This is a genomic window from Rhodoblastus acidophilus (genome assembly GCF_025961575.1).
GTDB classification, from domain to species: domain Bacteria; phylum Pseudomonadota; class Alphaproteobacteria; order Rhizobiales; family Beijerinckiaceae; genus Rhodoblastus; species Rhodoblastus acidophilus_C.
Map to the genome: position 1 here is coordinate 1 of NZ_JAOQNX010000026.1, position 57,026 is coordinate 57,026.

Here is a 57,026-nt window from a genome sequence, read left to right on the forward strand (position 1 = left end):
GCGCCCGCCAGATTTCAGCACATGCACGATACCGCTGATCACGCGGAGATCATCAACCCGCTCCTTGCCGCGCGTGTCGGTCGGAAGATGAGGTTGGATCTTCGAAAACTGCTCGTCCGTGAGCCAGAACTGATCTCGATTCATGCCCGCTTCCTTTCGGAAGCCCTGAATCATAACCCGCCCTTCAGGCCAAGCGATTTATGGGTCCGGAGCCTAATTTCCGCGGGGCGCTGTCTAAACAAACGACGCCAGCTCTGCCTTCGAGCCGATGGCGCTCCTACCGGCTTGACTGTTGCCGTATCTCAGCAGTGCTCAAGGGGCTCGGCTCTTCCCGGCGGAGAGCGGAAGTTTGCCAAAGCGGCGGCCGATGACGGCGCTGGGCGGAAAGCGGTATTTTCCTGAAGGATAAGGCAGGACGGGGACGAAGAGGTCTCCAGCATCGAACGGACACTGAACTTCGTACAAATGTTCTATGCGCCGTACCATGGTTGGTTCGGTCGAGGCAGCGGGGATTACAATGCGGCATACAGTCGCATTTGATTAGTGATAATGTTCTGATCTCAACAGTCGATTTGTAAAAAAACCGTCACATAAATTTACGAATGGTTATCCATTGCGGAGGCGATGATGAACCATTTGTTTGTTGGTCTTGGCGGCACGGGCGGCTCTGTTCTGCGGCATCTGCGCAAGTCGCTTTATCTCTACGAACGCGCCTCCGGTGATCAAAAGCTCGCTGTAGACTACCTGTTCGTCGACTCAGACCCGAAATCGTTCCGTGACGACGATCCGAGGTGGACGGTGCTGGGCAAATCGCTCGTCCTGCCCGAGCGGAGCCGATTGCCGATCGAGCAGGCTGATCTGCGTACCGTTGTTCGTGACCTGCAAGGCTACTCCCGGCTTAGACCCTGGCTTGGCGACCGTGAGGCGTGGGGCGCGATTCTTAACGGGTTGAATGTCGATTCCGCCGGCGGCCAGATGCGCCGCCTTGGTCGTTTTCTTTTCACGATGTCAGTTGAACGCTTCTGCAATCAAGTCCAAACGCTCGTTGCCGACTTGCAGAACAAGACGTCCAGCAACGCCACCACAATTCACATTTTCTGTGGGCTTGCGGGAGGGACTGGCTCCGGTGCAATCATCGACGCCATTGCGCAAATTCGTCGCATGTATCCCGATGCGGCAAGTCATCGGATCATGGCTTATGCGTATCTTCCTGACATGAATCCGCCGCCAAAGTGGAAGGGACGTAACTATTTTGCGAACGCCTATGCGGCGCTTTTGGAGTTGAATGCTTTGTCGGCAGGCGCTTGGACGCCCTTCGATATCTATACTGGTGCCGAAGGGAAAAGGCACAACATTTGGTTCAACGGCTGTTACGTCTTCAGCGATCTTAACGATCAAGGATTTCGCGCCCGCCTTGACGATGGACACCAAGACATTTTGGAAATCCTCGCCGATTTTATCTTTCATAAGATCGTCGTCGCAGACCAAGTCGGATGGGACGATCTGCAACGTTTTGAAAACAGCGAGAACGGCGACGCCACGCCGGAAGCAGCTCCGGGGCAACACGTCGGCCAAAGGTCTCTCCGATTCCTCGGTTTCGGATTGAGGCGCCTCGCTTTTCCCGAAGAAGCTATCCGCGAAAGCCTCGCTTACGATTACGCCAACCAAGCGTACCTCCAACTTCTGCATAATCATTGGGACGACGGTCACGGATTTCTGGAAACGGCTCGGCCCGCCCTCGATTCCGCTTTTGTCGCGGACCCCAAGCAAAGCGACGAATGGAGGCTTTCGGACGAATATCTGCGACTTGAGCGGGCGATCGTCGAAACGCCGGATTCCAAGCGCTGGCAAGGCTTCGCTAAGGAATGGGAGGTTTTCGAAACCCATTTCATTGCGCTGGTCCAGCAGGGACCGGACAAGATGCAATGGCTCAACTCCCTGAAAACCATGTTCCAGGGTGCCTGGAACGAACAGTTCCGGCAGCATGGCGTCGCGAAATTCTTCGAGGTTAATGCGCGCGACCTCCCTGGCTTGGTCGCAGAAATCGTTAAACGCGTCGAAGCCAGTCTTTTCCAAAACTGGCGCGAGGGCGAAAAGGCTTTGTCGGAATGCGGTCGCATCGTCGAAGCGCTGATCGGCGATCTCGAGGCGCGGGCGGCGACTTACGACGAATTTATCCAAAAGCAGAACGCAAAGGCGCAGGAACAGCAGCGTCTTATAATGGAAATCGAGAATGAATGGGGACATTGGCTGCCTGGCGACCTGATGGGGAAGAGGCCGCGACTGATCCAACGCATGGGGCTTGCGTTGCGCGAGCAGAGCGTCGTTCGCACGCGTGCGGAAGCCGAGCGCTTCGCCAAGACTCTGAATCCGGGTCTGCGCGCGTCCCTGGATGAATTGCGCCGTCGCATCGCCGCCGCAGAAGCCAAGATCGGCAAGGAGGCGGAGGAGGCCCGTCGGATCGCCAAGGCGCGACGGCCCAAGGAAAAAGGAAAGGATGAGGAGCCGAGTTACGTTGCTCTGGTCGGCGATCCAAACATCGTCGAGACGGTTCGACGCAAACTCGTTCTGGACAAGGACGAACAGCGCGGCCAGACGGCCGCCGTCCGTTCGGCGATCATTGCCGCGCTCGGCTATCAACCGAATTTCGGCACGCTGTCTCTACGCCTTTCCGGTGCCGAAATTTCAAACACGATCGTCAAGACTTGCACGATCAACGTTGACGACACGCATCAACGGCTGATCGAAGATCGTAATGAAAAGGTCATCGGCGTTTCGATCATCGAAAAACTGCAACAGGAGTGGGGCGAAGCCCCTGAAGCTCTGGCGCGTCAGGCCACTCGCCTCGCTAATAGCGCCACCCGCTTTGTCGTTTTCGACAATACCGAGCGCGACCGGAACTTTCTCGGCCGGGTGAACGAGCAGCGCGCCAAGGAAAGTTTCGCCGTGATGATGCCCATGCCGGCGAACCAGCTCGACTATGTGACCAAGCTGCAAACCGCGTTCAAGGGTGCAAAGGCGGGAACGGTCAATATTCTGCCGACGAAGGGGCGCAATTCCGAAATTTCGCTCGTCAGTCTGGTCAATCTGTTTCCGTTGCGGTTCGTTCGCCTGGTCGGTTCGCTCCGGCAGGAATATGAGAAACGCCTCGCCGAAAGCGGCGCGCGCGCTTCGCTCGAAATTCATTCCGAAGGCGACGGCGCGCAGCTTCCAGAGCTTTTCGTTCCTGGCGGCCAAGCGCTTTGGAAAAAGGCGCGCACTCTGCTGCTCCTGGCGAAAGCGGCTGGTTCGATCGTCGAAGTCCGTAACGCGGCGACGGGAAAAGTTTCCCAAGTTCTCAACACGCTCGATCGCGATGGAATGATCGAACCTCTCCCGCTAGGAAGCGACCTCATCGATATCTCGCAAACGCTCGACGAAAGCCAGATTATCGCACTTCAGGGCGAAGTAGAGCGTGCGTTGCGCGACGGCAAGTGTCTGTCGAATGAGGATCGCCAAGGCGCGCTGACAGCGATGAGCGCTGTCGAAGGGCAAATGGCGGAGCGACGCGGCGGCGACATCACCGATCCCGCCGTCGCCGAATGGCGCGATGCGCGAAAGAAGGCGATGGCCGTGCTGCGAAGGGAGGAAACGGTATGAATGACAAATCGGCTCTCAGCGGTCGCTGCACGAACATCCCCGACATGTGTTCCCTAGCGAAGGCCGGAACGCCGCAGGAAATGGCGGGTCCCGACGCTCGCTGTTCGGAATGCGGTTCACCGTTGATGATTGTCAGTGGCCCGAAACGCGGAATTCCCGCCGCCGTTCCTGTTACGGTGGTCGTCGCGCTCCTGAGCCTCGGCGGCTTTGGCGCTTGGCGCTGGGTTTCCGCCACCGCAGACACTTTCAATAATGGCGTTGCTATAGGTGGAGCCATCGTCGGAGCCGGCCAAAAGATCATCGGATCCGGTCAGGATGCGCAACAACCGCCTGGTTCCTCCGTGCAAACACCCCAATCGTCTCAAAATTTGTCCGAAGACAAGAATCGTTCGTCTGGAAACATAGTGGCGACGCCCGCCGTACCTGGCGCGCAATGCGTTCGTCTGTCCTCCTATCTGGTGCGCTTGAGCGGATCGAATACCGTTGGCGGCGAACTCGCGCCCAATCTCGCGGAAGCCTGGCTTGCTTCCAAGAGCGTTTCGAACATAACCAAGCAACAGTGCGCGGATGAATCGGGTCGCGCCATTCCCGAGTTTGTCGTCAGCGGCCGGTTGAACGGAGCGCCCGTCGGGGTCGAAATCAAGGCGCACGGCACGGGCACCGGGGTGACGGCCCTGGCTCAAGGCGACGCCGACATCTGGATGGCGTCGGCGCAGGTCACGGACGCGCAATTGGAGACGCTCGCTGCTGTCGGCGTTCAACGAGGCGGCGATTCGGAAAACATCGTCGGGTTGGATGGAATCGCCATCGTCACAAGCCCGGCCAACCCCGTTTCCGCATTGAGCAAGGCGCAGATCAGGGCGATCTTTGTCGGTCAGATTAAGGACTGGCGCGAGGTCGGCGGGACGCCCGGCGCCATTCATCTGTACGCGCGAGACAAGGCATCAGGCACAAGAAAGACCTTCGACGAAATGGTGCTCGGGAGCGGCGTGTCGATGTCGCCCCTATTCGGCGCCAAGCCTCAAGGCTATGATGACAATGCCGATTTGTCGCGCGACGTGTCCAGCGATGCGCAAGGCATCGGTTTCGTTGGCATGGGCTATGTGAAGCCCGCCAAGGCGGTTGCCATCGGCGACGGCAGGCTGACCCCAGTCGAACCCACTCGTTTCACGGTGCAAAAGGAAAGTTATCCGCTTGCGCGGCGGCTTTATCTTTATACGTCACGTCTGAGCAGCGCGGATTCGCTTGAATTCGTAAAATACGCGCTCGGCGACGGTCAGAAGAACGCCAACTCGCGAGACACCACGCCATTGAAGCCCGAAATTTATTGGCCTCCGCGCGAAACGGTCAATTGCGAGCTGAGCGACCAGTGGAAGGGCGACCGCGAAGAATTTTGCCGATTGCGCGCTCGCGCCGGAGAAATTTCGTCGAGCTTCACTTTCGATACGGCGTCGTCAAAGCTAGACAAACTGGCGCGGGCGAATGTGCTACGCGTTGCCGAAATCCTTCGCCGCATGCCGTCGTCGCAAGTCGTGCTCGTGGGGTTTGCCGACAGCCGGGGCACGCGCCCCAACAAATGCGCTCTATCCCAAAAACGTGCGGAATCCGTCTCGGACGAGTTCGTCAACTTGGGCTTCAGCAATATCAAGTCGCGAGGCCTCTGCGACGAACTGCCTATCCGAGATGATCTGGGCGAAGATTTCGAACACAATCGTCGCGTCGATGTTTTTGTGTACCGATGAGCGGAAGCTGGTGCTGGCTAGAACCCTGATCTGCGAGGCGAAGGCGTCATCTGTAGTCAAAACGCATGGAGTGACCGGCCGCATTTTCGGGCATTACTGTCTTTGTCGCCGCCATCGCCAATGACGTATCGGGTCGAGACGAGTCATTCCCGGACATCGTCGGGAAGGTCGGGAATGAGCCGGTTGTCGCCACTCTATCCGGCGGCCAGGGGTGGGGTGGCCGAAAAGAATCCTTTCAAGCAGTCCCGGCTTGCAGCACTCGCACGCGGCGCTGGACGACGGAGTGGACCCCGCCAGCGATTCGGCGGAGGGAGAGCGCCGGTCGCCCCTCATGCTGATGGACGGTCGAGAGGTCAAGCAGGGCGTGCGACGGAGCGGCGTGGCTGGGCCTTGGCGCGGCTGTCGGGGCGCGTGGGCGGGTTTCGCAGGCGGTCGAGAGGTCGAACCGAAGCATGACGAACGAACGCCGAGCCACTTTTTTCTCAACGGTGCTTCTCAGGTGCTGCCCATTTCCGAATTTTGGGAAGCTCCCGCTTCAGGGACCAGCCGGAGTCCCTAGAGAAATGTGGTGAGCGCGCTGGGACTCGAACCTAGGACCCTCTGATTAAAAGTTACGTGATAGCATCTTTCACAAGATAACACGGGGCAACATTTTTTCGACGAAAGCCTTACAAACCCTATGATTACAGCGCTTTTCATGGTACATAATGCAACACAAGAAAAGACACATTAACACCCCTCCTTTGTTGCCCTGGTGTTGCCCCGATGAAAAACGCCTCCGCTCAGAAAGTCAATTTGACTGACCGCTTCCTGCGAGCGCTCCGCCCTGCCCCGAAAGGTCAGCGTCTCGATATCTGGGACGCCGGTCTTCCGAATTTCGGTGTCCGCGTCACCGACGCCACTGACGACAAGGGAAGAGCGAGCCAAGTCTCGTTCATCGTGATGAGGCGCATCGGCCGAGCCGGAAATCCAGTTCGCCGCGTTGTTGGCGAATGGCGCCTTGTCGGTGACAAGCCAATGATGACGTTGGCTGAGGCCCGCGACAAAGCGCGTGCGGCAATCGAAGACATGAAAGCCGGAATTGACCCCACCGAGCGACGGCAAGCCGAACTGCGCGCTATCGAACGCGCAAAGGAGAACAGTTTCTCGATCGTCGCCGAGGCCTTCATTACTGAGCATGTGTCGGGGCTGCGATCCGGAGACGAGGTAACAGCGACCATCCGCCGTGAACTGATCAACGCGAAGGTGAAAACCGATGACGAGCCGGCATTCGAGGGCTGGGGAAGAAGGCCGGTCACTTCGATTTCACGCCGGGATGTAATCGAGCGCATCCGCGCGATTAAGAAGGGTCGACCGGCGCAGGCGCGCTTGGTCTTGGCATACGTCCGCAAGCTCTTCAATTGGGCGGTTGCTCAGGAAATCTATGGTCTCGAATCGTCACCGTGCGACAAGATCGCCGTGAAGGACCTTATCGGCAAGCCGACGATTCGCGATCGCACTTTGGACCCGGAGGAGGTTCGCGCGCTGTGGGCGGTCACGGATTGGAGCAACGAGGCACCGGGCCCTATCGGGTATCCATTTGCTCCGTTCGTGCGCCTGCTGTTGTTGACCGGCCAGCGCCTCCGTGAAGTTGCAGAAGCGCGCTGGCGCGAATTCGACCTAGATGCGGGAATCTGGATCATTCCTGCCGATCGAATGAAAGGCGGCGCCGCTCATGAAGTCCCGTTGCCCCCAATGGCAATTGAAATCCTGAGGTCCCTGCCCCGCGGCGACGCCGGCGATTTTGTTTTTTCGACCACCGGCGGCAAACGGCCGATCAGCGGATTTTCTAAGGCGAAGACGCGCCTCGACGGCGCGATTGCGCAGCATCGCCAGACCTCCGGAGCCGAGGAAATGCCGGACTGGCGCTTTCACGATTTGCGGAGGACGATGCGGACCGGACTGTCAGCGCTCCCGATTCCCAACTTGGTCGCCGAACTCGTTATCGCCCACGCCAAACCGGGCCTGCACAAAATTTATGATCTTCACGCCTACCGGGACGAAAAGCGGCACGCGTTGAAGCTATGGGAGGCGCGGCTTCTGGCGATTGTTAGCCCGGAACCTCCCAGCAACGTGGTCACTCTCTTCGAAGCGATAGCTCAATAATAATTTTTTAAAAAATGCCTTACACATACAATATTAGCATTGCTAACAGAAATACGGAATCGACACCCCTTATTCTAGATAAATACAACAAAGCAACACACCTTAAAGCGGAACGACTGAAACGGCTAAATGGCGGCTTTAAGTGAGTTGACTAAATCGATTAAAATGTGTAAGGGCGAAAAAATCGGCAAATTGACAGTCGACCCCAGGACGTCTAAAACGCCAAACATGCAGAAGCTGCGTTTTATGCAGCTTTTTGCTTTCTACAGACTAAAACTCGGACGCGAACAATAAGGACACCCCGCAGGCGCGAGCCTAGCGGGTTTTTTTGCGTCGTTTTCCCGGTCACCCCCCTCCCCCCAAGCCTGCCGCTACAGCGGTGGGCTTTTTTTTGGAGTCCCCAGGATGAACACCCAAGCCTCTCCCGCCCCACTTTTTGTGACGCCCGCCGATCTAGCGCGCATGCTGGCCATCTCGCCCTCGAAGGTCGGCGTCCTCATTCGCGAGGGGAAAATTCAAACGATTCAGGTCGGAAAGCGGCGTCGCGTTCCTTCGGAAGAGGTCCACCGCATTCTCGCGCAGGGAGTCTGACATGATGAAAATCCTCCGATTTTCCGATCTGAAAGCACGGGGCATCGTTGGCAATCGCGTGACCTTGTCGCGGTGGATCGCCCATCAAAATTTTCCGCGCGGCATCAAGTTATCCGAGCGTTCGGTTGGGTGGATTGAAAGTGAGATTGAAGCCTGGCTGAAACAACGAGCTGCGATGCGCGGTGCCGGCTCGGTGGAGGCGGCCTGAGCCATGGCCTTCGGCATGAGAAACCCCGCGCGGGCTGGGCGCGGGGCTCCGGAAATGTTGAGCAGTTTGGCGACGGCTAACACTTCGGAGAATAGCCATACCGCCTCCCAAATTCAAGAATTGGGTGCGCGGTCATGAGCAGCATCATCGCAATCCCTCGCGAATATCTGATCATTGAAGGCGGCTATTGTGACACCGCCGACCCGTCAGGCGGTGAATTCTTCGCGATTGTCCTTCACCTGAATGACGGTTCCGAGGCGATCATCTGGACGGGAGAATTCCGCCAAGACGCGCTGCGGGAAGCCGAAGAAATCGCGCTGCGCGACCGCATCCCTGTTTTCGACAGAACGGGGAGGCCTCAATGAGCGCAAGAGCCATCCCCGCGCCCACGGCAAAGCGGTTAGCAAAAATCCTGCCGATGCTGCTGAGCGACAACGATGCGGAGTTGTTGGCGACAGTGCGCGCGATCAGGTCGACGCTCGCCGGCGCCAACCTCGATGTTCACGACCTAGCGGCGAGAATTGAGAACGGCGGCAGCGGCTTCACGTTCCATGAATTCCACTGGACCGATCCTGCAGCAGCCCAGCGCGCAGCTAAAGCAACAGAAGAAAGAATGGATGCAGCTGAACGTGCCGCCGCTGAACGCGCCGCGGCACGTGCGGCGGCGGAGGAAGAGGCGCGCCGCCGCGCCGAAGCCGAGGCCGAGGAAGCAGCCAAGCGCAAGGCTGAACAAGCCGCCAAGCGCGCAGAAACGCTAGAGAAAAACAAGATTTTGCGAGCGCGATGCGAAGGGAAGGGCGACCGCGGGCCGACCTGGGAAGCGTTGCTGGGACAGAAGGATCGCATCGCGCTCATTCTCCAGTGGCTCGACTGGTTCCTCGGCATGGACATCACCGCTGACGAACGCGAGCGCGCTGCCGACCTGCGCCAGGCCGTGAAATTCGACCGGCTTGGCATGACACCAGAAGCCATTCGCAAATTCAATGGATGGACCACGAGGGTATTCAATCACCGCCGCAAGGCAGAATTTGCGAGGGCGGCCTTATGAACCAGCAGCTCACGCAAGCTGATCTCGACAGGCAGGCCCGTGAAGCCGCGGCGGATTGCCTAGCGCTGTGTGTCCATTACTGCGAGATGACCGTCGCGCATCTTCAGATTGCCGATGATCCCGGAGCCATCTGGGATTTGACCCACGCCGTCGACGCCATGCGCCGCGCTGTACGGGCATATAGCCCGATTCGCGAGGCGATGAAGCAGGGCGGCCACACCCCAGAGCCGGAGGCGAGCGAGTGACAGCAATGCACCGGCCGCTGACGCCTGCCCAAAGTCCGGCACAGCCGCCGGAACGCATCGCATCCTTCAAATCGGCGCGAGATTTCTGCGCCGCCTATGAGCCGCTGTCCTACGCCATAGAGCCAATCATCCGCTCTTCGAGCCTTTACACGCTCACCGCCAAAACCGGCAGCGGCAAGACGGCGCTGCTGATTTCAACTGCCCTGGCAGTCGCTACAGGACGGCCAGATATTCTGAACAAGGATGTCGAGCGTGGGCGCGTCGCCTATATCGCCGCCGAAAACCCCGACGATCTCCGCATGAGGATTATGGTTTCGGCATATCATCTCCACATCGACCTGGACGAACTCGCCGACGACCTTGTTATTCTCGACTATCGCGTTAAGCCGGAAGAATTGGTCAAGCGCATGAAGTGGCTGGCCGACATTCAACCCTTTGCGCTCGTCATTATCGATACACTCGCGGCGTTTTTCGACGGCGCCGACGCCAGTGACAACGTCGCCGGCGGCGAATTCATGCGGCGGTTGCGCCCCCTGTCGCATATCCCCGGCAAGCCCTCTGTCATCGTCGCGGCTCACCCCGTCAAGAACGCCAGCGATGACAATCTCATTCCTTACGGCGCCGGGGCCATCCTGAACGAGGTCGATGGAAACCTCTGCCTCACCTCTAAGGGCGGCATCGCCACTCTGCATTGGCAAGGCAAAATTCGCGGGCTGGATTTCAAACCGGCACATTTCCGCCTGGACATCGCCAGCAGCCCCGACGCTCTGGATTCCAAGGGCCGCGAAATCTCGTTGCCGATTTGCAGACCCGTCACTGAGGAGGCAAGCGAGGATCGGGAGCAAGCCGACATCAACGTCAACATCGCTTTGCTGCGCGCCATGATCGCCAACCCGACAGGATCACAGCGAGATTGGGGCGCCGCCATCGGCAAGGCGAAGAGCAACGTCAATGGCAGGCTGCAAACCCTCAAGAGGGAAAAACTCGTTGAGGACATCCTGGGCAAATGGCGGGTGACCGACAAGGGACAAAAAGCCGTCGAATGAGGCCCAGCAAAAGCGTTCAGGTCACCCTGAACGATCAGGCCAAAACGTTCAGGCGTTCAGGCAGAACGAAAGCCCTGAACGGACAACCCGCAATACTCTGATTTTCAAAGCGTTCACCCATGAACGCCAGCCTGAACAAAAGCCAAATCGTTCAGCGTTCACCCCCTTTCCCCTCCCTTAGGAGGGAAAGGGTGAACGATGGCCAGAACGATAAGACCGAACGAGTTTCACTCGGCAGAATTCTAGCCAAGAAACACGCGCCCCGCCCCGCTCTCTTGCGCCGCGATGCGGCCCGGTTCGCGATTCAATGGCGGCAAAAGCCCGAAAGCACGTGATACATGATAATGTGCTCCTGAATATTTATGTAATTGTTATATAACGTTATTTTATGTTGCTATTGGCGGAACAGCATTTATTGGGCAACATACGGGCAACGCGCGAAGTATTTTCGCAAGCATTGGAGCTTCCAAAAATGTCCGCCCTCGCCCTCGTTGAAACCGACCCGCCGACGCCTGACGCCATCGATGATTCTCTCGACGCCGCGGTCGCCGCCGCCACCACCGCGCTCGCTGCGACGAATGCTGAATTCCGCCGGCTTGAGGCCGAACGCCCTCGTCTCGAAAAACTTGTGGCCGACGAAAACGCCGTCATCGCTGAAATCGGCGAGATTGGTGCGCGCGAGATCGAAGCCGCTCGCCAATGGGCGCTTAATGCCTGCAACGGACCAGCGCCTCAGCCAGAATTTGAAGCGCGCCGTGATGCGCAGGAACGCTTGCTGGCCTCGCAAATGAAGGCCGCCGGCGCGGAACGTGCACTTTCCGATCTTGAGATTCAGCATGCAGAGCTTCACCAGAAGGGGCGCCAGCTTTCCGAAAAGCTTGATCTGGCGATCTTCAATCGGCTGATCGACGATTACGAGGTGGCCGTGGACGCCACGAAGAAGGCCTATGACGAGGCCCGGCTCAAAGGCGCGGACCTCCTGGGCATGCGACGGGCCATGTACGATCGCTGCGCCGCGATGCGCCAGGAAGGCAAGAGCGAGACGCTTGATCTCCATTTGATGCAGCGGCTTGAGAAACTCGAAGTGCCGCAGATCGACCAAATTGGAATCCCCTTCAACGGCGATGTCGAAGCGTCGACCGCCGCCAGCGCCGCCAGGATCAAGGAGTTTTTGGAGGCGGCGCGATGATCCGCCCCGAAGTGAAACCCTTCCTCGACGCGATGAAAACCGCGTCTGCTGACCTTTGCCGGCTCAGCAAAAGCACCACCATCAATCTGCAAGAACGCCTCGACGCCATTGAAGCCTTCCGCGTTGCGGGCCATGCGGCGCTGGATGAGATTGAAAAAGCCTTTGAACTCGATGCCGCCGAACCGCGATGGTTCCACCCCGATTACGCCAAAGCCGCCGGCGCGGCGCGTGATGAAGAACGCATCGCGGCTCTCGAGCGCGAACTGGCTGATTTGAAATTCCGCCACCGTGGCGACATCGCCGGCCTCGAAAAGACCCTTCGCCGCGGCGCGCCGACGATCCCCGCCGAACCCAATCAAAGCCCGTCCTGCGCCTCCGCAGTCCATTGGGATACCGAGTCCCGCGCTCGCTTCGGGAGATACTGAAATGCAGGAATTCAGCGTCTTCGCGCAATTGCGAAAAGTTGATGAGGACCAACGTCTCGTGATTGGCCAACTGGCGGCGGAAGTGCCCGACAAGTCGGGCGAAATCATGGATTACAACTCGTCCAAGCCATTCTTCCGCGATTGGTCGAGTTCGATTTTCAAGGCAACCGGCGGCAAGAGCGCTGGCAACGTGCGTTCGATGCACAACAAGATCGCCGCGGGCAAACTCGAAAAGATCGAGTTCGACGATGCGGCCCGGGCGATCAACGGTGTCGCGCGGATCATCGATAGCGAGGAATGGGAAAAAATCCGCACCGGCGTTTACACCGGATTTTCAATCGGCGGCTCCTACGTCAAACGCTGGCAAGACCCTGAAAATCCCGATTTGGTCCGATACACGGCGCGGCCGATCGAGGTCAGCATCGTTGATTGTCCCGCCATTCCGACTGCGGTGTTTGAGGTGGTCAAAGCGGGCGTCGCGGAGGTCCGAAAATTCAAGTCTGCGGAACTGCCGCCGCATCGGCAATTTGCGGTCGACCAGGCGATGGCGAAATTCGACGCCGCCAGGACGTCCTATGAAAAGGCGCTAGCGAAAGCCGAGATCAACAGGGTCGCGGACGTTCTGCGTGAGGACATAGCTAGCGCCAACGCGCTGGCGGAGATCAGGAAAGCCTTTGCCCGTCCGAGGAAGATTGGAGGATTTCAGTGAACATTCGCATGCTGCCCCCGACCGACGTGAGATATCAATCGCGAACTTTCTGCGGCCGCATCTACACCGGCGCACCCGGCGTCGCGATCGACGTTGTTGATTTCGACGCCGCCGAACTATCCGCCAACGGCTGGGTTTGGATCGCTCCGAGCGGCCCGACTTCATCGCGACCTGCGGGCGCGCTCGGCCCATATCCGGCCGCTCCTGGCGTGCATTTTTTTGACACCACCTTGAACGCGCTGATCGTCTTCGATGGCGCGACCTGGCGCAATCCGGCCACCGGCACCGCGGTGTGATTTCTATTCCGCGCGCCCATCCAACGCGCGAAGAGCGGCGGTGCCTCCTATCGGGTTGAGGCGCCGCGCTGCAATAACCGAGAAGGACCATGGCAGAGCGTCAAAAACGTCCCCGGAACTGGAAGCCTGGGCCAGCCTGCGCCGTCTGTATGCACCCAGATCGCGCCAGGATCGAACTGTTGCGTGCTGGCGGCGCTAGCTGCGAAAGCATTGCGAGGAAATTCGATCTGAGCCGCGATCAGGTTTGGCGCCACTGGCAAAAGCACGTTCCACCTGAGCGCAAGAGCGAATTGATTTGCGGCCCGGACGTGAAGGCCGAACAGTTAGCGGAACAAGCACATGAAAAGAGCATGGGCTTGCTCGACAGCTTTGATCACATGCGGGCGCGACTGTTCCGGTCGTTCGACGCCGCTTGTGACGCCGGCGACAGATCAGGCCAGGGCGTTATCGCGGGCCGCCTGCTGGAGGTGCTTCGCGAGATCGGCAAGTTGACGGGCGAAATTCGGCAACTTGCGCCAGGCGGCGTCAGCGTGACCAACAACATCGCAGTTTTGAGCAATCCGGCCGTGGCGGAATTACAAGCCGTCATTATTCGCGAACTCGCACCGTTCCCAGAGGCGCGCGCGGCCGTCATCACCGGGCTGCGGCAATTTGAGGGACGCGCCGCGCCGATGATTGAAGCCAAGAAAACCGAGGCCACCGATGCCCTCGCCGCAGAATGACCTTTCAATCTTCGGCCAATTTGCCGACGCGCTGGAAACCTCTTGGCGCGCGCGGGCGCTTCCGCATCAGATCGAGCCGGACGGCGATTGGACGATCTGGCTCATTTGCGCCGGGCGCGGGGCGGGGAAAACTCGGGCTGGCTCCGAGTGGATTTTGGAACAGGTTTCCGCCGGCCGGAGGCGCCTGGGGCTAATCGGACCGACCAGCGCGGACGTCCGGGACGTGATGATTGAGGGCGAGTCGGGAATTCTCGCTTGTGCGCCTGATTGGAATCGTCCGGTTTACGAGCCTTCCAAACGTCGTCTGACTTGGCCGAACGGGGCGATAGCGACGACCTACAGCGCCGAGGAAGGCCAGCGCTTGCGCGGCCCGCAACACGATGCTCTGTGGGCTGACGAACTGGCAGCGTGGACTGATGCGCAAATGACCTGGGACATGGCGCAGTTTGGTTTACGGCTTGGCGCCCGCCCGCGTGCCCTGGTCACCACCACGCCAAGACCGACGAAGCTGCTGCGAGACCTGATCGCACGAGAGGGCCGCGATGTCGTGATAACTCGCGCATCAACTCGCGACAACGCGGCGAATTTGGCGACGTCGTTTCTGGCGACCGTTGAAAATCAGTACGGCGGAACAAGACTTGGGCGTCAGGAGCTCGAGGGCGAGTTATTGACCGACGTGCCCGGCGCCTTGTGGTCGCTGGCCATGATTGAAGAGGCGCGCGTCCGGCGCGAAGATGTTCCCGAAATGCGCCGCATCGTTGTGGCGATCGATCCGGCCGTGACGAGCGGTGAGGACGCCGATGAGACAGGGATCATCGTAGCTGGCCTCGGCGTTGATGGCGTGGGTTATGTGCTGGAGGATCGCAGCGGGCGCTATTCTCCGACAGAATGGGCACGCGAGGCCGTTGCCGCCTACCACAAGCACCGCGCGGACCGGATCGTCGCCGAGACCAATCAGGGCGGAGAGCTCGTGCGCGCGACCGTCGAGGTGGTGGACGCCAATGTCGCCTACAAGGGCGTGCATGCCTCGCGCGGCAAATACACCCGTGCGGAGCCGGTAAGCGCTCTGTTCGAGCAACGCCGCGTCAAAATCGCCGGCGCATTTTCAAAGCTCGAAGACCAAATGACGACATTCCAGCCGGGCGCATCAAAATCGCCGGACCGGCTCGACGCCTGCGTCTACGCGCTGACTGAGCTCATGCTCAGCACCACGGGCGACGCAATAATCGAGTTCTACAGGCTCCAGGTCGAAACGAATGGTCGACCCGGCAAAGTCATCGAAGGCCAGGCGCAAACCCTCGTTCGCCTCGTGGCGCCGGAGGGCGTTTCGACAGTGCTCACGCTCTCGGGCGAATCCCTGAACATCCCTGAAGATCGGAAAATCATGGTCACGGCGGCAGACGCGGCGCCGCTGCTGGCGGCTGGATTCACACAAGAGGATCAATCATGACCGACGCAACCGTTGGGGCCATCAGCTTCCAGTTCAAAGCTGACGTCGGCGACTTGAAGAGCAAGCTGGCTGAAGCCAAGAACAACATCAAGGCCACGGCCGATGAAATGCGCTCCCGAATGGCGGAGGCCACGCGGGCATTTCTAGAATTCGGACGGGCATCTGAACAGACCACGGCAAAGATTCGCGCTCATGGTCAGGTCGTCGCTGACGTGGCGTGGAATTATGGACCTTGGTCCGGCCAGATGGTGGAGACATCGCGGATCATCGGAACCACGTTGGTGACGTCTCTTGCTCGCGCGAACCTTGCGGTGAAGGTGCTCGGCACTGCGATGTTGGGCGCCACCGCCGCGGGCGCCGCCATGGGCGCCATGGTGTTGATGTCACGAGATTCAATTGAAGAAATCGGAAAGCTCGAACAGACGGCAAAACTGGCGGGCGTCTCGCTCGCACAGTTACAGAACCTACAGCGCGCGGCGGTTGTCTCTGGCGGTACGCGTGATGACATGGCGACGGCGCTGAAAGGCATCTCCAAGGCGGCGAACGACGCCAGCCGTGATGAAAATGAATTCAGCAAAATCCTGGCCGCCAACGGTGTCGCGCTCAAGGACAACCAAGGTCAGTTACGCCCGACCATGTCGCTCATGGCGGATTATGCGAACATGATCAAGAACGCCAAGACCGAACAAGACAAACTCGTCCTGTTGAGCGCGATCGGCTCCGGCGAGGGCATGCTTTCATTCTTCGAGCAGGGCTCGGAGAAGATCAGGCAGCTTGCAGAGGAAGCGAGGAAGGCGGGCAGCGCCATCGATGATGCGATGGTGGCGCGTGCGGGAGAGTTTACCCGTGCATGGAAATCGGCCGCGGATGATTTCACATCGGCGTGGAAAAGCTCGGTGATGGATGTCCTCAAGGCATTCGACAGATTGCGCGACGCCATTCCTGCTTCACGTTTCCTCACAACCGCGTCTGGCGTCAAAGACCTGATCACCAACCCGATTCCCGGCCTCGGCAATGTGCCGATTCCGGGCGTTGGTGGCGTCATGTACGGCGCAGGCCGCAAGATTTGGAATTATTATTCCGGAGGCGGCGCCGCGGCTGAACAGGGATCGGGCGGTGAACAGCCTACCGCCCTGCCTGACATCAATGTCGACGGCGGCAGGGGTCGCAAAACCACCATCCCCAGCGACAAGGGCGGTGGCGCCGCTAAATCGGCCAAGGACGCGAAGGAAGCCGTTGAACGCTACATCGATAGCCTCAAGAAGGCCAACGAAACGGTGAAGGCAGAATATGCAACTTGGGGCCTGTCGAATGTGGAGCGCGCGAAGGCCGTTTCGCTTGCGCAGGCCACGGCGGCAGCTGAGCGCGACGGACTCAAAGTGACAGAGGAGCAGAAGAAGCAGATCGAGGGGCTGGCTGAATCGACCCAGCGGCTTAAAGACAGCATGGATCAGATGAGAAACTTCTCGGAGGGACTGTCGGACAGCATCGCCGACGCGATGGACCAGATCATCGTCAAAGGCCGAGACGCACAAGAAGTCGTCCGAAACTTTGTTCAGCAAATGACAAGCGCTGCCCTCAAAGGTGCGCTGACGGGCAAAGGTATGTTCGGCTTCCTCGGCGGTGAGCCCGGCTCGGGTGGATTGCTCGGCGGCGCCATGAACCCGTTTTCGTCTTGGCTCAAGGACCTCCCTGGGCGCGCAGCAGGCGGCCCCGTGACCGGAGGCCGCGCGTACATGGTCGGCGAGAACGGTCCCGAACTCTTCATGCCCAATGGTGGCGGCATGATCTTCCCAAATGGCGCCGGTGGTGGTGGCGGCGCGATGAACGTGGTCGTGAACAACCACGCCGGGGCGCATATCGAAACGCGACAGACCCGCGGGAGCAACGGACAGGCCCAGCTCGAAATCGCGGTGCGCGGCATCATTCACAATGACCTCAGCAATAACGGCGGCATCGCGCGCGCGCTGCAGAACAATTATGGTTTGTCGCGCTCGACGGGGCGCACCTGATGATGACCGAAGGAGAACTGGCGTTCCTGACGATCGCCGCCTTGCTGGCCCGTGCGCTGGTCGACTCCGGCGCCATGACCGGGACCGAATTCGCCAATCAGCTGCGCGGCAACGCTGCGCCGGACGGCTCGGTGAGTTCCGGACTCATCCACGGCTTCGCCAACATGTTGGAGGAATACGACCGCGAAAAGGCCGGTGGAAAGAAAACGCCGGTCTTCACTGTGATCGACGGCGGGATTGCGCCAAATACTGAGTGAGTGGAGATAAACTTGAAGCTTGATCAGAAACGCGCAACATTCTCGCGTTTCGGAGCTTCCCATGTTTAGAAGCATTCAATTTCTTGCCGCCGTTATTTCCGCTATTTCTCTCTCCAGTTGCGCCTACGAAGCCAAAGTAGCGTCGACTCCGGCCTATGACACCGTGACCTCGTTCGGATCGAAACTGCCGGGCCGCTGGCAAATCGTGGCAGACGCAGGCGCGTTGAACGCGGTCGTAAAGCCGGAAACCGAGCTATGTTCCGCGCACGAATACCCCCTCGATTTTACTCAAGGGTTCGCAGGCTCCGTCAATTCGACACTGGCCAACTTGGTCGAACAATCCGAGCCGGCCGAGCAATCCAGCCCCTCAAAGAGCGCGAGAGGAATCATCGTTGTGCGCGGCGAGTCCATCGAAGGGCACCTGAAAGCCACACCCGGAATGTTCGCGGCCTCCATTTCCGCCGATGTGACCATTGCGGCATCGGTCGCCGTTGACGGCCACAGCGGGAGGTTATTCGGCAAGACGCTGGAGGCTCACGGATCAGCGCAAGGCCCTGCCGGGTTCGCCTGCGGCAATGGAAGCCAAATCCTCAGGACCGCCGCCGAAAAGGCCCAGAAGAGTCTGAGCCGTAAGATCGGCGAGGAAATCGCCAACTCAGAGCGGGTCCGCGCGGCGGCTGGGAGAACCTAACGCCTGCGCAAGAAGCACTGGCTATCTCGCGCAGGAGAGAGATTTACGAACTGTTGCACCCGGAGACGAAGCAGCATGTCGCCGGCGGCAATGCGCGACAGGGCGCAGCATGCGACAATTTGTCGTTTGCTGGTGCGACTGCCGACGCCACCGGAAAAGACAAGCGCACGGTTGAGTGCGCCGCCGCGCGCGTGGCGCCGCTCTAGGTGATCAGGCCGCCTTCGCTCTTTTGCCTGTCGCGCGTTTGTGGTTGCGGATGTCTTTGAGGGCGCGCTCTATGTGCTCAAAGGACCTCAATAAAGCCGCTGCGTCAGAAATCCCGGCCAGCATCTCAGCTCTGGCGTAGAGCAAATTAATTTCAACAAGATCGATGTACTTATCGCGCGCATCAGCATCCATTGAGCGTTCTCCCCTGGCGCGGGCTTAAGCGTATAACGATGCGATGTTTTCCATCGTTCTTGCACGCCTGCTTCGGCCCTAGCCCCCCTGAAATAGGTCATTGCAACACGCGAGAAAATCGAACTTAAGTACTTATGATCTTTTATTAATCATTGCACACATGTGCCGCCGGACTAGGCGTGCACACTTTGTGTCCTTGGGTGTATTCGTCAGAAAAATTCGACCTAGTTCCGCACCGTAGCACTATCAACCTCACACCTGCCCGACCGCCATTCTCTGAACTCGACGCCGGCGGTTTCAAATCCGGCAACGACCCGAGACATACGCATAAGAATGCCTCCGCGTAAATTATGCGTATATTGCTTGACGCGCACCCCGTATGCGCATATGGTCTTTCTTGTGCACACAAGGACAATTGCCATGGCGCGTATGAGCATATACGTGCCGGACGAGCTCAAAAGCAAAATGGACAAGGTTGAACTTAATTGGTCAGCTTTGGCGCAGGAATCTTTTGAACGCTCGCTCCGGCTCTATCCAAAAATTGAGGAGTCAAACATGAGCGCAGTGGTCGAACGCCTGCAAGCTTCGAAGAAACGACAGATCGATGATCGGATTGCGGCAGGTGCCGAGGCAGGCCGCGAGTGGGCCGAAAACAAGGCCGAATTCCTTGAACTGAAAGCTGTCGGCAAGAACTACCCGCTGAAACAGGGCTTGATCAAAATTTGTGAAGTCCTTGAAGAGGACTACGAGGTCGATTGGTGGGCGCGCGCCGCCGGAATGAGCGAGGTGCCCGACGAACACTTCCAAGCAGGCTTTGTCAAAGGAGCGCAGTCGGTGTGGGAACAGGTCAAAGACCAACTCGGCGAATAGGTTTCTAGGCTCTGTAACAATCTGCCTGCGGCATTTTCGCTAGTTGCGTAGGACGAGTGACTGGCCTGGCGCTTTGGCGCTGGGCCTTTTCGTTGTGACAGATTGCGGCTTTCACGGATGGGCGCATTTGGAACTCTGGAATTTGTTCCGCGTTGGCCCGGCGCAAAGTGGTTAACGACCTTCCCGGCGCTTCGGCCTCGGCGCGCGATGGACTGTTAGCGCAACCTTTGCCTGGAAGGCGTCCGCCGGGACAGCAATCCTTTCCGGCATGCAGAAAGCGCCCGCTAGCCGAAAACCCTGGCGAGCGATTCGAAATCTTTGCCCAGCGAACACGTCAGCGCCCGGGAGGGCGACTTGTACACGGGCTGAAGTCAGCAACCATCAGCACGGTGCATTTCATGGATGAAATCGAGCACGCGATGCAAAGCACGATCCTGCAACTGGCAAGAACCAGACAGATGGTCGAGGACCAATTCATAGTCATCAAAAGGCTTCGCGAGTGGGAGGTGCCCACCGACGCGGCGGAGCGAACCCTGGAAGCCTTTCTCGGAACGTTGGAGATATTGGAGGACCACGAGCGCTATTTGCAGGACGAGATCGCAATGAGGGCTGAAGCCAGAGCGCAGCGCCTTAAGCGTCGGGCTTGATGCAGCAACGGCCCGCAGCCACACCGGACAAATTGATTTCCGGTCTGCAAGAGCCCCGCACGGTGAAAACCAGTCGCGGGCGTTTTTTTGCGCACGCCGAGGGCAACGAAAGTCCGCCAGCGTTGCCCTATTCGTTGCCCCAAAAGCAAAAACCCCGGCATTGAGCCGGGGTTTTTCGTTATAACCCTTTGAATTTATTGGTGAGCGCGCTGGGACTCGAACCCAGGACCCTCTGATTAAAAGTCAGATGCTCTACCGGCTGAGCTACGCGCTCAAAGGGTCTGCGGGAGTTACAGGGCTTGGCGCGGGTGGTCAAGCCAAATTCCGCGCCCGCGACACCGCGCGGCGCAGGCGCTGCACAGCGCCCCAGACCCTCGCATTGCTCTTGATCGCCGCCTTCGCCTGCAATTGCGCCCAAAACACCGGCGCCGTCAGAGCGCCCAGCCACGTCGCGGCGAACACGACATCCGCCATCGCCTCCCGCTCGCCGCAAAACATCGCCTTGTAGCGCGCTTCGCCGAGCCCCAGGTCGAAGCATGTCAGCCCCCGCGCGCGAGCATCGCGAAGGACTCGCGTCAGCAGCAGGTCGCCCGGACTCGATTTCGCGATCTCGGGATCGGGATCGTAGGCGATGAACAGACCCTGCAAGCGCGCGCCGTTCAGCCCCACCCCCAGAATCGCGATCGGGCGCTCGTCCAGCGCCAGCACATGCAGTTCCAGCCCCTGCCCCGCCAGTCGCCGATAAAACGCGGTCTCCGCCGCGCTCCCCGCCGCATAATTGCGCCGCTTGTGCGCGAAATAGACGTCAAGCACGGCGTCGGCCTGCTCCGGGGGCGCGCGAAAATAGCTCAGCGCGCCCCGATCTGTGAGCCGCTTTTCCTTCTTGCGCAATTTTTTGCGCGTGTCCGCGGAGAGTTTTTGCGCGAGGAACACCTCGCCGTCCCCCGCCAGCGCCGTGCAATAGGCCGGGCTTGCGCCGGGCCGATTCGGCAGCCGCGTCAGCGGGTTTTCGACCCCGTTCCAGCTTCGCGGCAAAGCGACAAGCCGATAGAGATGCGGCCCGCCCGGCGTGCGCCCGCCGGCCCGCAGCAGCGCGGCGACATCTTCGGCGGCAAAGGCGTCGGGGTCGCGGAACAAGCCGAGATTGTAATTGGCGTGCTTGCCCCCCCAAAATTCCGCCACCCGCAGCGGACCGACCCGCCGCACCCCAAGCGGCAGCAGCGCGACCGGAACGCCCGCCGACCGCGCCACGATGAAGAAGGGCTCGACCGCGGCGCCAAAAACCTCGAGCCAGCTCAGCAGAAAGGCTTCGGATTGATAGAACGAACCGCAGCGCTCCGGCGACAGAACCCGCCAGCAGTCCAGCGCGTCGCGCGGGTCGCGAAACACCTCGACGCTGTCGAATTTTTGGCTCCGGTTTTTCATGGCGAGCGCAGCTCTAGCAACAAAGGGTCAACACGCCCTTGCTAAGATCACGTCATGAGTCTCAAACGCCAAATGGTCGCGGCCGGCTTTGCGCTGTTTCGCCGCGCCGGTCTGCACCGCCTCGCCGGCGACGGTTTGCGCGGGCGCGGCGTGATCCTCACCTTTCACCGGGTGCGGCCGGCGGATGACAAAGAATTCGCGCCCAACGCGCTGCTGGAGATCACGCCCGGGTTTCTCGACGCCGCGCTCACTCGCCTGCGCGCCAGCGGCCTCGACATCGTGACGCTGGACGAGGCCTTGCGGCGGCTGGTGTCAGGCGAAGGCGCGCGGTTCGCCGTCCTGACCTTCGACGATGGGTTTCGTGATCTCGCCGAGCACGCCCTGCCGGTGCTGGAGCGCCATCGCGCCCCCTTCATGGCCTATATCGCCCCCGGCCTCGCCTCGCGCACCGCCCGGCTGTGGTGGGTGGAGCTGGAGGAGGCGGTGCGCCGCCTGGACTCCATCGAGCTGGGACGCCAAATTTTTCTCACGCGCGACGCGCGGGAAAAATCCGCCGCTTTCGAAAAAATCTACTGGTTTTTGCGCGCGCAGGGCGAACAAGCGCTCCTGGACGGGGTGGCTGTGCTGCGCGACCGCGCCGGCGTGGACCCTGCGGACTTGGTCGATCGGCTCTGTCTGGACTGGGACGGGCTCAGGCGACTCGCAACATCCGAACTCGCCGGCTTCGGCGCGCATTCCATGACCCATCCGCGCCTGCGGCAAATCGCCGAAGACCAGGCTCGCGCCGAAATGGCTTGTAGCCGCGAGGTTTTGGAGCGCGAACTCGGCCGCTCGTGCCCGCATTTCGCCTATCCGGTCGGCGACCCAAGTTCCGCCGGACCGAGCGAATTCGCGCTCGCGGAAAAACTCGGCTTCGCCAGCGCCGTCACCACACGTCCCGGCATGATTTTTCCCGAACATGCCGCGCATCTGCACGCGCTGCCCCGGGTCTCCGTGAACGGATTGTGGCAGGACATCGATTCGCTCGATATCCTTTTGTCCGGCGCGCCCTTCCTGCTTTGGAATCGCGGGCGGCGGGTCAATGCGGCCTGAACGGACCGCATTGCGCATACCCGCGATTTCGACAGAGACTTGACGGCGTCGCCGGGGCAAACTCGCCCGCGACGCGCCGACAAGGAGACCCCGATGGCTTCGCCCACGACCGGCCTGACCTCCGTGGACGCCGCCGCGCGGCTTGCCGCCGAAGGTCCGAACGAATTGCCGCAGCCGGACCGCCGCACGCTGGCGAAGATCGTGCTGGAGGTGCTGCGCGAGCCCATGCTCGCCCTGCTGCTCGGCGGCGGCGCGGTCTATCTCGCCCTCGGCGACACAAGGGAGGCGATCATCCTGCTCGCCTTCGCCTGCCTGTCGATCGTCATCACCGTGGTGCAGGAGGCGCGCACCGAGCGCGTGCTGGAGGCGCTCCGCGACCTCACCAGCCCGCGCGCCTTGGTGATCCGCGACGGGGAGCGCCAGCGCATTCCCGGACGCGAAGTGGTGCGCGGCGATCTCATCGTGCTCGCGGAAGGCGACCGCGTTCCCGCCGATGCGCGGCTCTTGGAAGCGCAAGACCTCGAGGCCGACGAATCCCTGCTGACGGGGGAATCCGCGCCGGTGCGCAAGCGGGCGCAAGCGGCGGGCGACGACGCCGTTTATTCGGGCGCGCTGATCGTGCGCGGCGGCGGTCTCGCCGAGGTGACCGCCACCGGCGCCCGCAGCGAGATCGGCAAGATCGGCAAGACGCTTGGGACCCTGGAGACCGAAGCGCCGCGCCTGCAAAGCCAGACCCGGCGCCTGGTGATGATCGCCGCGGTCGCCGGCGGCGCGGTCAGCGCGCTGGTGGTGGCGCTCTACTGGATCTTGCGCGGCAATGGCCTCGATGCGCTGCTCGCGGGCATCGCCATCGGCATGTCCATGCTGCCGGAAGAATTCCCGGTGGTGCTGACCGTGTTCATGGCCATGGGCGCCTGGCGGATTTCCCAGGCGCGCGTGCTGACGCGGCGCGCCAGCGCCATCGAATCCCTGGGCTCGGCGACCGTGCTGTGCACGGACAAGACGGGCACGCTGACCCAGAACCGCATGGCCATCGCGCAAATGCGCCGCGACAGCGACATTTTTCGCATCGGCCCGGATGCCAAACCCCTGCCCCCGGCCGCCGCCGAACTCCTGGCGTTCGGCGCCCTGGCCTGCGCGCGCGATCCCTTCGATCCCATGGAAAAGGCGTTTTGGGCGCTGGCGCAGCAGACCAGCGCGCCGCCGCCATCGGGCGAAATCGTGCAGGTCTATCCGCTTCGGCCGGACTGCCTCGCCGTCACCCAGGTCTGGGCGGCGGACGGCCGGCAAATCGTCGCGGCCAAGGGCGCGCCCGAGGACATTGTCGCGCTCTGCCGCCTGCCCCCCGCCGACCGCGCCAAACTGGCGGCCACGGTCGAGGATATGGCGGCTTCCGGTCTGCGCGTGCTTGGCGTCGCCCGCGCCGCCTTCGCCGGGTCGGACCTCCCCGAGGCCCAACAAGACTTCGAGTTCGAATTCCTGGGCCTCGTCGGCCTCGCCGACCCGATCCGCCCCGACGTTCCCGCCGCGGTCGCCGAATGCCGAAGCGCGGGCATAAGGGTGGTGATGATCACCGGCGACTATCCGACGACGGCGCGCGCCATCGCGCGCCAGGCGGGCATTTCGAGCGAACACCATCTTACGGGCCGCGAGATCGAAGCTTTGTCAGCCGAGGCGCTCGCAGAAAGGGTTCAAAAAACCTCCGTATTCGCGCGGATCATGCCGGACCAGAAATTGCGCATCGTCGAGGCCCTGAAGGCGGGCGGCGAGGTGGTCGCCATGACCGGCGACGGCGTCAACGACGCGCTGTCGCTGAAGGCCGCGCATATTGGAATCGCCATGGGCGGACGCGGCACGGATGTGGCGCGCGAGGCCTCTTCCATCGTGCTGCTCGACGACGATTTTGGATCGATCGTCAAGACGGTGCGGCTGGGGCGGCGGATTTACGACAATCTGCGCAAGGCGATGAGTTTTATTTTCGCCGTGCACGTCCCCATCGCCGGCCTCGCCCTGGCGCCGCTGTTCCTGGGCGCGCCGATCCTGTTCGGCCCCGTCCATATCGCCTTTCTGGAAATGATCATCGACCCCGTGTGCTCGCTGGTGTTCGAGGCGGAAAGCGAAGAGGACGGGCTGATGCGCCGGCCGCCGCGCAATCCGGCGGAGCCGCTGTTTTCCCTGCCGATGATCCTTTGGGGGCTGTTCCAGGGCGCCCTGGCGCTGGCGTTGACGGCGACGATCTACGTGATCGCGCTGGGGCGGGGCATGCCGGGCGACGAGGTGCGCGCGCTGGTGTTTTTCTCGCTGGTCATCGCCATTGTCGCGCTGATCCTGGTGAACCGTTCGACGGGCGCCTCGTTGCGCAAAGCGCTGCTGCGGCGCAATCCCGCTTTGGCGCTCACCCTCCCGGCGGTCGCGGCCATGCTCGCGGCCTCGCTGCTGTGGCCGTGGCTGCGCGATCTCTTCCGTTTCGGCCCGCTGCACGCCGACGACCTCTCCCTGGCGCTGGGCGTCGGCCTGGCCGTGCTGGTCGTCTCGGAAAGCCTCAAGGCCGCGCGCAGTTTTTTCGCGCGACGCGGCGGCTGACCGGTCAGGCGTCGGGCTTTTCCATCCATTTGATCAGCGGCATCATCGGCAGCGCCCAGCCTAGGCCGAGCACGGCGAAAATGATGAAGCGCAGCGCCTGCGAGTCCAGCTTCATCGCCGTGTACTGCGCCAGGACCATGGCGATCAGCGCATAGATCACCACGAAGGGCACCATGATCAGGGCTCCGATCAGTTTTCGCGTGCGGCTGGTCATGATCTCTCCTTTTGCCGTCTTATCCCGCAGTCACAATTTTACCTCAAGTCATTCATGCGAAATTCAGCCGGGCGTTCCTAAATAAGGCGTCAAGGATGAGCCCCGCGCTCACCCCCATTGGAGACGGAAATGCGTGTTTTCAGAATTGCTTCCCTCGCCCTCGCCTGTGGCTTCGCCGCTTATGCGATGCCGCCGGCGCAGGCCGGCTGGGACGGCCCGGGATCGCGTCACGAACGCTTCTGCGCGGACGAAAAGTTCGCCGAACATTTCGCCGACATGCAGAAGCGCCGGGCGGACCAGCTCGCCGAACGCCTGAAGCTGACCGACGCGCAAAAGGCCGCGTTCAAGGACGTGCAGGCCGTCCGCGCCAAATCCGTGACGGACAATCGCGCGGCGGTCTGCGCCGCCAATCCCGCCAACCTGAGCTTTGAAAAGCGGCTCGAATTCCGCCAGGCCCGGCTGCAAGCCCGGCTGGACGCGCTGAAAGCCGAAACGCCGAAACTGCTCGCCTTCTACAACAGCCTGGACGAGCGCCAGAAAGGCCAGTTCGAGGAGATCAGCCGGCATCAGGGGCATCACGGCCCGCATGGCGGCATGGGCGAAGGCGGACCGGGCATGATGGGCGCAATGATGCACGGCGGCCCGGGTCCTCACGAGCCGCGCGGCGGCTGCGTCCAGGATAAGGACGACGATTGATTTCCATTCGGGCGGGGCTCCTCCCCCGGACCCCGCCCGAAGCAAGGGAAACCGCGCCGATCCCCCCTCGGCGCGGTTTTTCTTTGCCGCGACGCAGCATGCCGGCTAGATTTGCCCTTTCGGAAGCGCCCATGTTGCAGAAAACCAAAACCACCGACCCGCTCGTCGCCGTCCGGCGCTGGCTGTTTGCCGTCGCGGGCCTGATCGCGCTGATGGTTTTGGTCGGCGGCGCCACGCGCCTCACCGAATCCGGCCTGTCGATCACGGAATGGAAGCCGATCACCGGCGTGCTGCCGCCGCTGTCACAGGAGGCGTGGCGCGAGGCTTTTGAAAAATACAAGCAGATTCCGCAATATGCGCAGATGTTCCCGGACATGGAGCTGTCCCGGTTCCAGACCATCTATCTCTGGGAATGGGCGCACCGGCTGCTCGGGCGGCTGATCGGACTGGCCTTCGCCCTGCCACTGGCTTTTTTCTGGCTCAAGGGGCTCGTCGCCGGCGCCTTGCGCTTCAAACTGCTGTTCATCCTGGCGCTGGGCGGACTCCAGGGTTTTGTCGGCTGGTGGATGGTGTCGTCGGGGCTGTCGGAGCGCACCGAGGTGGCGCAGGAGCGGCTGGCGATCCATCTGCTGCTCGCCTGCATCACTTTCGCCGCGATCCTGTGGACCGCGGAGGGATTGCGGCCCAATTTTCGCGACCCCATGGGCAAGGACGCCCGGAACTTTCGCCTCGAGGCAGGCCTGCTGCTGGCCCTGGTGTTCGCGCAGATCGGCTTTGGCGCGCTGGTGGCGGGAACGCGCGCCGGCCTCGCCTATAACACCTGGCCGCTGATGGACGGACGGTTCATCCCGCCGGTCGACGCCCTGCTCAGCCTGAAACCGCTCTGGGCCAATTTTCTCGACAATGTCTTGACGGTGCAATTCCAGCACCGCATGGCGGCCTATCTGGCGCTGCTGCTCGCCCTGTTCCACGCCTTCCACATCAGCCGCGAGCGGCTGGCGCGGCGGGCGGTGCGGCGGGCTCTGGCGCTGGCGCTGCTGATTTTCGCGCAAGCCGGCTTGGGCGTGACCACGCTGCTGCTGTCGGTTCCCCTGCCCGCCGCGCTGGCGCATCAGGCTTTGGCGATCGGCGTGCTGGCGCTGGCGACCATTCACCGCCGCAAGCTGGGGTGAGCGCATCTCGTTTGCCCAAGGCGTTTTGAAACAGTTGTTCCTGAGCGTGACAATATTTCTTGTCCGCATTTTTACCGATTCAAAATCACGCAATTCTCGTAAGTTGAAATACGACGAGATTTCATATGAACTATCAATGTATTCATTAAGCTAATCCTTAGCAGAGGAATCTCATGTCTAAAGCTTTGGCGTTTATACTCGCTCTTGTCGCCGGCTTTGCAATCGGCGGGGTCAGCGGGAGACATGACTGGCTCCCCTGGCCACAAATCCACGCGCTGAAGGAAAAGGTCGCTCCAACGCCCCCCCCGGAAAGCCGCTATGTCCTGGACAAGCTCGACCGTCTGACCGCCGATGAAACGAAACCCGCGATCGCCTGTCCCGCGCAAACGGATCGGACGGCTTTCCTGCTCGTGCTCGGACAATCCAACGCCGCCAATCACGGCGGACAGCGTTACCGGTCTCAGCATGGCGACCGGATCGTCAACTTCTTCGACGGCCGCTGTTTCCGGGCGGCGTCGCCGCTTCTGGGCGCGACGGGAACGACGGGCGAATACTGGACAGAAGTCGCCAATCTGCTGATCGAGTCCGGTCGTTTCGACCAGGTCGTGATCGCGCCGCTGGCGATCAACGGTTCGACGGTCGCGCGCTGGGCGCCCGGCGGCGACATCAACCCGCTCTTGATCCAGTTGGCGGCCCAGATCAAACAGCAGGGCTACCGTCCCAGCCATGTGCTGTGGCACCAGGGCGAAGCCGATTACGTGCTGGGCACGAGCGAGGACGCCTATAAGGAGCGGTTCCTGTCGATGGTGGACACATTGCGCAAGGGGGACATCACGGCGCCCGTCTATATCTCCATCGCGTCGAAATGCCTTGAGCCCAGCAATGGCGGGTTCAAGACCAATTCCCCCGACAATTCCATCGTGCGCGCGCAAATGTCCCTGTCACAGGAGGGCGGGACGATCCGACGCGGCGTGAACACCGACGCCCTGCTTGACGGAAACGATCGCTACGACGACTGCCACATGGGCGGGTCCGGCCTGGAGAAAACGGCGCAGGCCTGGTCCCAGATTCTGCTCCAGGAGGCCAAAGTCCATCGCGCGACGGCGCCATGACCCACGGTTGCCAAAAACGCGCGCCGTCGGCTGAAACAGCGACGGCGCGCCTCACGCCGCCCCCGCCGCGAACAGCGCCTCCAGCATCTGCGCCTTCTCAGGACGCCGGACGATGGCGAGACCGTCGCCGGCCTCGACAAAAGTCCCGGGCTCCGGCTGGATCAGCGCGCCGCCGCCGCGCTTTTCCAGCGCCACGATCAAAAAGGCCCCGGCGCCGAATTTTTCGATCTCGCCGATCGTATGCTTGTCGCATCTGCTGCCGGCCTCGACCGCGATCACCTCCATGTCGAGGCCGAGCAGGCGCAGGTCGGCGGCGAGCCGGTCGCTGCCGCCGGCGCGCATGCGGGCGACAATGCTATTGATGTCGTCGAACAGCAGCAGTTCCGCGACGCGCTCCGCGCCGATACGGGCGGGCAGGACGACACGATTGGCGCCGGCCTGCAGCAGCTTGCGCTCGGTGGACGGGGATTCGCCGCGCGCGACGATAAAAATATCCGGGTTCAGGGCGCGCGCCGACAAAGTGATGAACACATTGGCGGCGTCGTCCGGCAGCACGGTGGCGAGCGCCTTGGCCCGGCCGATGCCGCTGCGCCTGAGCGCCTCGTCGTCGGTGGCGTCGGCCTGCATGAACACATGCTCGGACACGCGCGCCGATTCCATCCGCTTGGGATCATGGTCGACAATGACGAAGGGCACGCGGGCCGCCTTGAGTTCGCGGCAGAGCTTTTGACCGATGCGGCCGAAACCGCAGACGATGACATGGCCGTGCAGGCCGTCGATTTCCTTCTGCATGCGGCGGTTCCCGAAAATCTGCTGGAACTGGGCGGCGGTGATGAGCTGGATCAGCGAACCCGTGGTGAACACCATGCCGGTGCAGCCGACCACCATCAGCGCAATGGTGATGGCGCGCAGCGCCGGCGTCTGCACGGGCTGAATTTCGCCATATCCGACGGTATAAATGGTGGTGAGCACCATGAACACGGCGTCGCCCAGGCTCCAGCCCTGCGACACATAGGCGCCGACGGCGAGCGCCGACACCGTGGCGACAAAGCTGATGCCGCCGATGACGTTGCGAAGCGGAGAGGCGAGAAAGCCGGAAGCCATGGCAAGACCGAAATTTTCCTCCTCTATGCAGGAGGAAAAGGCTTCGATCCAGCAAAATCAGACTCTTTAAAGCCGAGCCTCGAGCCAGGCGCGCGCCTCCTCCGAAAACGGCTTGGACTTGCGCGTGATCGTGTCGGTGAGCACGGTCACATCCTCGCCGCGCGCGGCGTAAACCCCGTTGTCGAACACGGCATGCTCCAGCCGCAGCGAGGAGCGGCCCACCGCAAGGATGCGGGTGCCGATCTCGACCTCGCCGGGCCAATGGATCTCGCGCACATAGTCGATAGCGAGCCGCGCCAGCACGAAGGCCCCGTTCTCGCCCCTCAGGTCGACGTCGCCGGCCATGAGCATATCGACGCGCGCCGTCTCGAAAAAGGTGGCGAAAACGGCGTTGTTGACATGCCCCTGCCGGTCGGTGTCGCCGTAACGCAGCTTTTCATGGGTGCGGAACGGAAAGTCGCCGAGAACGGGCGGATTCGGTTTCTCGCTCACTCAGACCTGCTCGATTTCGACCAGCGTGCCGTTGAAATCCTTCGGGTGCAGGAACAGAACCGGCTTGCCGTGCGCGCCGATTTTCGGATTGCCGTCGCCGATCACGCGGACGCCGCCGGCCTTGAGACGGTCGCGGGCCGCCAAAATGTCCTCCACCTCGTAGCAGACATGATGCATGCCGCCATCGGGGTTCTTTTCCAGGAATTTGGCGATCGGCGAGGATTCGCCGAGCGGCTCCAGCAGTTCGATCTTGGTGTTGGGCAGTTCAATGAAGACGACGGTCACGCCATGGTCCGGCTGGGCCTTGGGCTCCGACACTTTGGCGCCGAGCACGTCACGATAGGTCTTGGAAGCCGCCGCGAGGTCCTTCACCGCAATGGCGACATGGTTCAAACGTCCGATCATCCGAATCTCCTCAAACATTCGTTCCGATAGCCATGGTTCGAGACGGCTGCTTCGCAGCCTCCTCACCATGAGGGAATTCACTATTTCTCAGCAGCCCTCATGCTGAGGAGGCCGCATTGCGGCCGTCTCGAAGCACGAGGGCGGTCCACGACTCCGCCGTCAAACCTCAATCGCCAACACATGCACGTGCGGCTTCTTCCCCCAGACGGCGGCGACCGCGGCGCGCACCGACTTCTCCACCGCGCCGCAGGCGACGTCCGGGTCCCTTTTCTTCGCCTTGGGCAGGGAATCCAGCGTATCGAACAAAGCGCGGTCGATCACCTCGTCGAGCGCGCGGCCGTCGACTCCCACACGCGGCAGACCAAACGTAACCATGTCCGGCGTGCCGATCAAATCGCCCTTGTCGTTGAGCGCGAAGGCGATGCTGACAATGCCCGCCGCCGCCAGCCGATGGCGCTGGCGGAAGCAATCATCCATCTCGGAAAGGATGACCTCGCCGTCACGATAGAGTCTTCCGTGGGCGATTCCCGGCAGATGGCCGGGCGCCCCAGGCGCCAGCGCGATCATGTCGCCATTATGGGCGGTGAGCACATGCTCCACCCCCATCTGCCGGGCGAAGGCGGCGTGAACCCGCAGATGCAGCGCCTCGCCATGGGCGGGCACTGCGATTTTCGGCCGCAGCCATTGGTAAAGCTGCTCGACCTCGCCGCGCCGGGGATGGCCGGAGCAATGCACCAGCGCGTCATGGCCGGTGACCACATCCACCGCCTGCAAGATCAAAGCGTTGACGATGGCGCCGACCTCGCGCTCATTGCCGGGAATGGTGCGCGACGAAAAGATGGCGAGATCGTTGGCGCCCAGCTTGACCGCGTGTTCGCCGCGAATGATCCGCGACATGGCGGCGCGCGCCTCGCCCTGGCTCCCCGTCGCCAGCACCAGCACTTTTTGCGCCGGCAGCCGCGAAAAGGCTTCGAGCGACAGCGGCTCGGGAACGCCGTCGAGATAGCCGCACTCGCGCGCCACATCGAGCGAGCGCTCCATGGCGCGGCCCGCCAGCACCACCTGTCGCCCGGCCTCCTGCGCCGCGAGGCAGACGGCGCGCAGACGCGCAATGTTGGAGGCGAAAGTGGTGACCAGCACCCTGCCCTGCGCGGCGGAAATCTTTTCGCGCAAAATTTCCGCGACCTGGGCTTCCGACGGACTCTCGCCCTCGCGCAAAATATTGGTGGAATCGCTGATCAGCGCCAGCACGCCCTCGTCGCCGATCTCCTTCAGCCGCGCGATATCGGTCGGACGTCCGAGCCCAGGGTTTTCGTCGAGCTTCCAGTCGCCGGAATGAACGACCGTCCCGACCGGCGTGCGGATCGCCAGCAGGCAGGCTTCCGGAATCGAATGCGACATGGCGACGAATTCGATCTCGAAGGGACCGAGCTGCAGCCGGTCGCCCTGCCGCACGATTTCGATCGGCACTTTTGGCGCGCCGGGTTCGGCGAGGCGGCGGGTCTGCAACAGGCCGGTGGCGAATGGCGTCGCGTAAATCGGGCATTTCAGGCGCGGCCACAGCGCCGCGACGGCGCCGACATGGTCCTCGTGGGCGTGGGTGATAACGATCCCCAACAAATCCTTGCGGTTTTTCTCGATGAAGGCGGGATCGGGCAGGATCAGGTCGACGCCGGGCATGTCGGTGTGGGCGAAGGCCACGCCGCAATCGACCAGGATGTATTTTCGCTTTCCCGGCGCGCCAAACCCGTAGACCGCCGCATTCATACCGATTTCGCCGAGGCCCCCGAGCGGAGCGAAGACCAGTTCTTCCTGTGCGGAAGGCATTTATGAGCCCTTCATCCAAAATTCGGCGGCGCAAAACTCAGATCGCCCGCCTCGATCGTTTCCATAATTCCGTTAGGGCGTTCCAACAGCATGCGCCCCTGCGCGTCAATGCCGCGAAAGACTCCGTTCATGACATTTCCGTTGCGCTGCACTTTTGCAGGGGCGTCGAGGCCGCCGGCGACATCGAGCCAGGCGCGACGAATGTAAGCAAAGTTTTCACCGCGCGCCCAGAAGTCGAGCCACATGGCCAGCGCGTCGGACAAAGCCGCGAACACCGCCTCGCGGCCGACCCGGGCGCCGATCGCTTTCAAACTCGTGGCGGGATAGGGCGTGTCGTCGGGATAGGTTTCGCAATTCACGCCAAAGCCGATGACGCAGCCGATGCCGGAACTCTCGAGCAAAAGCCCGGAGATTTTGGCGCCATCGTAGAGCGCGTCATTGGGCCATTTCAGCGCCAGCCGCCGGTCGCCGCCGAGCAGCCCGCGCAGCGCATCGGCCAGCGCCACGCCGGCGACAAAACCCAATTGCGGCGCGATGGGACGCGCGCAGGGCTCAATCAACAGCAGACTGGCGAAAAGATTTCCGGGCGGCGAGGACCACACGCGCCCCAGCCGTCCCCTGCCCCGGCTCTGGCTGTCGGCGACGATCCAGAGACGCCCGGGGTCTCCCGAGGCGATCCTTGAGACCGCCTCGTCATTGGTCGAGCCAAGTTCCGCGAAATGCTCCAGGCGAAAACCCGCCCGCGCCGCGCCCTTTCCGAGGTCCACCTTTTAGAACAGGGACTTTGCGGCGGAATCGGCGGCCTGCACCAGCGGCGCCGGATAGACCCAGTAGAGCAGCATCGAGACGGCGGAGACGGCGAGCACGGCGCGCAGCGTCAGGCTGGGCTTGTCGAAAGCCGGCGCGGCGTCGTCGAAATACATGACCTTGATGATGCGCCAGTAGTAGAACGCCGCCACCGCGGAGCACAGCACGCCGATCACCGCGAGGGTGAACAGATTGGCCTGCACCGCCGCCAGGAACACATACCATTTGGCGAAGAAGCCCGCGAGCGGCGGGACGCCCGACAGCGAGACCATCAACAGCGCGATGAACAGAGCCATGGGGCGGTTGGTGTTGTCGAGGCCGGACAGGTCCGAGATTTTTTCCACCGGCTTGCCGTTCACCCGCATCGACAGGATGGCGGCGAAGGCGCCGAGCGTCATGACGAGATAGATCGCCATGTAGAACAACACGCCCTTGACCCCCTCTTCGGTGCCGGCCGCGAGGCCGACCAGGGCGAAGCCCATATGGCCGATCGAGGAATAGGCCATCAGGCGCTTGATATTGTCCTGCTTGATCGCGGCGAAGGCGCCGAGCGCCATCGAGGCGATCGACATGAAGATGACGATCTGCTGCCACTGGTGGGTGGCGCCGGGGAAGGCGGTGTAGATGACGCGGGTGGCGATGGCCACCGCCGCCATTTTCGGCGCCGAGGCGAAGAAGGCGGTCACCGGGGTCGGCGCGCCCTCATAGACGTCGGGCGTCCACATATGGAACGGCACGACGGACATTTTGAACGCCAGTCCGGTGAACAGGAACACCAGACCAAAGATCACGCCGACATTGGGATGGTCGCCGATGGCGGCGGCGATCCCGGCGAAGGAGACATTGCCGGAGAACCCGTACAGCAGCGAGGCGCCATAGAGCAGCATGCCGGAGGACAGCGCGCCGAGCACGAAATATTTCAGACCCGCTTCCGACGCCCGTGCGTCATCGCGCGACAGCGCCGCGGTGACATAGAGGGCGAGCGACATCAGTTCGAGGCCGAGATAAAGCGCGATCAGGCCATTGGCAGAGATCAGCATCATCATGCCGAGCGTCGCCAGCACCACGAGGATTGGAAACTCGAATTTGTTGATGCCCTCGCCACGAAAGAAATCGCCGGCCATGAGCAAAGTGACGATGGAGCCGATCAGCGCCAGCGCCTTCATAAAATCGCCGAAGCGGTCGTCAACAAAAGCATTGTCGAAAACGACCCCGGAGACCCCAGGGGTTTTGAGCACGATGGCGACCAGCGCCGCGCCGAGGAGCACGACGGCGATCTCACTCATCGGGCCGTCATCCGGCTTGCCCCGGAAGGCGCCGACGAGGACCATGGCGATCACGCCAATCGCCAAAATGACTTCCGGCAGGGCGTGGACGAGGGCGAGTTGCAGCGTTTCCATAAAAACTCTCAGTAAAGAGAAAGGGCGGCCGTGCGGGTGACGGCGAGCGCCGCGTCGTAGTTCTTGATCAGCTGGGCGACCGCGCCGGAACAGGCGTGCAGCACTTGGTTCGGCTGAATCCCGTACCAGATGGTCAAGAGCACGAGCGGGGCCAGGATGGCGAACTCGCGCATCGACAGGTCGGCAAGGCCCTGAAGCGTTGGCTTTTCCAGCTTGCCGAACACCACGCGCCAGTAGAGGTAGAGCGCATAAGCCGCCGACAGGATGACGCCGGTGGTGGCGAACAGGGCAACAAAAGTGTTGGCCTTGAACGCGCCGATCAGCGTCAAAAATTCGCCGACAAAACCTGACGTGCCGGGCAGGCCGACGTTCGCCATGGTGAACACCATGAAGGCCGCGGCATAGACGGGCATTTTGGCGACGATGCCGCCATAAGCCGCGATCTCGCGGGTGTGCAGGCGGTCATAGACCACGCCGACGCACAAGAACAGCGCGCCGGAGACGATGCCATGCGACACCATTTGAAAAACCGCGCCCTCGACCGCCTGCTGGTTCATGGCGAACAGGCCCATGGTGACAAAGCCCATATGCGCCACGGACGAGTAAGCGATCAGCTTTTTGATATCCTCCTGCACCAGCGCCACCAGCGAGGTGTAGACGATGGCGATCACCGACAGGGCATAGACCAGAGGCGCGAAATAGGCGGAGGCGTCGGGGAACATCGGCAGCGAGAAGCGGATGAACCCGTAGCCGCCCATTTTGAGCAAAATGCCGGCCAGGATGACGGAGCCAGCGGTGGGCGCCTCGACGTGGGCGTCGGGCAACCAAGTATGCACCGGCCACATCGGCATCTTGACCGCAAACGAGGCGAAGAACGCCAGCCACAGCCATTTTTGCAGGCTCGGATCGAATTTGGTGGTCAGCAGCCCGACAATGTCGGTCGAATGCGTCTGCGCATACATGGCCATGATGGCGACCAGCATGAGCAGCGAGCCCGCGAGCGTATAGAGGAAAAATTTAAAACTCGCGTAGATGCGCCGCTTGCCGCCCCAGACGCCGATGATGATGAACATCGGGATCAGGCCGCCCTCGAAGAACAGATAGAACAGAACGAGGTCCAGCGCGCAGAACACGCCAATCATGAGCGTTTCCAGCACCAGGAACGCGATCATGTACTGTTTGACGCGGACATCGATCGATTTCCAGGAGGCCGCGATGCAAAACGGCATCAAAAACGCGGTCAAGACGACGAACGGGAAGGAAATGCCGTCCACGCCCATTTTGTAGCTGAGGCCGGAGCCGAACCAGCTTTTTTCTTCGACGAATTGGAAGTCCGCGACGCCGGGAACGAACTGCGACCACGCATAGAACGACAGGGCCAGGGTGACCAAAGTCGTCCAGAGCGCGATCCAGCGGATCGTGTTTTTCCCGTTATCGTCTTCCTTGACCAAAGCGATCAGCGCAGCGCCGATCAGGGGCAAAAAAGTCAGCCCGGAGAGAATGCCAAAGCCGAACATTTATTGCCCCCCGCCCAGCGAGAACATGCCGTAGGTGATCAGCGCGGCGAGGCCGAGCAGCATCGCGAACGCATAATTGTAGATGAAGCCGGTTTGCAGCCGCGAGGCGAAACCCGCGCCGTCGACGACACGCGCGGCGACCCCATCCGGGCCGAGCCGGTCGATGATGGCGCCGTCGCCGCCCTTCCAGAAGAGCCGGCCCAGCCAGAACGCCGGCTTGACGAAAATCTTGTCGTAGAGCTCGTCGAAGTACCACTTGTTCAAGAGGAACTTGTAGAGCGCCGGGAATTTGCCCGCGAGCGTCGCCGGAACCTTGGGCGCGACCACATACATGAACAGCGCGACGACAAATCCGCCGACCATCATGGCGAAGGGCGCATAACCCACCCATTCCGGGATTTCGTGCATCTCATGCAGGATATGGTTGTGCTCGCCCGTAAACAGCGACGTGCGCCAGAATTCGCCCGCGGCATGGCCGATGAACTCGCCCTTGAACAGATAGCCTGCGGCGAGCGCGCCGATCGACAGCACGAACAGCGGAACCATCATGGTCAGCGGGGATTCATGGGGCTCGCCGACATGGTGATGATGATCGTCATGGCCATGGTCATGCTCGGGATGCAGCAGGCGATATTGCTCCGACCAGCGGCGCTCGCCGAAGAAGGTCATGAACACCAGGCGCCAGGAGTAGAACGAGGTCATGCCCGCCGCGACCACCAGCAGCACGAAGGCCAGCATGGCCACGCCGGAATGTCCGCCGGCGGCAAAGGCGCCCTCGATGATCGCGTCCTTGGAGAAATAGCCCGCCGTCATTGGAAAACCGGTCAGCGCCAGCGTGCCGATGGTCATGCAGGCGAAGGTGACGGGGATCTTGCTCCACAACCCGCCCATGCGGCGCATGTCCTGCTCATGGTGCAAGGCATGGATCACCGAGCCGGCGCCCAAAAACAGCAGCGCCTTGAAGAAGGCATGGGTGAACAGGTGGAAAATGCCGAGCGCATAGCCGCCCACGCCCAGGCCGACGAACATATAGCCGAGCTGCGAACAGGTCGAATAGGCGATGACGCGCTTGATGTCGTTCTGCACCAGACCGACGGTGGCGGCGAAGAAAGCGGTGATCCCGCCGACCAACGTGACCACGGTGAGAGCGGTGGCCGACTGCTCGAACAGAGGCGACAGACGCGCCACCATGAACACGCCGGCGGTGACCATGGTGGCGGCATGGATGAGCGCGGAGACCGGAGTCGGGCCTTCCATCGCGTCGGGCAGCCAGGTGTGCAGCAGGAACTGCGCCGACTTGCCCATCGCGCCCATGAACAGCAGCAGGCAGGCGAGCGTCATGGCGTTCCAGTCGAGCCCGAACGCATGCACGCTCTTGTTGGCGAGGCCGGGAGCTGCGGCAAAGATCGTGTCGAAGGCGATGGAGCCGGTGAGCATGAACACCAGGAACATGCCGAGCGAAAAGCCGAAATCGCCGACGCGGTTGACGACGAACGCCTTGATCGCCGCCGCATTGGCGGACGGCTTTTCGTACCAGAAACCGATCAGCAGATAGGAGGCGAGACCGACGCCTTCCCAGCCAAAGAACATTTGCGCCAGATTGTCCGACGTCACCAGCATCAGCATGGCGAAGGTGAAGAGAGACAAATACGCGAAGAACCTCGGGCGCGAAGAGTCCTCGTGCATGTAGCCAATCGAATACAAATGCACGAGCGCCGAGACCGTGGTGACCACGATCAGCATCACCGAGGTCAGCGTGTCGATCCGCAAGGACCAGTCGATCTTCAGCTCGCCGGAGGTCAGCCAATTGGCGAGCACTGGAGCGGAAAAATGGCCGTCATGCAGGCCGACATCGACAAAAGTGATCCACGACAGGGCGCAGGAGACGAACAGCAGCGCGGTCGTGATGATTTCGGAGGGACGGTCGCCGAGTTTCTTGCCGCCGAGGCCGGCGATCAGGAAACCGAGAAGGGGGAGGAAGACGATTGCCGAATACATGTGTCGCTCAGCCCTTCATCATATTGATGTCTTCCACCGCAATGCTGCGGCGATTGCGGAAGTAGGTGACGAGAATGGCGAGGCCGATGGCCGCTTCCGCCGCCGCGACCGTCAGGATGAACAGCGCGAACACCTGTCCGGTGAGGTCGTGCAGCTTCGCCGAAAAGGCGACGAGGTTGATGTTCACCGACAGCAGGATCAGCTCGATCGACATCAGGATGATGATGACGTTCTTGCGGTTGAGGATGATGCCCGCCACGCCCAGCGTAAAAACGATGGCGGCGACGATCAGGTAATGTTCGAGACCGATGACCATGATGTCGCTCCTTACGGGACCGGCACGCCCGTGCGGGACGGGACGTGCTTGTTTTCGATTGCCGTGGCGCGGGTGCGCGCGTTCTGCGCGGAAATGTCCTGGCGCTTGACGTTCGGGCGGTGATGCAGGGTGAGCACGATGGCGCCGATCATGGCGGTGAGCAGCACCAGGCCCGCCGCCTGGAACAGATAGGCATATTGCGTGTAGAGCACCTGGCCCAAAGCGGCGGTGTTGCTGAGCCCCGCCGGCGTCGGGGTCGACAGCACGGATTCGGGCGCGACATTCCAGGAGCCGACGACCAGCACCAGCTCCGCGAGCACGACCAGCGTGATCAAGCCGCCAACGGGCAGATATTTGCCGACCGTCTTTTGCAGCTGGGCGAAGTCCACGTCGAGCATCATGACGACGAACAGGAACAGCACCATGACCGCGCCGACATAGACGACGACCAGCAGCATGGCCAGGAATTCCGCGCCGGTCAGCACGAACAGGCCGGCCGCGCTGACGAAGGCCAGGATCAGGAACAGCACGGAGTGAACGGGATTGCGCCCCACGATCACCATGGCCGCGGAGGCGATGGTGATGATGGAGAACAGGTAGAAGAAGGCCGTGGCTACGCTCATGGTCCCACCTTGTGCGCCCTTGCGGGCCGTTTCGTTTCGCCGCGCGTCGCGGCCCAAAATCTGTTTCGCGCTGGCGCGAAGGTTCAGCGGTACGGCGCGTCGGCCGCGATGTTGCGCGCGATCTCGCGCTCCCACATGGCGCCGTTATCGAGCAGGCGCTGCTTGTCGTAATAGAGCTCCTCGCGCGTCTCCGTCGCGAATTCCGCGTTCGGCCCCTCGACGATAGCGTCCACCGGACAGGCTTCCTGACAGAAGCCGCAATAGATGCATTTGACCATGTCGATGTCGTAGCGGGTGGTGCGGCGGGTGCCGTCATTGCCGCGCGGCTCCGCCTCGATGGTGATCGCCTGCGCCGGGCAGATCGCCTCGCACAGTTTGCAGGCGATGCAGCGTTCTTCGCCGTTAGGATAGCGGCGCAGCGCATGCTCGCCGCGATATCTGGGCGATTGCGGGTTCTTCTCGTGCGGATAGTTGATGGTCGGCTTCGGCTTGAGCATATAGCGGAACGCCAGGAAGAAAGCTCCGAAGAACTCCTTCAGGAACAGGCTTTTGATTGCGGCGGTGATTTGCATCAAACCAAACCTCACTGCGCGGCAAAGCCGGCGAATTGCAGCACACCCGCGACCAATATGACGGCGGCGAGCGACAGCGGCAGGAAGACCTTCCATCCCAGGCGCATCAGCTGGTCGTAGCGGTAGCGCGGAACAAAAGCCTTCACCATTGCGAACAGGAAGAAGAACCAGGTGAGCTTCAGCACGAACCAGATCACGCCGGGCACCTGGTCGAGATATTCATTGTGGAACGGTGGCAGCCATCCCCCGCAGAACAGGATCACCAGCAGGGCGCACATGGTGATGATCGCCACATATTCGCCGAGCATGAACAGCAGATAGGGCGCGGACGAATATTCGACCATGAAGCCGGCGACGAGTTCGGATTCCGCCTCGACCAGATCGAAGGGCGGACGATTGGTTTCCGCCAGCGCCGAGATGAAGAAGATCACGAACATCGGGAACAGCGGCAGCCAGTACCAGCCGAGCATGCCCCATTGCGTGTCCTGCGCCTTGACGATGTCGTTGAGGTTCAGCGAGCCCGCGCAGAGCAGCACGGTGATGATCACAAAACCGATCGAGACTTCGTAGGACACCATTTGCGCGGCGGAGCGCAGGGCCGACAGGAACGGATACTTCGAATTCGAAGCCCAGCCGCCCATGATGATGCCATAGACGCCAAGCGACGAGATGGCGAAAATATAGAGAATGCCGACGTTGAGGTTGGCGATGGCCCAGCCGTCATTGACGGGGATCACCGCCCAGGCCGAGAGCGCCAGCGCCGCCGTGACCAGGGGCGCGATCATGAACACGCCCTTGTTGGCCGTGGTCGGGATGATCGGCTCCTTGACCATGAACTTGATCATGTCGGCGAAGCTTTGCCAGATGCCCCAGGGCCCGACGACATTCGGACCCTTGCGCAGCATCACCGCCGCCCAGATTTTGCGGTCGGCCAGCAGGTAGTACGCGATCGCCGTCAGGCCGAGAATGATCAGCAGCAGGCTTTTGGCGACGATGAGGAGGAGCGGGAGCAGGGTTTCCATCATGTCCTCCTCATTCCGCCGCTTGCTTCAGCGCGCCCTTGGCGAGCGCGGAGCACTCGGCCATGACTTTTGACGCGCGCGCGATCGGGTTGGTCAGATAAAAATCGGTGATCGGCGAGACGAAAGCCGCGCCGCTCAGCGCGCCCGCCGGCAGCTTTGTCAGAGCGCCCGCATCGGCCTTCTCGATCTCGTCGATCTGCGCCATATGCGGCACAGCCTTGTTCAGCAGCGCGCGCAATTGCGCCAGCGAGTCGAACGGCAGCGTCTTGCCGAGCACAGCCGACAGGGCGCGGAAGACAGCCCAATCCTCGCGGGCGTCGCCGGGCGGGAAGCCGGCGCGGTCGGTCAACTGGACGCGTCCTTCGGTGTTCACGTAAAGCCCGGATTTTTCCGTATAGGCGGCGCCGGGCAGGATCACATCGGCGCGATGCGCGCCGCGGTCGCCATGGGTGCCGACATAGACGACGAAGGCGCCGGGCTCGACGTTGATTTCATCGGCGCCGACCAGGAACAGCAGGTCGAGCGCCCCGGCCTTGGCCATGGCGGCGGCGGTCAAACCGCCCTCGCCCGGCACAAAACCAATGTCGAGCGCGCCGACGCGCGAGGCGGCGGTGTGCAGCACCGAATAACCGTTCCAGTCGCCCTTGACCGCGAGCTTGGCGGCGAGCGCGGCGATGGCCGCGCCATCCTCGCGGGCCAGCGCGCCGGCGCCGACCAGGATCAGCGGACGCTCAGCCTTGGCCAGAACCTCGCCGAAACCTTCGCCACGGGCGACCTTGGCCAGCGCGTCGGGACCGGCGCCGAGATGCTCATAGGGATAGGTAAGGTCGTGCGGCTCGCCGATGACGGCGATGTGAAAATCCCCTGCCCGCCAGCGGCGGCGGATGCGGGCGTTGAGCACCGGCGATTCCCAACGCGGGTTCGAGCCGATGATCAACAGCGCGTCGGCAGCGTCAATGCCCTCGACACTGGCGTTGAACAGATAGGACGCGCGCCCGTTCTTCGGATCGAGCTTGGCGCCGTCCTGACGGGCGTCGATATTCTTCACGCCCAGCTTGTCCGCAAGCGCCTTGGCGGCGAACAAATCCTCGACCGACGACAGGTCGCCGCCGATGAACCCAGTCTTATCAGGCGAAGTCGCCTGAACCTTGGCGGCGATGGCGCCAAAAGCTTCGGACCAGCTCGCCGGACGCAGGCGCCCGTTCTCGCGCAGATAGGGACGATCAAGCCGTTGCAGCTTCAAGCCGTCGACGCTCTGGCGGGCCTTGTCGGAAATCCATTCCTCGTTCACCGCATCGTTGATGCGCGGCAGGATGCGGATGACTTCGCGGCCGCGCGTGTCGATGCGGATATTGGCGCCGAGCGCGTCGGAGACGTCGACGCCCGGCGTCTTGGTATATTCCCAGGGACGCGCGCGAAAATTCTGCGGGCGCGGCAGCAGCGCGCCGACCGGGCAGAGATCGGTGACATTGCCCTGCAATTCCGAGCGCATCGCCGATTGCAGATAGGTGGTGATCTCCGAATCCTCGCCGCGGCCGATATTGCCCATGTCGGAGGTGCCGCAGATTTCGGCGGTGAAGCGGACGCAGCGCGTGCACTGGATGCAGCGGGTCATTTCGGTCTTCACCAGCGGACCGATATATTTGTTTTCGACCGCGTTCTTGTTCTCGGTGTAGCGGGAGCGGTCGCGGCCGAAGGCCAAAGCCTGATCCTGCAGATCGCATTCGCCGCCCTGGTCGCAGATCGGGCAATCCAGCGGATGGTTAATGAGCAGGAATTCCATCACGCCTTCGCGCGCCTTTTTCACCATCGGCGAATTGGTGAACATTTCCGGCGGCTCGCCATTCGGGCCGGGGCGCAGATCCTTGACCGACATGGCGCAGGAAGCGGTGGGCTTGGGCGGGCCGCCCTTCACCTCGACCAGGCACATGCGGCAATTGCCGGCGACCGACAGCCGTTCATGGAAACAGAAGCGCGGAATCTCCTTGCCGGCGGTTTCCGCCGCCTGCAGCAGCGTGTACTCCGCCGGGACATCCACTTCGATCCCATCGACGATGATTTTCGCCATGTTTCTTCCCTTTGCGCCGGACGCGGCGGGGTTATCCGCACGCCGGTCCAGCTCCGAACCGTTTTTCAGGATGCTTTAACATCGGGCGCGCCGATGCAAGAACCCCGCCTTTTGGGCGCCTTTTTGCCTATTGCGCCGCCACCTTGACCGCGTCCTTGTCGGCGCGGGCGGTGTAAGAGTCGATCCGCGCCTCGATCACCGGGCGGAAATGATTGATCAGCCCCTGGATCGGCCAGGCCGCGGCGTCGCCCAGAGCGCAGATGGTGTGGCCCTCGATCTGCTTGGACACGTCGAACAGCAGGTCGATTTCCGACTTTTGTGCACGACCTTCGACCATGCGTTGCATGATCCGATACATCCAGCCGGTGCCTTCGCGACATGGCGTGCACTGGCCGCAGCTCTCGTGCTTGTAGAAATGCGAGAGTCGGGCGATCGCGCGGATGATGTCCGTGCTCTTGTCCATGACGATCACGGCCGCGGTGCCGAGGCCGGATTTCAGCGCCGACAGAGAGTCGAAATCCATGGGCGTGTCGATGATCTGATGCGCCGGCACGCAACGCACCGAGGAGCCGCCGGGGATCACCGCCAACAGATTGTCCCAGCCGCCGCGCACGCCGCCCGCATGCTTGTCGATCAGCTCGCGGAACGGGATCGACATGGCCTCCTCGACATTGCAGGGCTTGTTGACGTGCCCGGAAATGCTGAAAAGCTTGGTGCCGGCATTGTTCTTGGCGCCGAACGAGGCGAACCAGGCCGCGCTCCGCCGCAAAATGGTCGGCGCCACCGCAATGGATTCGACATTATTTACGGTGGTCGGGCAGCCGTAGAGACCCATATTGGCGGGGAACGGCGGCTTGAGCCGCGGCATGCCCTTCTTGCCCTCGAGCGATTCGAGCAGCGCGGTCTCCTCACCGCAAATATAGGCGCCGGCGCCATGATGCACAATCACATCAAAGGGATAGCCGTGGACATTGTCCTTGCCGATCAGCTTGGCGTCATAGGCCTGGTCCACCGCCGCCTGCAGGCGCTCGCGCTCCCAGATGAATTCGCCGCGCACATAAATATAGGCGGCCGACGCCCCCATGGCGAAGCCCGCGACCAGACAGCCCTCGACCAGCAGATGCGGGTCGTTGCGCAGGATTTCACGGTCCTTGCAGGTGCCGGGCTCGGATTCGTCAGCGTTGACGACCAGATAGGACGGCCGCGCCGGATCGGGCTTGGGCATGAACGACCATTTCAGACCGGTCGGGAAGCCGGCGCCGCCGCGCCCGCGCAGACCCGAGGCCTTCATTTCCGAAATGATCCAGTCCTTGCCCTTTTCAATCAGGCCCTTGGTGTTGTCCCAGGCGCCGCGCTTTTTCGCGCCGGCGAGGCCCCAATCGCCATAGCCGTAAAGGTTCTGGAAGATACGATCCTTGTCCTGAAGCATCGTCTTCTCCTTACTTGCCCGGATGGGCCGGCTGCGCGGCGGCGGCGGGGTCGCTCAGCGGACCGCTCTTGCCATCGGCGCCATAGAATTCGGTGAGCGCGGTGAGGCCGCCCAGCGGCTCCGAGCGGTTGCGGCCGTTCTGCGGGCCAACATGGGTGGGACGGCCGGCGGCGAGATCGTCGAGCAATTTGGCGAAGGATTCGGCGGTCAAATCCTCGTAATAATCGTCGTTGATCTGCACCATGGGCGCGTTGCAGCAGGCGCCCAGGCACTCGACCTCAAGCCAGGAGAACAGGCCGTCGGCGGTGACATGGCGCTGCTCGCCGATGCGTTTCTGGCAGACCTCGATGATCGCGTCGGAGCCGCGCAGCATGCAGGGCGTGGTGCCGCAGACCTGGACGAAAAATTTGCCGACCGGCTCCAGGTTGAACATGGTGTAAAAGGTCGCGACCTCGAGCACGCGGATGTAGGGCATGCCGAGCAGATCCGCGACCTTTTCGATCGCCTTTTGCGGCAGCCAGTAATCATGCTGCTTCTGCGCCTGCCACAAAGCGGGGATCACGGCGGAAGCCTGACGGCCCGGCGGATATTTGGCGATCTGCCTGTCCAGCCACGCCTTGTTCTCCGGCGTGAACTCAAAGCTGTCGGGCTGCTGCTCGGCGAGACGGCGGGCGCTCATGATTTCTTTCCATTGGATTCGCGCAGGTCCTGGATGACGACATAGGCCGTGACGGCGAGGCCGCCGAGGAGGATGCCGAAATCGGATTGCGGCTGGATCAGCGGCGCGCCGTTCACGGCCCGCCAGAGGATGAGGACGAGAATCGCGGAGCCGAGCCCGCTGACGAGAAAGCGCGCGTTCTTTCGCAGGGAGTCCAGAACCGTCATCGGTCGACCTCGCCGAACACGATGTCCTGCGCGCCCAAAATGGCGGAGACGTCGGCGAGCATATGGTTGCGGCACAGCAGGTCCATGCCCTGCAAATGGGCGAAGCCGGGCGCGCGGATCTTGCACTTATACGGCTTGTCCGTGCCGTCAGAGACCAGATAGACGCCGAACTCGCCTTTTGGCGCCTCGGTGGCCACATAGACCTCGCCTTCCGGCGTGCGGAAACCTTCGGTGAACAGTTTGAAGTGATGGATCAGGCTTTCCATCGACTGTTTCATCGCGGCGCGGCGCGGCGGGGTGATCTTGTGGTCAGGGACCAGGACCGGCCCCTGATTCTCCGCAAGTGAAAGCTTTTCGACACATTGGCGCATGATGCGCACGGATTGTCGCATTTCTTCAAGGCGCACGACCTGCCGGTCGTAGCAGTCGCCATGCTTGCCGACGGGAATGTCGAATTCCATTTCCTCGTAGCATTCATAGGGCTGCGCGCGGCGCAAATCCCAGGCGACGCCGGAGCCCCGCAGAACCGGACCAGAAAAGCCCCATTTCCAGCATTCTTCCGCGGTGAGCACGCCAATGTCGGCATTGCGCTGCTTAAAAATGCGGTTCTCGACGAACAGCGCTTCCAGATCGTCCATCAGTTTCAGGAACGGATCGAGCCAGGCGCCGATATCGGCGATCAAAGCCGGCGGCAGGTCCTTGGCGACGCCGCCCGGCCGGAAATAATTGGCGTGCATACGGGCGCCGGAGGCGCGCTCGTAGAACACCATGATCTTCTCGCGCTCTTCAAACCCCCAGACCGGCGGGGTGAGCGCGCCGACGTCCATCGCCTGCGTGGTGACGTTGAGCATATGCGAGAGAATGCGGGTCATTTCCGCATAGAGCACGCGGATCAATTGCGCGCGGCGCGGAACCGTGACGCCCAGCAGTTTCTCGATGGCGAGGACGAAGGAATGCTCCTGAGACATCGGCCCGCAATAATCGAGCCGGTCGAAATAAGGCACGTTCTGCAGATAAGTGCGCGCCTCCATCAGCTTTTCCGTGCCGCGATGCAGCAGGCCGATATGGGGATCGACGCGTTCGACCACTTCGCCGTCCAGCTCCAGCACCAGGCGCAGCACGCCATGGGCCGCCGGATGTTGCGGACCGAAATTGATCGAGAAATTGCGCATATTCTGTTCGGTCATCGTCCGCCTCAGATTTTCACTTCGACGCCGCTTTTCAGCATCTCGTCGCGCGCGGCGCTGAGCGCGCGCGGGATCACATAATCATTCATCAGGCGCATGTTTTCATTCAACCGCGCCACCAGCAACGGCATTTTGCGCACCACCTTGGCGCCCATGGGCGTCTGCTGGAAGGCGCGCAACGCCTCGAGCTCATCCGGGTCCATCGTCTCCAGCAAGGTGAGGACCGAGGCGCGCTCGATGGCGTCCACATCCTGCGTCAGCATTTTTTGCACGAAATGATCGACGAAGGCGGAGGCCTGGTCCTCGTTCAGTCCCGGATTGGCGACGCGCACCCGCTGGTTCACCTGCTGGGCGGCGAAGGGCGCGCTCTTGGTCACCAGCGCGCGGAGATCGAGCGTCCGGGCGTAGGCCTGCGCCGCTTCGACCGCCTGCGGCGAATACGCCTTGAGCTTTTCCGCATAGCTTTGCGCCGAATCCTGAGCCGACGCGGCGCCACCGAGGGCCAACGTCGCCAGGACCAGCAGGAGCGAAGCGGAACGGCGCATCATCAGCTCTTGGTCGCCTTCTCGTCGCCGGGAAGAGTGTGGGTCGCCGACTCCCAGGGGGACAGGAAGTCGAAGGATCGGAATTCCTGGTTGAGCTTCACAGGCTCGTAGACCACCCGCTTGCTCTCGTCGTCGTAGCGAACTTCGACATAGCCGGTGAGCGGGAAGTCCTTGCGCAGCGGATGGCCGTCGAACCCGTAATCGGTGAGCATGCGGCGCAGGTCCGGATGGTCCGCAAACAGCACGCCATACATGTCATAGGCTTCGCGCTCGTACCAATTGGCCGCGGGCCACACATTGACCGCCGAAGGCAACGGATTGATGTCGTCGGCCGCCGTCTTCACGCGAATGCGCAGATTGGCGGCGGGGTCGAGCAGATGCACGACCACGTCGAAGCGTTTTTCGCGCGCGGGAAAGTCCACCGCCGTCAGGTCGATGAAGCTGACAAAGCCGTTGTCGCGCAAATAAGTGAGCGATTCGATCCATTTGGCGGAATCGACGGTCACGCTCAGCTCGTCGAAGGCGAGCTTGGCGGACAGGAAGGCGGCGCCCAGGCCCGCCTCGATCTTTTCGGAGAGCGCCCGCAGGTTTGTGCGTAAAATCTCCGCATGGGTGTGTTCGACCGGAGGAGTGGCGTCCGTCATCTCGAAGTCCCTCGCCCGCAGGGGGGCGGAAATCTTGGTTTTGCGCACATTTTTCCCGAAAACCGCTTCACGCTTTTCGGCAATGCGCGCCGGATTTTAGCGTTCGATCGTGCCGGTGCGGCGGATCTTGCGCTGCAGCAGCATGATGCCGTAGAGCAGCGCTTCCGCCGAGGGCGGGCAGCCGGGCACGTAGATGTCCACGGGCACGATGCGGTCGCAGCCGCGCACCACCGAATAGGAATAGTGGTAGTAGCCGCCGCCATTGGCGCAGGAGCCCATCGAGATCACGTAGCGCGGCTCCGGCATCTGGTCGTAGACCTTGCGCAGCGCCGGGGCCATCTTGTTGGTGAGCGTGCCGGCGACGATCATCACGTCGGACTGGCGCGGCGAGGCGCGGGGCGCAAAACCGTAGCGCTCCACGTCATAGCGCGGCATGGCCACATGCATCATTTCGACGGCGCAACAGGCGAGACCAAAAGTCATCCACATCAGCGAGCCGGTGCGCGCCCAGTTGATCAGGTCGTCGGTCGCGGTGACGATGAACCCCTTGTCGGCCAACTGTTCGTTAATGGACAGGAAGGTCGGATCGTCGGCGCCGATCGGCTTGCCGGTGCGGGGATCGAGGATTCCGCGGGGCGCGGGCGCGATCAGTGTCGGCTGCGTTTCGCGCGTCAGTCCCATTCAAGGGCTCCCTTTTTCCATTCATAGACGAAGCCGACGGTGAGCACCCCGAGGAACAGCATCATCGACCAGAACCCGAAGGGGCCGATCGCGCGGAAGGCGACCGCCCAGGGGAACAGGAAGGCGACTTCCAGATCGAAGATGATGAACAGAAGCGACACGAGATAGAAGCGCACGTCGAACTTCATGCGGGCGTCGTCGAAGGCGTTGAAGCCGCACTCGTAGGCGGAGAGTTTTTCCGCGTCGGGCGCCTTGTGGGCGAGGATGAAGGGCGCGACGAGCAGCGCCCCAGAAAGCACTGTCGCGATGGCGATGAAGATCACCAGCGGCAGATAATCGTTGAGAACCGACATTTTTGTCCTCCCGCCGATTTTTGGCGCTCACCCCGAAACCATAAAGAATCGGGAAGGCGTTCCGGCGACAGTAGCTCAGTAGCAAGAGCCCTGCCACCGCCGCCCCTTTGGTCTCGTTCCGTATCTTAGTGCGACAATACGCGCAAGGTCGAAACGCGCGTCTAGGACTAAGGACGGGTCCGGGCGAACCACGTGACAGCGAAGTCGTTGGAATCGCGGAAGATTCAAAGATGATCAGCACGGAGCGGGCAAGCGACGATCGCGACCATTTGCCGCTGCGCCTGATATGGTGTCGCCATGGTGAAATGGCGAGAGAGACGGGGCTCGAACCCGCGACCTCCGGCGTGACAGGCCGGCGCTCTGACCAACTGAGCTACTCCCCCGCATGTCCGGCGCGCGTCAGTGACTTGCGTCGTGCGGATGGGTGCGAAGTAAGGCAGGGCGCGGTTCAAGTCAAGCGCCCTTGTGACGACTTTTTGATGGTTTGTGAAAATACTAGGCAAAGCCTGGCTTCCGCCGCGACGGATGCGGCGCAAGGATGGGAGCAATACCCCCGTTCGGACGCTCCGGCGCGTCGCAACGGCGAGAATCAGAGGGAATCGCGAGATCAACGCGTGGTGGTGGGCTGTCCCGGGCCATACCACCCGTGAGGAGAAAGCGGCGAGGTCGCGTTCAGCGGCGCGTGGAGCTGGGACGACGCCATAGGCACCGGCCAGAACGACAGGACGGGGCGCGACAGGCGAAAAGCCTGCCGGAGGCGTTCCCGGACAGCGCCGCTCAAACGGGGAAAAGGACCGTCAGAAAACCCGGCTGGCCAGATTCCAGCGCGCCATTTCCGACGACGTCACCATATGCAGCGTCGACGAGGAAATATGTTCGGCGGTGCGGATCAGGTCGCTGGAGACGCCCATGCGGGCGCTATAGGCCATCAGATGCGCGGCCATCGAGCCATTGTCGTAGCGGCGCACCACCGCGCCGCCATCGCCAAAAATGCCGGCGTCGGTGGTCTGGTTGGCGAACATGCGATGGATGCCGAGCGAACTGCCTTGCGGCGCCACGCGCTTGCGGCCGCCCATGAAGGCGTAGACGCAAGCCGACAGGCAATGGGCGGACAGGAAGCGCCCGCCCCGCCCCGAGGACGGCGAAAGCCGCGCCACTACGGTGGCCGCGCCGATTCGGCGGAAAATCTGCCCGAGCTCCATGGAGGCGACGACATAGCCGCCTTCGGAATTCAGGAACACGACGGTGCGCAGATCGCGATTCCCCGCGTTCTCCCGCAAAAAGGCCAGGAACTCGTGCGGCGTGGAATTGGTGATCTGGCCCTCCGCGACAATCGCCATGGGACAGCCGCCGCGGCAGCCGCCGCCGAGCGATTCGAGCCGGAACGTCATGGCCTGCGCATGGGTCGCGGCGAGCGCGCCGAAGGCGAGCGCCCCGAGCGCAAGGCGGGGTTGAGACATCATGCGCGCAACTCCGCCCCAGAAATTCGCCACGGAGACTCTCCAGATATGGTGGGCGGTGACGGTCTCGAACCGCCGACCCTCTCGGTGTAAACGAGATGCTCTACCAACTGAGCTAACCGCCCTTCGCGCCGGCTGCGGGCGCTCAAAAACGCTTTAGGACGCGCCACGCGCCCTGACAAGACTTTCGGCCAAAGAGATTAAAACCTTGCGAATGGGAACGCCAAGCTCCGCAACCGTGAGAAGCCCCGGAACGCTTGAGAACGCCCGATAGCAAACCCGAAAAAAAGCCTGGCGAATGTGGATTCGCCAGGCTCGAGAGATAACAAAACCTGACGAATCGCAATTCGCCAGGCTCGCAGTCCGAAAGCGCGTGTGACTTACTTGTTGACCAGCGTCTTGAGCTGGGCGCCGGGCTTGAAGCGCACGCTCTTGGAGGCGGGAATCGTGATCTCCTCGCCGGTCGCGGGATTGCGACCCTTGCCGGCGGCGCGCTCCTTGACCGAGAAGGTGCCGAAACCGACGAGGCGAACTTCCTCGCCATTCTTCAGCGCCTGCGAGATCGCATCGATCACGGCGTCGAGGGCGGCGCCGGCGGCGGCCTTCGAGGATTCCGTCGCTTCAGCCACCACGTCGATCAGTTCGGCTTTGTTGGTCATATGAAACTCCTGTCTCTGCGGCGCGCTCTCAGTCGCAACCTTATGTTCTCCCGGGCCGCTGTCCGGATGGAAGCTTGATCGCCGCCACGAAAAGCGCGCCGCAGGGCGCTGCTCGAATCGTAACCGGACGATGGCGCTACTTTTGATGCGAATCCGGGCCAAGGCAAGGGACCGGGCGGGAGATTCTCCAAAAAAACCCAGCAAAATCGGGCTTTTTAGCCCCTCGGCTTGCGCAAAGACAAAGGGCCGGAGCCAAAATGGCCCCGGCCCCCAATTCAGGCGGGAAATCCTCCCGGCGCGCGGTCTTAGTGGGCGACCACGCCGACGCCATCTTCCTCGCGATCCTGGCCGTCCGCCTTGACCGCGCCCTCCTCCCAGGAGATCGGCTCGGGCATGCGCAGCAGGGCGTGTTTCAGCACCTCCTCCATGCGCGAGACCGGCACGATCTCGAGGTTGTTCTTCACGGAATCCGGGATATCGACCAGATCCTTGGCGTTGTCCTCGGGGATCAAGACCTTCTTCAGCCCGCCGCGCAGCGCCGCCAGCAGCTTCTCCTTGAGGCCGCCAATGGGGAGCACCCGGCCGCGCAGCGTGACCTCGCCGGTCATGGCGATGTCGCGGCGCACGGGAATGCCGGTCATGATCGAGACGATGGCCGTGGCCATGGCCACGCCCGCCGACGGACCATCCTTGGGCGTCGCGCCTTCCGGCACGTGCACGTGGATGTCGCGCTTCTCGAACACCGGCGGCTCGATGCCGAAATCGACCGCCCGCGACCGCACATAAGAGGCGGCGGCGGAAATCGATTCCTTCATCACATCGCGCAGATTGCCGGTGACGGTCATGCGGCCCTTGCCGGGCATCATCACGCCTTCGATGGTCAGCAATTCGCCGCCGACTTCCGTCCAGGCGAGGCCGGTGACCACGCCGATCTGATCCTCCGACTCCGCCTCGCCGTAGCGATAGCGGGGCACGCCGAGATAGGTCTCGATGTTTTCCTCGGTGAAGACGATACGATCCTTCTTCGGCTTGGACAGCAAGATATCCTTCACCGCCTTGCGGGCGAGGTTGGAGATCTCACGCTCCAGATTACGCACACCGGCCTCGCGGGTGTAGCGCCGGATCACCTTGATCAGAGCCGCATCCTCGAGAATCCACTCGTCAGAGCCGAGACCATGCTTGGCCGTGGCGGCGGGGATCAGGTGCTTGCGCGCGATCACCGCCTTTTCGTCCTCGGTATAGCCGGCGATGCGGATGATCTCCATGCGGTCCATCAGCGGCGCCGGAATGTTGAGCGTGTTCGCCGTGGTCACGAACATCACATTGGACAGGTCGTAGTCGACCTCCAGGTAATGGTCGTTGAACGTGGCGTTCTGCTCGGGGTCCAGCACCTCCAGCAGGGCCGAGGACGGGTCGCCGCGGAAATCCATGCCCATCTTGTCGATTTCGTCGAGCAGGAACAACGGATTGTTGGTCTTGGCCTTACGCATCGACTGGATCAGCTTGCCGGGCATCGAGCCGATATAGGTGCGGCGGTGACCGCGAATCTCGGCCTCGTCGCGCACGCCGCCGAGCGACATGCGCACGAACTCGCGTCCGGTCGCCTTGGCGATCGATTTGCCGAGCGACGTCTTGCCGACGCCGGGCGGTCCGACGAGACACAGGATCGGGCCCGTCAGCTTATTCGCCCGGCTCTGCACCGCCAGATATTCGACAATGCGCTCCTTGACCTTGTCCAGCCCATAGTGCTCCGCGTCTAGAAGCTCCTGGGCCGAAGCCAGGTCCTTCTTGATCTTGGATTTCTTGCCCCACGGAATGGACAGCAGCCAGTCGAGATAATTGCGGACGACCGTCGCTTCAGCCGACATCGGCGACATCTGCCGCAGTTTCTTCAGCTCGGCGGTGGCCTTGTCGCGGGCCTCCTTCGACAGTTTTGTGCGCTTGATCTTCTCTTCGAGCTCGTAGAGGTCGTCCTTGCCGTCCTCGTCGCCCAGCTCCTTCTGAATGGCCTTCATCTGCTCATTCAGATAATATTCGCGTTGGGTCTTCTCCATCTGCCGTTTGACGCGCGTGCGAATGCGCTTCTCGACCTGCAAGACCGAGATCTCGCTTTCCATCAGCGCCAGGCACTTTTCCAGCCGCTTGACGACCGAGGTCATCTCCAGCACCGCCTGGCGGTCGCCGATCTTCACCGACAGATGCGAGGCGACGGTGTCGGCCAGCTTGCTGGGATCGTCGATCTGCGCCACGGCGGAGACTACCTCCGGCGAGACCTTCTTGTTCAGCTTGACATAGCCTTCGAATTCCGAGGCCACGGAGCGGGCGAGGGCTTCCGCCTCGACCATATCGACCTTGTCCTCCGGGGTGACGGTGGCCTCGGCCTCGTAATATTCGTCGGTGCGGACATATTTGCCGACCTTGGCGCGGGCGACGCCTTCCACCAGCACCTTGACGGTGCCGTCGGGCAGCTTCAGCAATTGCAGCACGCTCGCCAGCACGCCGGCGGAGAAGACGGCTTCCGGCTTGGGATCGTCGTCGGCCGCGTTCATCTGGGTGGCGAGCAGGATGTGCTTGTCGGCCTTCATCACCTCTTCAAGCGCGCGAATGCTCTTTTCGCGACCGACGAACAGCGGCACGATCATGTGCGGGAAGACGACGATGTCGCGCAGCGGGAGAACCGGGAACGTCTCGGTGACGCCGGCGGGAGGCAGTTCGCGCTTTGTGGTGGTCATCTCTTCATCCTTTGGTCACGGCGGACCTGACCTTGGTCGTCTTACCGTTGCAAGGTCCGGGCCGCCCACGGAACGGACGGACACGGCCTCCTCGCGAGCGCCGACCCTCCCTCCGTGCGCCGTCCGATCCGTGCTAGGCCTCGGCGGCGTGGGGCTCACCGACGGAAATGGGGCGTCTCCGCCCCAGTTTCAAGTTCGCCCCTGTGTTCGACTATGGCCTGGGCCTTGCGCCCACGCCATTCGACTTATGCGCTGGCGCCGGTCTTCTCGGCGCGCTCCGCGTAGATGTAGAGCGGCTTCGCCTTGCCATCGACCACTTCGGGGCCGATCACCACCTGCTCGACGCCCTCGAGCCCCGGCAGGTCGAACATGGTGTCGAGCAGAATGCCCTCCATGATCGAACGCAAGCCGCGCGCGCCGGTTTTCCGCTCGATGGCCTTGCGCGAGATGACGTTGAGCGCCTCGTCCTGGAAGGACAGCTCGACATTCTCCATCTCGAACAGGCGCTGGTACTGCTTGACCAGCGCGTTCTTCGGCTCGGTGAGAATGCGCTTCAGCGCCTCCTCGTCGAGGTCCTCCAAAGTGGCGATCACCGGCAGGCGGCCGACGAATTCCGGGATCAGGCCGAACTTGAGCAGATCCTCCGGCTCGACCTGGCGGAAGATTTCGCCGGTGCGGCGCTCGTCCGGCCCTTCCACATTGGCGGCGAAGCCGATCGAGGTCTTGTTGCCGCGATTCGAGATGATCTTGTCGAGACCGGCGAAGGCGCCGCCGCAGATGAACAGGATGTTGGTCGTGTCCACCTGCAGGAATTCCTGCTGCGGGTGCTTGCGGCCGCCCTGCGGGGGCACCGAAGCCACGGTGCCTTCCATGATCTTCAGCAGCGCCTGCTGCACGCCCTCGCCCGAGACGTCGCGGGTGATCGAGGGATTGTCGGACTTGCGGGAGATCTTGTCGATTTCGTCGATATAGACGATGCCGCGCTGGGCGCGCTCGACATTGTAGTCGGAGGCCTGCAGCAGCTTCAGGATGATGTTTTCCACGTCCTCGCCGACATAGCCGGCCTCGGTGAGCGTGGTGGCGTCGGCCATGGTGAAGGGCACGTCGAGGATGCGGGCGAGCGTCTGCGCCAGCAGCGTCTTGCCGGAGCCGGTGGGGCCGACCAGCAGGATGTTCGACTTGGCCAATTCCACGTCCGAATGCTTGGTCGCGTGGTTCAGCCGCTTGTAATGGTTGTGCACGGCGACGGAGAGCACGCGCTTGGCCGAGAACTGGCCGATGACGTAATCGTCCAAAACCTTGCAGATTTCCTTCGGCGTGGGAATGCCGTCGCGGGTTTTCACCAGCGCGGATTTGTTCTCCTCGCGAATGATGTCCATGCACAGTTCGACGCATTCGTCGCAGATGAACACCGTCGGCCCTGCGATCAGCTTGCGCACTTCGTGCTGGCTTTTGCCGCAGAAGGAACAATACAGCGTGTTCTTGGAGTCGCTGGCGCCAACCTTGCTCATTCATCTCTCCTTGGCCGCCGGTTCGAGACCTACCGGCCGCTCTGGGGGCTCATGCGGCCACGCCGCGCCCGAAAAACCATCGCCGGACCGACGATCAGCGCGCCCTTTCGACGCTCCGGGTTCATCTGCGTCGACCGGCCAGTTTAAGCCGTTCGACGCCAATGACAAGCTGTGCCGAATTCACGGCGTTTCACGATGACCGGCCGCGGACGGCCGGCGGCTCACTTCTTCTCGTCGGCCTTGTCGTCCGGACGCTTGCTCAGCACATTGTCGATCAGGCCGAAATCCTTGGCCTCTTCGGAAGACATGAAATGGTCGCGATCAAGCGTCTTCTCGATCGTCTCATAGTCCTGGCCGGTGTGTTTCACATAAACTTCATTCAACCGCTTCTTCACCTTCATTATGTCTTCAGCATGGCGAAGGATGTCAGAGGCTTGCCCCTGGAAGCCGCCGGAGGGTTGATGGACCATGATTCGCGCGTTCGGCAGGGCGAAGCGCATGCCCGCCTCGCCGCCGCACAGCAGCAGCGAGCCCATCGACGCCGCCTGGCCGACGCAGAGCGTGGACACTTTGGGCTTGATGAACTGCATGGTGTCGTAGATCGCCATGCCCGCCGTCACCACGCCGCCCGGCGAGTTGATGTACATGGAGATCTCCTTCTTGGGATTCTCCGCTTCCAGGAACAGCAGCTGGGCGATGATGACGGAGGCCATGCCGTCTTCGACCGGGCCGGTGAGGAAGACGATTCGCTCGCGCAGCAGACGGGAATAAATGTCGAATCCGCGCTCGCCGCGCGGCGTGTTCTCGATGACCTGCGGAATGAGATATTGATTATACGTTTCGATCGGATCGCGCATGGATCATCCCTTGAACCTTGTCGGCCGCGCCTTCAGGCCTCGACCGCATTCCCATATCTGCCAACATAATGTGCTTTCGGCCCGTGGCAATGGCCGTGCTGGTTGCATGAAACCGTCATGCAAATCCGGGGCCGGTTTGGTCTCCGCCCGGCGCAAAGGCCGGGGTCGACGAGAATATCCGCCAACTCTAGCGCCCGCCGACTGAATAAACCCTAAAGATTCCGAAGGTTTGCAAGGCTTTGCGCTGACGGTGCGGAAGGCCAAAACGAGACGCGCCCGCGCGAGGGGCGCGGGCGCGTCGTTGCAAATCGGACGTCAGTTCAAGCTCATTCGTCATCCTGCGGCTTGAACAATTCCTCCTTGGACACGGTCTTGTCCGTGACCTTGGCCTGTCCGAGGATGTGGTCGATGACCTTCTCCTCGAAGATCGGCGCGCGAATCTGGGCCAGCGCCTGCGGGTTCTTCTGGTAATATTCCCACAGCAGCTTTTCCTGGCCGGGGAACTGGCGAGCCTGGTCGACAATGCCGCGCGTGACCTCGTCATCGGTCACCTTGACGCCCGCGCTCTCGCCGACTTCGGCGACCACGAGGCCGAGACGCACGCGGCGTTCGGCGATGCGGCGATATTCGGCGCGCTGCGCCTCTTCGGTCGTGCCGGCGTCCTCAAAGCTCTTGCCGGTCGAACGCTGCTCGGCGAGGAGCTGATTCCAGATCCCCTCGAACTCGTGATTGACCAGCTCTTCCGGCAGATCGAAGGCGTAGCGCTTGTCCAGCGCGTCAAGCAGGGTGCGCTTCAGCTTTTCGCGCGACGCCTTGGTGTAGTCGCCCTTGAGGCGCTCGACGATGCCCTCGCGCAGCTTTTCGGCGCTCTCAAAACCGAATCCCTTGGCGAATTCGTCATCCACCGCCTGTTCGCCGGGCGCGGCCACCGCCGTCACCTTGACATCGAACACAGCCGCCTTGCCGGCGAGGTTTTGCGCCGAATAATCCTCGGGGAAGGTGACGTTCACCGCGCGGTCCTCGCCGGCCTTGGCGCCGACGAGCTGGTCTTCGAAACCGGGAATGAACGAGCCGGAGCCGAGCACGAGATCGACGCCCTGCGCTGTGCCGCCCTCAAAAGCCTCGTCGCCGATCTTGCCGACGAAATCGATGGTCAGCTTGTCGCCGTTTTCGGCGGCGGCGCCTTCTTCGCGGGCAGTGTAGGCGCGATTGCGGTCGACCAGACGCTTGATGGCCTCCTCGACCTCGCTGTCGGGCAGTTCGGCGACGAGGCGCTCGACCTCGATGTCCTCGAAGGAGCCGACCTC

The 57,026-nt window shown here is 62.0% G+C and carries 56 protein-coding genes and 3 tRNA genes (1 of these 59 running past the window's edge); 25 read left to right on the top strand and 34 right to left on the bottom strand.

What is annotated here, in order from left to right; translation table 11 throughout:
- The coding region (locus M2320_RS17175) for a transposase (RefSeq protein ID WP_425540722.1) at positions 1-144 on the bottom strand (144 nt) is incomplete at its 3' end.
- A 483-nt stretch (positions 145-627) separates the two neighbouring features.
- Here M2320_RS17175 and M2320_RS17180 point away from each other — a divergent pair.
- The 18 genes from M2320_RS17180 to M2320_RS17265 all read left to right on the top strand — a co-directional run bounded on the left by M2320_RS17180 (position 628) and on the right by M2320_RS17265 (position 18,415).
- Positions 628-3,639 carry a tubulin-like doman-containing protein gene (locus tag M2320_RS17180; protein ID WP_264598331.1) on the top strand — a complete coding sequence of 1,004 codons (3,012 nt, stop codon included), beginning with the start codon at positions 628-630 and terminating at the stop codon, positions 3,637-3,639.
- Positions 3,636-5,381: a phosphate ABC transporter substrate-binding/OmpA family protein gene (locus M2320_RS17185; RefSeq protein WP_264598332.1), complete on the top strand. Its 1,746-nt coding sequence runs from the start codon at positions 3,636-3,638 to the stop codon at positions 5,379-5,381. The genes M2320_RS17180 and M2320_RS17185 overlap by 4 nt, the downstream gene beginning before the upstream one ends.
- A 765-nt stretch (positions 5,382-6,146) precedes the next feature.
- Positions 6,147-7,526, top strand: coding sequence for a site-specific integrase (locus tag M2320_RS17190; protein WP_264598333.1), 1,380 nt, complete (start codon positions 6,147-6,149; stop codon positions 7,524-7,526).
- Between the two features lie 405 nt (positions 7,527-7,931).
- Positions 7,932-8,117 carry a helix-turn-helix domain-containing protein gene (locus M2320_RS17195; RefSeq protein WP_264598334.1) on the top strand — a complete coding sequence of 62 codons (186 nt, stop codon included), beginning with the start codon at positions 7,932-7,934 and terminating at the stop codon, positions 8,115-8,117.
- Between the two features lies 1 nt (position 8,118).
- A complete protein-coding gene (locus tag M2320_RS17200; RefSeq protein ID WP_264598335.1) occupies positions 8,119-8,325 on the top strand; it encodes a helix-turn-helix transcriptional regulator in 207 nt (68 codons plus the stop codon).
- A 134-nt stretch (positions 8,326-8,459) separates the two neighbouring features.
- Positions 8,460-8,690, top strand: a complete 231-nt coding sequence (locus M2320_RS17205; RefSeq protein ID WP_264598336.1) for a hypothetical protein — start codon at positions 8,460-8,462, stop codon at positions 8,688-8,690.
- Positions 8,687-9,373 carry a hypothetical protein gene (locus M2320_RS17210; RefSeq protein ID WP_264598337.1) on the top strand — a complete coding sequence of 229 codons (687 nt, stop codon included), beginning with the start codon at positions 8,687-8,689 and terminating at the stop codon, positions 9,371-9,373. The genes M2320_RS17205 and M2320_RS17210 overlap by 4 nt, the downstream gene beginning before the upstream one ends.
- Positions 9,370-9,618, top strand: coding sequence for a hypothetical protein (locus M2320_RS17215; RefSeq protein WP_264598338.1), 249 nt, complete (start codon positions 9,370-9,372; stop codon positions 9,616-9,618). Before M2320_RS17210 ends, M2320_RS17215 begins: the two co-directional genes overlap by 4 nt.
- A 5-nt stretch (positions 9,619-9,623) precedes the next feature.
- Positions 9,624-10,664, top strand: coding sequence for a helicase RepA family protein (locus tag M2320_RS17220; protein ID WP_264598339.1), 1,041 nt, complete (start codon positions 9,624-9,626; stop codon positions 10,662-10,664).
- Positions 10,665-11,052: 388 nt separating this feature from the next.
- Complete coding sequence (locus M2320_RS17225; protein ID WP_264598340.1) at positions 11,053-11,853, top strand: hypothetical protein; 801 nt, start codon at positions 11,053-11,055, stop codon at positions 11,851-11,853.
- The gene (locus tag M2320_RS17230) at positions 11,850-12,278 is read left to right on the top strand and encodes a hypothetical protein (RefSeq protein WP_264598341.1); all 429 of its coding nucleotides are present in this window, start codon (positions 11,850-11,852) and stop codon (positions 12,276-12,278) included. Before M2320_RS17225 ends, M2320_RS17230 begins: the two co-directional genes overlap by 4 nt.
- Position 12,279: 1 nt before the next feature.
- A complete protein-coding gene (locus M2320_RS17235) occupies positions 12,280-12,987 on the top strand; it encodes a hypothetical protein (protein WP_264598342.1) in 708 nt (235 codons plus the stop codon).
- Positions 12,984-13,283, top strand: a complete 300-nt coding sequence (locus M2320_RS17240; protein ID WP_264598343.1) for a hypothetical protein — start codon at positions 12,984-12,986, stop codon at positions 13,281-13,283. The genes M2320_RS17235 and M2320_RS17240 overlap by 4 nt, the downstream gene beginning before the upstream one ends.
- A gap of 89 nt (positions 13,284-13,372) precedes the next feature.
- Positions 13,373-14,005 carry a hypothetical protein gene (locus tag M2320_RS17245; protein WP_264598344.1) on the top strand — a complete coding sequence of 211 codons (633 nt, stop codon included), beginning with the start codon at positions 13,373-13,375 and terminating at the stop codon, positions 14,003-14,005.
- Positions 13,986-15,455: a DNA-packaging protein gene (locus M2320_RS17250; RefSeq protein WP_264598345.1), complete on the top strand. Its 1,470-nt coding sequence runs from the start codon at positions 13,986-13,988 to the stop codon at positions 15,453-15,455. The genes M2320_RS17245 and M2320_RS17250 overlap by 20 nt, the downstream gene beginning before the upstream one ends.
- Complete coding sequence (locus M2320_RS17255; protein WP_264598346.1) at positions 15,452-17,467, top strand: hypothetical protein; 2,016 nt, start codon at positions 15,452-15,454, stop codon at positions 17,465-17,467. The genes M2320_RS17250 and M2320_RS17255 overlap by 4 nt, the downstream gene beginning before the upstream one ends.
- Positions 17,467-17,724, top strand: coding sequence for a hypothetical protein (locus M2320_RS17260; protein ID WP_264598347.1), 258 nt, complete (start codon positions 17,467-17,469; stop codon positions 17,722-17,724). The genes M2320_RS17255 and M2320_RS17260 overlap by 1 nt, the downstream gene beginning before the upstream one ends.
- Positions 17,725-17,785: 61 nt before the next feature.
- Complete coding sequence (locus tag M2320_RS17265) at positions 17,786-18,415, top strand: hypothetical protein (protein ID WP_264598348.1); 630 nt, start codon at positions 17,786-17,788, stop codon at positions 18,413-18,415.
- A 210-nt stretch (positions 18,416-18,625) separates the two neighbouring features.
- Here M2320_RS17265 and M2320_RS17270 read toward each other — a convergent pair whose 3' ends face one another.
- Positions 18,626-18,814 carry a hypothetical protein gene (locus M2320_RS17270; protein WP_264598349.1) on the bottom strand — a complete coding sequence of 63 codons (189 nt, stop codon included), beginning with the start codon at positions 18,812-18,814 and terminating at the stop codon, positions 18,626-18,628.
- 420 nt (positions 18,815-19,234) lie between these two features.
- On the opposite strand from M2320_RS17270, the gene M2320_RS17275 reads away from it, so the two are divergent.
- Positions 19,235-19,684 carry a hypothetical protein gene (locus M2320_RS17275; protein WP_264598350.1) on the top strand — a complete coding sequence of 150 codons (450 nt, stop codon included), beginning with the start codon at positions 19,235-19,237 and terminating at the stop codon, positions 19,682-19,684.
- Between the two features lie 398 nt (positions 19,685-20,082).
- Positions 20,083-20,331: a hypothetical protein gene (locus M2320_RS17280; protein WP_264598351.1), complete on the top strand. Its 249-nt coding sequence runs from the start codon at positions 20,083-20,085 to the stop codon at positions 20,329-20,331.
- 198 nt (positions 20,332-20,529) lie between these two features.
- Here M2320_RS17280 and M2320_RS17285 read toward each other — a convergent pair.
- Both M2320_RS17285 and M2320_RS17290 read right to left on the bottom strand, forming a co-directional pair.
- Positions 20,530-20,605, bottom strand: a tRNA-Lys gene (locus M2320_RS17285).
- Positions 20,606-20,643: 38 nt separating this feature from the next.
- Positions 20,644-21,756, bottom strand: a complete 1,113-nt coding sequence (locus tag M2320_RS17290) for a GNAT family N-acetyltransferase (protein WP_264598352.1) — start codon at positions 21,754-21,756, stop codon at positions 20,644-20,646.
- A 54-nt stretch (positions 21,757-21,810) separates the two neighbouring features.
- On the opposite strand from M2320_RS17290, the gene M2320_RS17295 reads away from it, so the two are divergent.
- Together M2320_RS17295 and M2320_RS17300 are read left to right on the top strand one after the other, a co-directional pair.
- Entirely contained in the window at positions 21,811-22,848 is a 1,038-nt protein-coding gene (locus M2320_RS17295; protein WP_264598353.1) for a polysaccharide deacetylase family protein, read from the top strand.
- A 93-nt stretch (positions 22,849-22,941) separates the two neighbouring features.
- A complete protein-coding gene (locus M2320_RS17300) occupies positions 22,942-25,431 on the top strand; it encodes a cation-translocating P-type ATPase (protein ID WP_264598354.1) in 2,490 nt (829 codons plus the stop codon).
- Between the two features lie 4 nt (positions 25,432-25,435).
- Here the strand turns inward: M2320_RS17300 and M2320_RS17305 are convergent, their stop codons facing one another.
- Complete coding sequence (locus tag M2320_RS17305; RefSeq protein WP_184424952.1) at positions 25,436-25,645, bottom strand: DUF2842 domain-containing protein; 210 nt, start codon at positions 25,643-25,645, stop codon at positions 25,436-25,438.
- Positions 25,646-25,774: 129 nt separating this feature from the next.
- Here M2320_RS17305 and M2320_RS17310 point away from each other — a divergent pair, with 129 nt between their 5' ends.
- The 3 genes from M2320_RS17310 to M2320_RS17320 all read left to right on the top strand — a co-directional run bounded on the left by M2320_RS17310 (position 25,775) and on the right by M2320_RS17320 (position 28,625).
- On the top strand, positions 25,775-26,341 hold the full coding sequence (locus M2320_RS17310; RefSeq protein ID WP_264598355.1) for a Spy/CpxP family protein refolding chaperone: 567 nt from the start codon (positions 25,775-25,777) through the stop codon (positions 26,339-26,341).
- A gap of 131 nt (positions 26,342-26,472) precedes the next feature.
- On the top strand, positions 26,473-27,513 hold the full coding sequence (locus tag M2320_RS17315) for a COX15/CtaA family protein (protein ID WP_264598356.1): 1,041 nt from the start codon (positions 26,473-26,475) through the stop codon (positions 27,511-27,513).
- A 173-nt stretch (positions 27,514-27,686) separates the two neighbouring features.
- Positions 27,687-28,625 carry a sialate O-acetylesterase gene (locus M2320_RS17320; protein WP_264598357.1) on the top strand — a complete coding sequence of 313 codons (939 nt, stop codon included), beginning with the start codon at positions 27,687-27,689 and terminating at the stop codon, positions 28,623-28,625.
- A 51-nt stretch (positions 28,626-28,676) separates the two neighbouring features.
- Here the strand turns inward: M2320_RS17320 and M2320_RS17325 are convergent, their stop codons facing one another.
- From M2320_RS17325 to tig, 29 genes are all read right to left on the bottom strand, one after another.
- Entirely contained in the window at positions 28,677-29,729 is a 1,053-nt protein-coding gene (locus M2320_RS17325) for a potassium channel family protein (protein WP_264598358.1), read from the bottom strand.
- Between the two features lie 66 nt (positions 29,730-29,795).
- A complete protein-coding gene (locus tag M2320_RS17330) occupies positions 29,796-30,221 on the bottom strand; it encodes an acyl-CoA thioesterase (RefSeq protein WP_264598359.1) in 426 nt (141 codons plus the stop codon).
- Complete coding sequence (gene mce / locus M2320_RS17335) at positions 30,222-30,626, bottom strand: methylmalonyl-CoA epimerase (RefSeq protein ID WP_184424941.1); 405 nt, start codon at positions 30,624-30,626, stop codon at positions 30,222-30,224. It lies immediately after the preceding gene.
- Between the two features lie 159 nt (positions 30,627-30,785).
- Positions 30,786-32,453: a ribonuclease J gene (locus tag M2320_RS17340; protein ID WP_264598360.1), complete on the bottom strand. Its 1,668-nt coding sequence runs from the start codon at positions 32,451-32,453 to the stop codon at positions 30,786-30,788.
- Positions 32,454-32,464: 11 nt separating this feature from the next.
- On the bottom strand, positions 32,465-33,220 hold the full coding sequence (locus M2320_RS17345; protein ID WP_264598361.1) for a biotin--[acetyl-CoA-carboxylase] ligase: 756 nt from the start codon (positions 33,218-33,220) through the stop codon (positions 32,465-32,467).
- Positions 33,221-33,223: 3 nt separating this feature from the next.
- Positions 33,224-34,660: an NADH-quinone oxidoreductase subunit NuoN gene (gene nuoN / locus M2320_RS17350; protein WP_264598362.1), complete on the bottom strand. Its 1,437-nt coding sequence runs from the start codon at positions 34,658-34,660 to the stop codon at positions 33,224-33,226.
- 8 nt (positions 34,661-34,668) lie between these two features.
- Positions 34,669-36,177: an NADH-quinone oxidoreductase subunit M gene (locus M2320_RS17355; RefSeq protein WP_264598363.1), complete on the bottom strand. Its 1,509-nt coding sequence runs from the start codon at positions 36,175-36,177 to the stop codon at positions 34,669-34,671.
- On the bottom strand, positions 36,178-38,175 hold the full coding sequence (gene nuoL, locus M2320_RS17360) for an NADH-quinone oxidoreductase subunit L (protein WP_264598364.1): 1,998 nt from the start codon (positions 38,173-38,175) through the stop codon (positions 36,178-36,180).
- A 7-nt stretch (positions 38,176-38,182) separates the two neighbouring features.
- The gene (nuoK, locus tag M2320_RS17365) at positions 38,183-38,491 is read right to left on the bottom strand and encodes an NADH-quinone oxidoreductase subunit NuoK (RefSeq protein ID WP_184424929.1); all 309 of its coding nucleotides are present in this window, start codon (positions 38,489-38,491) and stop codon (positions 38,183-38,185) included.
- 11 nt (positions 38,492-38,502) lie between these two features.
- On the bottom strand, positions 38,503-39,114 hold the full coding sequence (locus M2320_RS17370) for an NADH-quinone oxidoreductase subunit J (RefSeq protein ID WP_264598365.1): 612 nt from the start codon (positions 39,112-39,114) through the stop codon (positions 38,503-38,505).
- Between the two features lie 83 nt (positions 39,115-39,197).
- Positions 39,198-39,686, bottom strand: a complete 489-nt coding sequence (gene nuoI, locus M2320_RS17375) for an NADH-quinone oxidoreductase subunit NuoI (protein ID WP_425540670.1) — start codon at positions 39,684-39,686, stop codon at positions 39,198-39,200.
- An 11-nt stretch (positions 39,687-39,697) separates the two neighbouring features.
- Entirely contained in the window at positions 39,698-40,711 is a 1,014-nt protein-coding gene (gene nuoH / locus M2320_RS17380; RefSeq protein ID WP_184424923.1) for an NADH-quinone oxidoreductase subunit NuoH, read from the bottom strand.
- Positions 40,712-40,718: 7 nt separating this feature from the next.
- Entirely contained in the window at positions 40,719-42,776 is a 2,058-nt protein-coding gene (nuoG, locus tag M2320_RS17385) for an NADH-quinone oxidoreductase subunit NuoG (RefSeq protein WP_264598366.1), read from the bottom strand.
- A gap of 127 nt (positions 42,777-42,903) precedes the next feature.
- Entirely contained in the window at positions 42,904-44,205 is a 1,302-nt protein-coding gene (gene nuoF, locus M2320_RS17390) for an NADH-quinone oxidoreductase subunit NuoF (protein WP_264598367.1), read from the bottom strand.
- Positions 44,206-44,215: 10 nt separating this feature from the next.
- Positions 44,216-44,884 carry an NADH-quinone oxidoreductase subunit NuoE gene (gene nuoE / locus M2320_RS17395; protein ID WP_184424917.1) on the bottom strand — a complete coding sequence of 223 codons (669 nt, stop codon included), beginning with the start codon at positions 44,882-44,884 and terminating at the stop codon, positions 44,216-44,218.
- Positions 44,881-45,090: a hypothetical protein gene (locus M2320_RS17400; RefSeq protein WP_184424915.1), complete on the bottom strand. Its 210-nt coding sequence runs from the start codon at positions 45,088-45,090 to the stop codon at positions 44,881-44,883. Before M2320_RS17400 ends, nuoE begins: the two co-directional genes overlap by 4 nt.
- The gene (locus M2320_RS17405) at positions 45,087-46,277 is read right to left on the bottom strand and encodes an NADH-quinone oxidoreductase subunit D (RefSeq protein WP_264598368.1); all 1,191 of its coding nucleotides are present in this window, start codon (positions 46,275-46,277) and stop codon (positions 45,087-45,089) included. The genes M2320_RS17400 and M2320_RS17405 overlap by 4 nt, the downstream gene beginning before the upstream one ends.
- 8 nt (positions 46,278-46,285) lie before the next feature.
- Complete coding sequence (locus M2320_RS17410) at positions 46,286-46,822, bottom strand: DUF2059 domain-containing protein (RefSeq protein WP_264598369.1); 537 nt, start codon at positions 46,820-46,822, stop codon at positions 46,286-46,288.
- Between the two features lie 2 nt (positions 46,823-46,824).
- Entirely contained in the window at positions 46,825-47,466 is a 642-nt protein-coding gene (locus tag M2320_RS17415; RefSeq protein WP_264598370.1) for an NADH-quinone oxidoreductase subunit C, read from the bottom strand.
- A 96-nt stretch (positions 47,467-47,562) separates the two neighbouring features.
- Positions 47,563-48,147: a NuoB/complex I 20 kDa subunit family protein gene (locus M2320_RS17420; protein WP_184424907.1), complete on the bottom strand. Its 585-nt coding sequence runs from the start codon at positions 48,145-48,147 to the stop codon at positions 47,563-47,565.
- Positions 48,138-48,500, bottom strand: a complete 363-nt coding sequence (locus M2320_RS17425; protein ID WP_184424905.1) for an NADH-quinone oxidoreductase subunit A — start codon at positions 48,498-48,500, stop codon at positions 48,138-48,140. Before M2320_RS17425 ends, M2320_RS17420 begins: the two co-directional genes overlap by 10 nt.
- A 306-nt stretch (positions 48,501-48,806) precedes the next feature.
- A tRNA-Asp gene (locus M2320_RS17430) sits at positions 48,807-48,883 on the bottom strand.
- Positions 48,884-49,297: 414 nt separating this feature from the next.
- Positions 49,298-49,963 carry a hypothetical protein gene (locus M2320_RS17435; protein WP_264598371.1) on the bottom strand — a complete coding sequence of 222 codons (666 nt, stop codon included), beginning with the start codon at positions 49,961-49,963 and terminating at the stop codon, positions 49,298-49,300.
- Between the two features lie 46 nt (positions 49,964-50,009).
- Positions 50,010-50,085: transfer RNA gene (locus M2320_RS17440), tRNA-Val, on the bottom strand.
- 255 nt (positions 50,086-50,340) lie between these two features.
- Positions 50,341-50,823: an HU family DNA-binding protein gene (locus M2320_RS17445; protein ID WP_319801449.1), complete on the bottom strand. Its 483-nt coding sequence runs from the start codon at positions 50,821-50,823 to the stop codon at positions 50,341-50,343.
- 101 nt (positions 50,824-50,924) lie between these two features.
- Positions 50,925-53,351 carry an endopeptidase La gene (gene lon, locus M2320_RS17450; protein ID WP_184424899.1) on the bottom strand — a complete coding sequence of 809 codons (2,427 nt, stop codon included), beginning with the start codon at positions 53,349-53,351 and terminating at the stop codon, positions 50,925-50,927.
- Between the two features lie 245 nt (positions 53,352-53,596).
- Positions 53,597-54,862, bottom strand: coding sequence for an ATP-dependent Clp protease ATP-binding subunit ClpX (gene clpX / locus M2320_RS17455; RefSeq protein ID WP_184424897.1), 1,266 nt, complete (start codon positions 54,860-54,862; stop codon positions 53,597-53,599).
- Between the two features lie 221 nt (positions 54,863-55,083).
- A complete protein-coding gene (clpP, locus tag M2320_RS17460) occupies positions 55,084-55,719 on the bottom strand; it encodes an ATP-dependent Clp endopeptidase proteolytic subunit ClpP (protein WP_184424894.1) in 636 nt (211 codons plus the stop codon).
- A gap of 326 nt (positions 55,720-56,045) precedes the next feature.
- Positions 56,046-57,026: the 3' portion of a trigger factor gene (gene tig / locus M2320_RS17465; protein ID WP_264598373.1), read on the bottom strand. It continues 369 nt past the right edge of the window; the window shows 981 of its 1,350 coding nt (coding positions 370-1,350); its start codon lies off the right edge, out of view — the gene reads right to left on this strand; the stop codon is at positions 56,046-56,048.

Coding starts and splice junctions, on each gene's coding strand:
- nuoL (WP_264598364.1), bottom strand. CDS start 38,175: ATGTATTCGGCAATCGTCTTCCTCCCCCTTCTCGGTTTCCTGATCGCC.
- mce (WP_184424941.1), bottom strand. CDS start 30,626: ATGATCGGACGTTTGAACCATGTCGCCATTGCGGTGAAGGACCTCGCG.
- M2320_RS17280 (WP_264598351.1), top strand. CDS start 20,083: ATGGATGAAATCGAGCACGCGATGCAAAGCACGATCCTGCAACTGGCA.
- clpX (WP_184424897.1), bottom strand. CDS start 54,862: ATGAGCAAGGTTGGCGCCAGCGACTCCAAGAACACGCTGTATTGTTCC.
- M2320_RS17250 (WP_264598345.1), top strand. CDS start 13,986: ATGCCCTCGCCGCAGAATGACCTTTCAATCTTCGGCCAATTTGCCGAC.
- lon (WP_184424899.1), bottom strand. CDS start 53,351: ATGACCACCACAAAGCGCGAACTGCCTCCCGCCGGCGTCACCGAGACG.
- M2320_RS17325 (WP_264598358.1), bottom strand. CDS start 29,729: ATGGCTTCCGGCTTTCTCGCCTCTCCGCTTCGCAACGTCATCGGCGGC.
- M2320_RS17235 (WP_264598342.1), top strand. CDS start 12,280: ATGCAGGAATTCAGCGTCTTCGCGCAATTGCGAAAAGTTGATGAGGAC.
- M2320_RS17230 (WP_264598341.1), top strand. CDS start 11,850: ATGATCCGCCCCGAAGTGAAACCCTTCCTCGACGCGATGAAAACCGCG.
- nuoH (WP_184424923.1), bottom strand. CDS start 40,711: ATGATGGAAACCCTGCTCCCGCTCCTCCTCATCGTCGCCAAAAGCCTG.
- M2320_RS17260 (WP_264598347.1), top strand. CDS start 17,467: ATGATGACCGAAGGAGAACTGGCGTTCCTGACGATCGCCGCCTTGCTG.
- M2320_RS17255 (WP_264598346.1), top strand. CDS start 15,452: ATGACCGACGCAACCGTTGGGGCCATCAGCTTCCAGTTCAAAGCTGAC.
- M2320_RS17185 (WP_264598332.1), top strand. CDS start 3,636: ATGAATGACAAATCGGCTCTCAGCGGTCGCTGCACGAACATCCCCGAC.
- M2320_RS17290 (WP_264598352.1), bottom strand. CDS start 21,756: ATGAAAAACCGGAGCCAAAAATTCGACAGCGTCGAGGTGTTTCGCGAC.
- M2320_RS17400 (WP_184424915.1), bottom strand. CDS start 45,090: ATGACGGTTCTGGACTCCCTGCGAAAGAACGCGCGCTTTCTCGTCAGC.
- M2320_RS17190 (WP_264598333.1), top strand. CDS start 6,147: ATGAAAAACGCCTCCGCTCAGAAAGTCAATTTGACTGACCGCTTCCTG.
- M2320_RS17310 (WP_264598355.1), top strand. CDS start 25,775: ATGCGTGTTTTCAGAATTGCTTCCCTCGCCCTCGCCTGTGGCTTCGCC.
- M2320_RS17320 (WP_264598357.1), top strand. CDS start 27,687: ATGTCTAAAGCTTTGGCGTTTATACTCGCTCTTGTCGCCGGCTTTGCA.
- M2320_RS17405 (WP_264598368.1), bottom strand. CDS start 46,277: ATGACCGAACAGAATATGCGCAATTTCTCGATCAATTTCGGTCCGCAA.
- M2320_RS17195 (WP_264598334.1), top strand. CDS start 7,932: ATGAACACCCAAGCCTCTCCCGCCCCACTTTTTGTGACGCCCGCCGAT.
- M2320_RS17265 (WP_264598348.1), top strand. CDS start 17,786: ATGTTTAGAAGCATTCAATTTCTTGCCGCCGTTATTTCCGCTATTTCT.
- M2320_RS17415 (WP_264598370.1), bottom strand. CDS start 47,466: ATGACGGACGCCACTCCTCCGGTCGAACACACCCATGCGGAGATTTTA.
- M2320_RS17340 (WP_264598360.1), bottom strand. CDS start 32,453: ATGCCTTCCGCACAGGAAGAACTGGTCTTCGCTCCGCTCGGGGGCCTC.
- M2320_RS17225 (WP_264598340.1), top strand. CDS start 11,053: ATGTTGCTATTGGCGGAACAGCATTTATTGGGCAACATACGGGCAACG.
- nuoF (WP_264598367.1), bottom strand. CDS start 44,205: ATGCTTCAGGACAAGGATCGTATCTTCCAGAACCTTTACGGCTATGGC.
- M2320_RS17215 (WP_264598338.1), top strand. CDS start 9,370: ATGAACCAGCAGCTCACGCAAGCTGATCTCGACAGGCAGGCCCGTGAA.
- M2320_RS17210 (WP_264598337.1), top strand. CDS start 8,687: ATGAGCGCAAGAGCCATCCCCGCGCCCACGGCAAAGCGGTTAGCAAAA.
- M2320_RS17205 (WP_264598336.1), top strand. CDS start 8,460: ATGAGCAGCATCATCGCAATCCCTCGCGAATATCTGATCATTGAAGGC.
- M2320_RS17300 (WP_264598354.1), top strand. CDS start 22,942: ATGGCTTCGCCCACGACCGGCCTGACCTCCGTGGACGCCGCCGCGCGG.
- nuoN (WP_264598362.1), bottom strand. CDS start 34,660: ATGGAAACGCTGCAACTCGCCCTCGTCCACGCCCTGCCGGAAGTCATT.
- M2320_RS17245 (WP_264598344.1), top strand. CDS start 13,373: ATGGCAGAGCGTCAAAAACGTCCCCGGAACTGGAAGCCTGGGCCAGCC.
- nuoE (WP_184424917.1), bottom strand. CDS start 44,884: ATGAGCGCCCGCCGTCTCGCCGAGCAGCAGCCCGACAGCTTTGAGTTC.
- M2320_RS17315 (WP_264598356.1), top strand. CDS start 26,473: ATGTTGCAGAAAACCAAAACCACCGACCCGCTCGTCGCCGTCCGGCGC.
- M2320_RS17370 (WP_264598365.1), bottom strand. CDS start 39,114: ATGAGCGTAGCCACGGCCTTCTTCTACCTGTTCTCCATCATCACCATC.
- clpP (WP_184424894.1), bottom strand. CDS start 55,719: ATGCGCGATCCGATCGAAACGTATAATCAATATCTCATTCCGCAGGTC.
- M2320_RS17425 (WP_184424905.1), bottom strand. CDS start 48,500: ATGTCGGTTCTCAACGATTATCTGCCGCTGGTGATCTTCATCGCCATC.
- nuoK (WP_184424929.1), bottom strand. CDS start 38,491: ATGGTCATCGGTCTCGAACATTACCTGATCGTCGCCGCCATCGTTTTT.
- M2320_RS17180 (WP_264598331.1), top strand. CDS start 628: ATGAACCATTTGTTTGTTGGTCTTGGCGGCACGGGCGGCTCTGTTCTG.
- M2320_RS17355 (WP_264598363.1), bottom strand. CDS start 36,177: ATGTTCGGCTTTGGCATTCTCTCCGGGCTGACTTTTTTGCCCCTGATC.
- M2320_RS17295 (WP_264598353.1), top strand. CDS start 21,811: ATGAGTCTCAAACGCCAAATGGTCGCGGCCGGCTTTGCGCTGTTTCGC.
- nuoG (WP_264598366.1), bottom strand. CDS start 42,776: ATGGCGAAAATCATCGTCGATGGGATCGAAGTGGATGTCCCGGCGGAG.
- M2320_RS17200 (WP_264598335.1), top strand. CDS start 8,119: ATGATGAAAATCCTCCGATTTTCCGATCTGAAAGCACGGGGCATCGTT.
- M2320_RS17435 (WP_264598371.1), bottom strand. CDS start 49,963: ATGATGTCTCAACCCCGCCTTGCGCTCGGGGCGCTCGCCTTCGGCGCG.
- M2320_RS17275 (WP_264598350.1), top strand. CDS start 19,235: ATGGCGCGTATGAGCATATACGTGCCGGACGAGCTCAAAAGCAAAATG.
- M2320_RS17420 (WP_184424907.1), bottom strand. CDS start 48,147: ATGGGACTGACGCGCGAAACGCAGCCGACACTGATCGCGCCCGCGCCC.
- M2320_RS17220 (WP_264598339.1), top strand. CDS start 9,624: ATGCACCGGCCGCTGACGCCTGCCCAAAGTCCGGCACAGCCGCCGGAA.
- M2320_RS17270 (WP_264598349.1), bottom strand. CDS start 18,814: ATGGATGCTGATGCGCGCGATAAGTACATCGATCTTGTTGAAATTAAT.
- nuoI (WP_425540670.1), bottom strand. CDS start 39,686: ATGCAAATCACCGCCGCAATCAAAAGCCTGTTCCTGAAGGAGTTCTTC.
- M2320_RS17305 (WP_184424952.1), bottom strand. CDS start 25,645: ATGACCAGCCGCACGCGAAAACTGATCGGAGCCCTGATCATGGTGCCC.
- M2320_RS17410 (WP_264598369.1), bottom strand. CDS start 46,822: ATGCGCCGTTCCGCTTCGCTCCTGCTGGTCCTGGCGACGTTGGCCCTC.